The sequence below is a fragment of the Chryseobacterium proteolyticum genome (genome assembly GCF_046591535.1).
GTDB lineage: Bacteria > Bacteroidota > Bacteroidia > Flavobacteriales > Weeksellaceae > Chryseobacterium > Chryseobacterium proteolyticum.
In genome coordinates this window covers 689,684-747,354 of record NZ_JBJLWK010000003.1, presented here as the reverse complement: position 1 = coordinate 747,354, position 57,671 = coordinate 689,684, and the positions used below count along the sequence as shown (strand labels likewise).

44 protein-coding genes, 3 tRNA genes, 2 pseudogenes and 2 riboswitches (1 of these 51 cut by a window edge) are annotated in these 57,671 nt (G+C 36.5%); of the genes and pseudogenes, 16 read left to right on the top strand and 33 right to left on the bottom strand.

Features of this window, described 5'->3' with window-relative positions; translation table 11 throughout:
* Positions 1 to 6: 6 nt before the first annotated feature.
* The gene (locus ACJ5H0_RS14400; RefSeq protein ID WP_411250014.1) at positions 7 to 462 is read right to left on the bottom strand and encodes a 5-formyltetrahydrofolate cyclo-ligase; all 456 of its coding nucleotides are present in this window, start codon (positions 460 to 462) and stop codon (positions 7 to 9) included.
* A 47-nt stretch (positions 463 to 509) separates the two neighbouring features.
* Positions 510 to 1,880 (bottom strand): oxygen-dependent tRNA uridine(34) hydroxylase TrhO, encoded by a 1,371-nt coding sequence (gene trhO / locus ACJ5H0_RS14395; RefSeq protein ID WP_345990885.1) that lies wholly within the window; start codon positions 1,878 to 1,880, stop codon positions 510 to 512.
* 376 nt (positions 1,881 to 2,256) lie between these two features.
* On the opposite strand from trhO, the gene ACJ5H0_RS14390 reads away from it, so the two are divergent.
* On the top strand, positions 2,257 to 3,786 hold the full coding sequence (locus ACJ5H0_RS14390) for a trypsin-like peptidase domain-containing protein (protein ID WP_172284607.1): 1,530 nt from the start codon (positions 2,257 to 2,259) through the stop codon (positions 3,784 to 3,786).
* Between the two features lie 51 nt (positions 3,787 to 3,837).
* Here ACJ5H0_RS14390 and ACJ5H0_RS14385 read toward each other — a convergent pair whose 3' ends face one another.
* From ACJ5H0_RS14385 to ACJ5H0_RS14375, 3 genes and pseudogenes are all read right to left on the bottom strand, one after another.
* Positions 3,838 to 4,293: a hypothetical protein gene (locus ACJ5H0_RS14385; protein WP_172284609.1), complete on the bottom strand. Its 456-nt coding sequence runs from the start codon at positions 4,291 to 4,293 to the stop codon at positions 3,838 to 3,840.
* Positions 4,293 to 4,673 carry a RidA family protein gene (locus tag ACJ5H0_RS14380; RefSeq protein WP_045491236.1) on the bottom strand — a complete coding sequence of 127 codons (381 nt, stop codon included), beginning with the start codon at positions 4,671 to 4,673 and terminating at the stop codon, positions 4,293 to 4,295. The genes ACJ5H0_RS14385 and ACJ5H0_RS14380 overlap by 1 nt, the downstream gene beginning before the upstream one ends.
* 128 nt (positions 4,674 to 4,801) lie before the next feature.
* A pseudogene (locus tag ACJ5H0_RS14375) lies at positions 4,802 to 7,403 on the bottom strand (putative LPS assembly protein LptD).
* 138 nt (positions 7,404 to 7,541) lie between these two features.
* Between ACJ5H0_RS14375 and ACJ5H0_RS14370 the strand changes: the two are divergent.
* From ACJ5H0_RS14370 to ACJ5H0_RS14330, 9 genes are all read left to right on the top strand, one after another.
* The gene (locus tag ACJ5H0_RS14370; protein ID WP_411250362.1) at positions 7,542 to 8,750 is read left to right on the top strand and encodes an N-acetylmuramoyl-L-alanine amidase family protein; all 1,209 of its coding nucleotides are present in this window, start codon (positions 7,542 to 7,544) and stop codon (positions 8,748 to 8,750) included.
* A 58-nt stretch (positions 8,751 to 8,808) separates the two neighbouring features.
* Positions 8,809 to 8,883, top strand: a tRNA-Glu gene (locus ACJ5H0_RS14365).
* Positions 8,884 to 8,894: 11 nt separating this feature from the next.
* Positions 8,895 to 9,215: a hypothetical protein gene (locus tag ACJ5H0_RS14360; protein WP_172284615.1), complete on the top strand. Its 321-nt coding sequence runs from the start codon at positions 8,895 to 8,897 to the stop codon at positions 9,213 to 9,215.
* A gap of 68 nt (positions 9,216 to 9,283) precedes the next feature.
* Positions 9,284 to 9,538: a 30S ribosomal protein S20 gene (gene rpsT / locus ACJ5H0_RS14355; protein WP_273650527.1), complete on the top strand. Its 255-nt coding sequence runs from the start codon at positions 9,284 to 9,286 to the stop codon at positions 9,536 to 9,538.
* Positions 9,539 to 9,549: 11 nt separating this feature from the next.
* Positions 9,550 to 9,621: transfer RNA gene (locus ACJ5H0_RS14350), tRNA-Glu, on the top strand.
* Between the two features lie 70 nt (positions 9,622 to 9,691).
* Positions 9,692 to 9,763: transfer RNA gene (locus ACJ5H0_RS14345), tRNA-Glu, on the top strand.
* Positions 9,764 to 9,908: 145 nt separating this feature from the next.
* Positions 9,909 to 10,568, top strand: a complete 660-nt coding sequence (locus tag ACJ5H0_RS14340; RefSeq protein ID WP_273650526.1) for a FadR/GntR family transcriptional regulator — start codon at positions 9,909 to 9,911, stop codon at positions 10,566 to 10,568.
* 65 nt (positions 10,569 to 10,633) lie between these two features.
* Positions 10,634 to 11,842 (top strand): MFS transporter, encoded by a 1,209-nt coding sequence (locus ACJ5H0_RS14335; protein WP_411250013.1) that lies wholly within the window; start codon positions 10,634 to 10,636, stop codon positions 11,840 to 11,842.
* 316 nt (positions 11,843 to 12,158) lie between these two features.
* Positions 12,159 to 12,950 carry a T9SS type A sorting domain-containing protein gene (locus ACJ5H0_RS14330; protein WP_172284623.1) on the top strand — a complete coding sequence of 264 codons (792 nt, stop codon included), beginning with the start codon at positions 12,159 to 12,161 and terminating at the stop codon, positions 12,948 to 12,950.
* Positions 12,951 to 13,203: 253 nt separating this feature from the next.
* Here the strand turns inward: ACJ5H0_RS14330 and ACJ5H0_RS14325 are convergent, their stop codons facing one another.
* The 21 genes and pseudogenes from ACJ5H0_RS14325 to ACJ5H0_RS14225 form a co-directional block, all read right to left on the bottom strand.
* Positions 13,204 to 15,477, bottom strand: a complete 2,274-nt coding sequence (locus ACJ5H0_RS14325) for a T9SS type A sorting domain-containing protein (RefSeq protein WP_411250012.1) — start codon at positions 15,475 to 15,477, stop codon at positions 13,204 to 13,206.
* A 25-nt stretch (positions 15,478 to 15,502) separates the two neighbouring features.
* Positions 15,503 to 16,696, bottom strand: coding sequence for a cell surface protein (locus ACJ5H0_RS14320; protein WP_172284627.1), 1,194 nt, complete (start codon positions 16,694 to 16,696; stop codon positions 15,503 to 15,505).
* Positions 16,697 to 16,709: 13 nt separating this feature from the next.
* Positions 16,710 to 17,847, bottom strand: a pseudogene (locus ACJ5H0_RS14315) (YncE family protein).
* Complete coding sequence (locus ACJ5H0_RS14310; protein WP_411250011.1) at positions 17,844 to 19,682, bottom strand: TonB-dependent receptor plug domain-containing protein; 1,839 nt, start codon at positions 19,680 to 19,682, stop codon at positions 17,844 to 17,846. The pseudogene ACJ5H0_RS14315 and the gene ACJ5H0_RS14310 overlap by 4 nt, the downstream one beginning before the upstream one ends.
* Positions 19,683 to 19,982: 300 nt before the next feature.
* Positions 19,983 to 20,166: riboswitch (cobalamin riboswitch) on the bottom strand.
* A gap of 100 nt (positions 20,167 to 20,266) precedes the next feature.
* Positions 20,267 to 21,196, bottom strand: a complete 930-nt coding sequence (locus ACJ5H0_RS14305) for a transporter (protein WP_411250010.1) — start codon at positions 21,194 to 21,196, stop codon at positions 20,267 to 20,269.
* Positions 21,197 to 21,234: 38 nt separating this feature from the next.
* The gene (locus ACJ5H0_RS14300; RefSeq protein WP_411250360.1) at positions 21,235 to 22,284 is read right to left on the bottom strand and encodes a cytochrome-c peroxidase; all 1,050 of its coding nucleotides are present in this window, start codon (positions 22,282 to 22,284) and stop codon (positions 21,235 to 21,237) included.
* On the bottom strand, positions 22,274 to 23,110 hold the full coding sequence (locus ACJ5H0_RS14295) for an MbnP family protein (protein ID WP_411250009.1): 837 nt from the start codon (positions 23,108 to 23,110) through the stop codon (positions 22,274 to 22,276). Before ACJ5H0_RS14295 ends, ACJ5H0_RS14300 begins: the two co-directional genes overlap by 11 nt.
* 214 nt (positions 23,111 to 23,324) lie before the next feature.
* Positions 23,325 to 23,693: a hypothetical protein gene (locus tag ACJ5H0_RS14290; protein WP_345990894.1), complete on the bottom strand. Its 369-nt coding sequence runs from the start codon at positions 23,691 to 23,693 to the stop codon at positions 23,325 to 23,327.
* A gap of 3 nt (positions 23,694 to 23,696) precedes the next feature.
* A complete protein-coding gene (locus ACJ5H0_RS14285; RefSeq protein ID WP_172284641.1) occupies positions 23,697 to 24,371 on the bottom strand; it encodes a superoxide dismutase in 675 nt (224 codons plus the stop codon).
* 108 nt (positions 24,372 to 24,479) lie between these two features.
* Positions 24,480 to 25,034: an SCO family protein gene (locus ACJ5H0_RS14280; RefSeq protein WP_411250008.1), complete on the bottom strand. Its 555-nt coding sequence runs from the start codon at positions 25,032 to 25,034 to the stop codon at positions 24,480 to 24,482.
* Entirely contained in the window at positions 25,021 to 25,164 is a 144-nt protein-coding gene (locus tag ACJ5H0_RS14275; protein ID WP_411250007.1) for a hypothetical protein, read from the bottom strand. Before ACJ5H0_RS14275 ends, ACJ5H0_RS14280 begins: the two co-directional genes overlap by 14 nt.
* A complete protein-coding gene (locus tag ACJ5H0_RS14270; RefSeq protein ID WP_172284645.1) occupies positions 25,151 to 25,426 on the bottom strand; it encodes a YHS domain-containing protein in 276 nt (91 codons plus the stop codon). Before ACJ5H0_RS14270 ends, ACJ5H0_RS14275 begins: the two co-directional genes overlap by 14 nt.
* Positions 25,427 to 25,542: 116 nt before the next feature.
* The gene (locus ACJ5H0_RS14265) at positions 25,543 to 25,902 is read right to left on the bottom strand and encodes a hypothetical protein (protein WP_345990895.1); all 360 of its coding nucleotides are present in this window, start codon (positions 25,900 to 25,902) and stop codon (positions 25,543 to 25,545) included.
* Positions 25,903 to 26,044: 142 nt separating this feature from the next.
* The gene (locus ACJ5H0_RS14260; protein WP_411250006.1) at positions 26,045 to 28,003 is read right to left on the bottom strand and encodes a heavy metal translocating P-type ATPase; all 1,959 of its coding nucleotides are present in this window, start codon (positions 28,001 to 28,003) and stop codon (positions 26,045 to 26,047) included.
* Between the two features lie 44 nt (positions 28,004 to 28,047).
* Positions 28,048 to 28,467: a Fur family transcriptional regulator gene (locus ACJ5H0_RS14255; protein WP_172284650.1), complete on the bottom strand. Its 420-nt coding sequence runs from the start codon at positions 28,465 to 28,467 to the stop codon at positions 28,048 to 28,050.
* 16 nt (positions 28,468 to 28,483) lie between these two features.
* Entirely contained in the window at positions 28,484 to 29,380 is an 897-nt protein-coding gene (locus ACJ5H0_RS14250; protein WP_345992735.1) for a cation diffusion facilitator family transporter, read from the bottom strand.
* Between the two features lie 20 nt (positions 29,381 to 29,400).
* Complete coding sequence (locus ACJ5H0_RS14245; protein WP_411250005.1) at positions 29,401 to 30,273, bottom strand: bestrophin family protein; 873 nt, start codon at positions 30,271 to 30,273, stop codon at positions 29,401 to 29,403.
* Positions 30,274 to 30,304: 31 nt separating this feature from the next.
* On the bottom strand, positions 30,305 to 31,045 hold the full coding sequence (locus tag ACJ5H0_RS14240; RefSeq protein WP_411250004.1) for a methyltransferase family protein: 741 nt from the start codon (positions 31,043 to 31,045) through the stop codon (positions 30,305 to 30,307).
* A gap of 45 nt (positions 31,046 to 31,090) precedes the next feature.
* A complete protein-coding gene (locus ACJ5H0_RS14235; protein ID WP_411250003.1) occupies positions 31,091 to 32,335 on the bottom strand; it encodes an efflux RND transporter periplasmic adaptor subunit in 1,245 nt (414 codons plus the stop codon).
* A 1-nt stretch (position 32,336) separates the two neighbouring features.
* A complete protein-coding gene (locus tag ACJ5H0_RS14230; protein WP_411250002.1) occupies positions 32,337 to 36,695 on the bottom strand; it encodes a CusA/CzcA family heavy metal efflux RND transporter in 4,359 nt (1,452 codons plus the stop codon).
* 139 nt (positions 36,696 to 36,834) lie between these two features.
* The gene (locus ACJ5H0_RS14225) at positions 36,835 to 37,158 is read right to left on the bottom strand and encodes a DUF6660 family protein (protein WP_411250001.1); all 324 of its coding nucleotides are present in this window, start codon (positions 37,156 to 37,158) and stop codon (positions 36,835 to 36,837) included.
* A 262-nt stretch (positions 37,159 to 37,420) separates the two neighbouring features.
* Here ACJ5H0_RS14225 and ACJ5H0_RS14220 point away from each other — a divergent pair, with 262 nt between their 5' ends.
* Genes ACJ5H0_RS14220 through ACJ5H0_RS14200 form a run of 5 tightly spaced genes read left to right on the top strand, consistent with a single transcriptional unit; the run spans position 37,421 to position 46,377 of the window.
* Complete coding sequence (locus ACJ5H0_RS14220) at positions 37,421 to 38,146, top strand: cell wall anchor protein (RefSeq protein WP_411250000.1); 726 nt, start codon at positions 37,421 to 37,423, stop codon at positions 38,144 to 38,146.
* Complete coding sequence (locus ACJ5H0_RS14215) at positions 38,136 to 38,276, top strand: hypothetical protein (protein WP_411249999.1); 141 nt, start codon at positions 38,136 to 38,138, stop codon at positions 38,274 to 38,276. Before ACJ5H0_RS14220 ends, ACJ5H0_RS14215 begins: the two co-directional genes overlap by 11 nt.
* A gap of 7 nt (positions 38,277 to 38,283) precedes the next feature.
* Positions 38,284 to 38,784, top strand: coding sequence for a T9SS type A sorting domain-containing protein (locus tag ACJ5H0_RS14210; protein ID WP_306613449.1), 501 nt, complete (start codon positions 38,284 to 38,286; stop codon positions 38,782 to 38,784).
* A gap of 36 nt (positions 38,785 to 38,820) precedes the next feature.
* The gene (locus tag ACJ5H0_RS14205) at positions 38,821 to 45,900 is read left to right on the top strand and encodes an RHS repeat-associated core domain-containing protein (protein ID WP_411249998.1); all 7,080 of its coding nucleotides are present in this window, start codon (positions 38,821 to 38,823) and stop codon (positions 45,898 to 45,900) included.
* Positions 45,901 to 45,903: 3 nt separating this feature from the next.
* The gene (locus ACJ5H0_RS14200) at positions 45,904 to 46,377 is read left to right on the top strand and encodes a hypothetical protein (RefSeq protein WP_411249997.1); all 474 of its coding nucleotides are present in this window, start codon (positions 45,904 to 45,906) and stop codon (positions 46,375 to 46,377) included.
* A 90-nt stretch (positions 46,378 to 46,467) separates the two neighbouring features.
* On the opposite strand, the gene ACJ5H0_RS14195 is transcribed toward ACJ5H0_RS14200, so the two are convergent.
* Both ACJ5H0_RS14195 and ACJ5H0_RS14190 read right to left on the bottom strand, forming a co-directional pair.
* On the bottom strand, positions 46,468 to 47,961 hold the full coding sequence (locus ACJ5H0_RS14195; RefSeq protein WP_411249996.1) for a RagB/SusD family nutrient uptake outer membrane protein: 1,494 nt from the start codon (positions 47,959 to 47,961) through the stop codon (positions 46,468 to 46,470).
* A gap of 24 nt (positions 47,962 to 47,985) precedes the next feature.
* Entirely contained in the window at positions 47,986 to 50,901 is a 2,916-nt protein-coding gene (locus ACJ5H0_RS14190; protein WP_411249995.1) for a SusC/RagA family TonB-linked outer membrane protein, read from the bottom strand.
* Positions 50,902 to 50,984: 83 nt separating this feature from the next.
* Positions 50,985 to 51,081: riboswitch (SAM riboswitch) on the bottom strand.
* Between the two features lie 245 nt (positions 51,082 to 51,326).
* On the opposite strand from ACJ5H0_RS14190, the gene ACJ5H0_RS14185 reads away from it, so the two are divergent.
* Entirely contained in the window at positions 51,327 to 51,731 is a 405-nt protein-coding gene (locus ACJ5H0_RS14185; RefSeq protein WP_273650502.1) for a type II 3-dehydroquinate dehydratase, read from the top strand.
* A 50-nt stretch (positions 51,732 to 51,781) separates the two neighbouring features.
* Here the strand turns inward: ACJ5H0_RS14185 and pckA are convergent, their stop codons facing one another.
* From pckA to ACJ5H0_RS14160, 5 genes are all read right to left on the bottom strand, one after another.
* On the bottom strand, positions 51,782 to 53,398 hold the full coding sequence (pckA, locus tag ACJ5H0_RS14180; protein ID WP_172282384.1) for a phosphoenolpyruvate carboxykinase (ATP): 1,617 nt from the start codon (positions 53,396 to 53,398) through the stop codon (positions 51,782 to 51,784).
* 200 nt (positions 53,399 to 53,598) lie between these two features.
* Positions 53,599 to 54,432 (bottom strand): GYDIA family GHMP kinase, encoded by an 834-nt coding sequence (locus ACJ5H0_RS14175; RefSeq protein ID WP_411249993.1) that lies wholly within the window; start codon positions 54,430 to 54,432, stop codon positions 53,599 to 53,601.
* A gap of 11 nt (positions 54,433 to 54,443) precedes the next feature.
* The gene (gene fabD, locus ACJ5H0_RS14170) at positions 54,444 to 55,319 is read right to left on the bottom strand and encodes an ACP S-malonyltransferase (protein WP_411249992.1); all 876 of its coding nucleotides are present in this window, start codon (positions 55,317 to 55,319) and stop codon (positions 54,444 to 54,446) included.
* 68 nt (positions 55,320 to 55,387) lie between these two features.
* Positions 55,388 to 57,337 carry a LysM peptidoglycan-binding domain-containing protein gene (locus tag ACJ5H0_RS14165; RefSeq protein WP_411249991.1) on the bottom strand — a complete coding sequence of 650 codons (1,950 nt, stop codon included), beginning with the start codon at positions 57,335 to 57,337 and terminating at the stop codon, positions 55,388 to 55,390.
* 38 nt (positions 57,338 to 57,375) lie between these two features.
* A protein-coding gene (locus tag ACJ5H0_RS14160) for a bacillithiol biosynthesis protein BshC (RefSeq protein ID WP_411250359.1) crosses the window boundary here: on the bottom strand, positions 57,376 to 57,671 show its 3' portion. 94 nt of this gene lie beyond the right edge of the window; 296 of the gene's 390 nt are visible here — the last part of the coding sequence; its start codon lies beyond the right edge, outside the window; the stop codon is at positions 57,376 to 57,378.

The window sequence follows — 57,671 nt, the reverse complement described above, 5'->3', positions numbered from 1 at the left end:
ATAATCTCATCGGGATTGAAGTAATTCACCCCGATTTTTTTTTGGTTTTCCGTAAAGTTCCTGAAAAAAGCTGTCATAAAAACCTTTTCCATATCCTACCCTATTTCCTAAACCATCGCAGTAGAGAACAGGGGTTATCACAAGGTCAAATTCCTTTATGCCGGAATCCTGATTGGAAACAGGCTCTAAAATCCCCCAAGAACTGGTTTCAAACAGGGAGTCTTTACATATTTCAATTGAAATAAGCTTCTGATCAACAACTTTCGGGACGAAAACACGAATGCCATTATTTAAGAAATACTCAACAAAAATCTGAGTATTGATCTCATTAAACTTTGCAATAGGAAGAAAAATATGCACCTTCTGACCTGGGAATGGCTTAAAAAAATTAACAAAATTTTTGAAAATCGCTTCAGATAACAAGAAAACCTCATCAGATGACAAGGTTTTTCTTTTTTGCATATATTCTTTTCTAAGTTCGGACTTTAGCATTTGTACTACTCTTCTCGTTATACTCCTTCCGAAGGTTGTCCGATCTTATATAATTTATCTGACAAACGAATTCTAAAAGGAATTTCAAAAGTAACCTGATCTCCTTTTTTTGCCGTTTCACTTGAGCTTCCATTCACATAAATCTCAGTAATGGTCAATTCCTTTTCACCTGTTGTGGGTCCTGAAATCAATACTTTGTCACCCACGGTAAGTTCTTTATTTTCAATCAGGAATTGTCCGATCTTTGATTTTGAATAATAATGTTCTGCTTTCCCAATCAATACTTTTTTAACCGCTATTTTTTTGCGGATATCTTTGGTTTCGGCTTTTGCTAAAGGTTTAGCAGGTAAATCACCGGAATTCTTAAATTTCAAAGCATCAGATTTGCCTTTTCTGAAAACCTTGTTTCCTACCTGTAATCCTTTCCTTAATTTCACCTGTTCTTCCATTGGCAAATGTATGATATCCAAACACTCTGTAGAGCAGCAGTTTTCCATTGCCGCTTTACATTCATCACATTGGATAAAGAGTAGATGACACGCATCATTAGAACAATTGGTATGATTGTCACAAGGCTTTCCACACTGGTGGCACTGTGAAATGATATCATCTGTAATTCTTTCGCCTAAACGGTGGTCAAATACAAAGTTCTTACCGATGAATTTACTTTGTATTCCTTCCTCTTTTATCTGGCGGGTATATTCAATAATTCCACCTTCTAGCTGGAACACGTTTTTAAAGCCCTGATGTTTAAAATAAGCACTGGCTTTTTCACAACGGATCCCGCCGGTACAATACATCAACAGGTTTTTGTCTTCTTTAAAATCCTGTAATTGCTCGTTGATAATCGGTAAGCTTTCTCTGAAGTTTTCCACATCAGGTGTAATAGCCCCTTCAAAATGACCGACTTCACTTTCATAATGGTTCCTAAAATCAACCACAATGGTGTTAGGATCCTCAAGCATATTATTAAATTCCTGAGCTTTTAAGTGAACCCCTTTATTGGTTACGTCAAAAGTATCATCATTTAATCCATCGGCAACGATTTTATGTCTGACCTTTATTGTTAATTTTAAAAAAGAATGATTGTCTTGCTCAACAGCTACGTTCAAACGAATTCCTTTCATAAATTCATACACCTCCAGTGTATCGCGGAAAGCCTCAAACTGATCTGCAGGAACGCTCATCTGAGCATTGATTCCTTCGTGAGCAACATAGATACGCCCTAAAGCATCAAGTGCATTCCAGGCTATAAATAATTCGTCGCGAAATTTTTTGGGATCTTCAATTTTGGCATACGCATAGAAAGACAATGTAAGACGTTCCTTACCGGCTTCATCAATAAGTTGAGCTCTTTCTTCTGCGCTTAAGGTGTTGTACAGTTGCATGCTATAAACGTTTTAAGTGAGAAAAATTTTTGCAAAGATAATCATTTTTTCTATTAGCCCTATTCTCGGTTTAAAACACTATCTTTAATGGTGCTGAAGAAAAAGATTAATAAATATGGTAATTTGTTGTATGAAAATACAGATAATTTAACCTTTGTGACAATACAACCATCTATATGTCATATTGTCTTTAATAAATTTTTAAGTTTCGTTAATTGAGATTTCATCAATTATCAGTAATACCATAAAAATACCGTATTCCTGTTAAATTTTAGTTAAAGTTGAAACACATTGCACTAATTGCACACCTATTTAGCATTAAATTTGTTTACTGTAAAACCAGAATTAATTAATAAAAAATAAAAGAAGATATACAATGAAGAGTACTTTAAAAAAACTATTACCATTTGCTGTAGTAGGAGTTATCTCAGGAGCTACTACCGTTGGCACGATACAATATTTCGGTCACAATGCCAACAACGGAGACCAATCTTATTTTACTAAATCTGCCAATACTTCTTTCGCTGGAATGAATACGGCAGCTACAGGAGATGATTTTGTAAAAGCTGCAAAAACAACAGTTCCTGCTGTAGTTACCATTAAAAATTACCAGACCAGGACTTCAAGCAGAGCATCGGAGCAGGATTTATTTGATTTCTTCTTCGGAGATCCTTTTGGAGGAAGAGGCGGACAACAAAGACAGAAACAACAACAGATTCCGGACAACATGCCTTCAGGGATGGGTTCAGGAGTTATCATTTCTCCGGACGGGTATATCATTTCAAACAACCATGTTGTAGCAGGTGCCAATAAACTGGAAGTTGTTTTAAGCAATAAAAAGTCATATATCGCTACATTAGTAGGAACCGATCCTAATACGGATATTTCCTTATTAAAGATAGAAGAAAAGGGACTACCCTATTTGAATTTTGCTAATTCAGACAACATTGAAGTAGGGCAATGGGTTCTTGCTGTCGGTAACCCTCTTGGATTGAACTCTACGGTAACTGCCGGTATTATTTCCGCAAAAGGAAGAGGAATCGGTATTCTTGGATCACAAGGAAAAGCAAGTAATCCGATTGAAAGTTTTATCCAGACAGATGCTGCCATTAACCCTGGAAATTCAGGAGGAGCACTTGTAAATGCCAATGGCGACCTGATCGGGATCAATTCGGCCATTCAATCTACCACAGGTTATTATCAGGGATATGGATTTGCAATCCCTTCTAACCTGGCAAGAAAAATTGTTGAAGACATTAAAAAGTTTGGAATTGTACAGAGAGGATTCTTAGGAGTTGCTTCTTTAGACCTTTCAGATGATCAGCAGGTTGCTATGTACAACAAGCAGAAAAAAGCCAACGTTAAAGTAGGTTCCGGAGTTTATGTTACAGAAGTTACGGACAACAGTGGTGCTGAAAATGCAGGAATCAAAAACGGAGATATCATCACTAAAATAGACGGAACATTAATTACAGACTTTGCAGATCTTTCTATGGCGGTAGGAAGCAAACGTCCTGGTGATAAAGTTCAGGTTACTTATCTGAGAAACGGTAAAGAAAATGTGACTACGGTTACTTTAAAAGACCAGAAAGGAGGAACTTCTACGAGAACTAAGGCTGACCTTAGCGTTACAGAAAAAATAGGATCTGAATTTGAACCATTAAGTGACTCCTTTAAAACCAGCTACGGACTAAACAGTGGTGTTATCGCTAAAAACGTATCAGAAGGAAGCGAAATGGCTAAAATAGGAGTTGTAGATAACTATATCATTATAGAGATCAACGGTAAGCCTGTAAACTCACAAAAAGATGTTGAAAAGATCCTTGACAAGTATCAGGGAAATGTTCAGGTGAAGTTTGTGGATGAATATGGAAGAATCTATACAAAAGGTTTCAAAATGCCTTAATCAATAAAGAAACTATAAATAAAAAAAACGCTGCAAATGCAGCGTTTTTTTTTATTTTGTTTTATTCATTTTATCAGCAATCCTCTTTTTCTTATTCCTCTCATAAATAACTTCTACAATCTTACCTCCGATCCAGGAGAAAGGGAAAAAGGTAAGAAATATAGAAATTTTATAAAATGTAGGATGGTAAGGAAATATAATAACATCCAGCATTGCTATGAACAGCATGATAAAACCAATGAGAATAGCATAGGCTACTTTAGCATATTTTACAATAATCGCGGTTGCCACACCTCCTATTGTTGTTCCTAAACCGGAAATAAACAACAGAAATCCAAAAAAGGCTCCGTCATTTCTCATGCTGTACAGAAATCTTTGCCAGTGTTCAAAAGGGGCAAAAGCGTCAAAAGTAATCCACTGCGGAAAAGCTCTTATACCAAGAGTAATAATAAGCCCTGCAATACCAAGACCTACCAACACCGCAAATGTATTTCTTATAAAGCTCATTAATCCTGATGTGCAATCATCGAAATTTCAATATCAACATTCTTAGGCAGGCAAGATACCTGTACCGTTTCACGAGCCGGATAGCTTTCTGCATCCAGATAAGATGCATAAATATCATTCATCACAGCAAAATCATCCATACTCTTAAGAAATATTGTCGCTTTTACAACGTTTTTAAAAGTCATCCCCGCTTCAGTAAGAATTGCCTCAAGGTTTTTCATTACCTGATGAGTTTCTTTCTCAATTCCTTCTACCAATTTACCTGTTGCAGGATCTACAGGAATCTGACCTGAAATATATAAAACTCCATTAGCCATATTTGCTTGTGAGTAAGGTCCGATTGCTGCAGGAGCATTAACTGTGTTGATTATTTGTTTCATATGCGGATATTTATTTTTTTATCTATACTATCACCATTTGCTTTATCCCTCTTCCGGGACTTTAATGGATTCAGCAAAATTTATTTTGGGTGCAAATATAAAATTTATTCTCAAAACTCCACCTTATATTAGAAAGGTGCATTCGGTTGGGTAAAACTTCTATCCTTATATTTAAGTGCATCACTCAGAATATTAGCTTTTATCCCAATAAAAAAGTCATATACCTTATATTGTCCGAAAGGAACCCAGTTAAAATTAATCGTAAAACTTCGCTGATCCCTGGAGAACCCTATCCTTGTATATGCCAGCTGTTTGGTGATCATATCGTAGTGTGTACTCCCGTTAATGTTCCAATAAGGAGTAAGCTTAATACTTCCATCCAATCCTACTGAAGCAATTTTCGTCCCAAATCTGGATAAGTTTTTGGAATAAGCGTAGTTTGCATTAACATTCAAAGTCCATGCCTGATCAAAATGAGCATAATGATCATCATCGAAATAATAATTTTCATTTCTTATTTCTCCTTTAGACTGGTATTTTTTAGCATAATCTGTTTTAGCTCCAAAGATCTCACTGCTTAAAGGATATGACACCTGAATATTGAACCCCTGTACACTAAATCCCCCAAAACGTTCAGTCCTGATACCAGTATCTGATCCCGGAACAAAAAGAATTTTATATGGATCTAATGACAGGCTGGTATTAACACTTAATTTATTCTCAAAAAATGAAGATTGTCCGTTAATTGAGAAAATTGACCATGGATGGTCTTTAGCAGCAAAATTATAACTTCCGGAAAGGTTTAATGATTCGAAGATTTTTATTTTCTTCACTCCTGTAGAGTCTTTCTTAGACTTTACCTTCATTTCAATGTTATTCCCTATATTAAAACCTAATGATCCTTGCATACCACTTGTAGGCGATCCTACAATCCCACCGTCAAAAATAGAATAAGGAGTTAAAGCCCCGTTGGCATCATAATAATTCTTATAGTACCCGAATCCAGGTTTTCCGAAGTCAGGAGAATAAGTGAATCCGATACTTGGGGTCATCATATGCCTGATGGCTTCTATTGCAGATCCTTTTTTGAAATTAAGCATTCCGTATAATGTAGTCTGTAAACTCGCTGTACTTGAAAAATAAGAATATCCTGCAATCTGCTTATTCACCTGGTCTACCACTTTATTAGAATTGTTGCTTAAAGGATCATAATATCTGGTAAGGGTCTTTGTTGTCAGGGCATTATTAATTGTAGTTCCTAAACTGAAGGTAAAATATTTAGCAACGGTGGTATTCGTCCCTAAAGTAATATTATTCGTAAGGCCTGTTTGAAGCTTATCCCACATAGCCTTAGTAAATAGCTCCCCTTCGTTTGTTGTCACAAAGTTTGTTAAATTTAATCCGGTATTTACCGTAATATTTTCCAGAAGACCTTGTCTTACTCCGGTTTTTGATTTAAATAAATAAAACTGATTGATTGCAACGTTCATTTGCGGCAAACGAAGATCTGCCAATCCGGTAGCAAAGTTCTGTGAATACGATGCCGTTGCCGTAACAGTAGCAGGAAGTTTTAAGAACCTTTTAGTCACGGTAACCGTCGAGTTCTGCTGGGTATTCAATACATTCTGATTGAATATATAGTTATTGTTGATGGTATTATTATAGAATTTATTACTTACGATATCTACCGATGCAGAAAATGTAAGAAACGGATTTGCTTTTGTATCCTGCGTATGTCTCCAGGCAATCCTGTATGTACTGCTTCTTGAATAATCGTCCAATCCTTTAATTCCTCTGATGGTCGTTCCTATATCAGCGGTGAAATTCCCCGAGTACCTGTATTTCTTTACATAGTTCATTTCCGGTCTCACGTTCCAGCTTCCTTTCGTATAAATGTCAGCAAGGACTTTCATATCAAAATGGTCTCCAATGGGCTGATAGTATCCGATGCCATTCAGGAAAAACCCTACATCCTGTCTTTCCCCGAAACTGGGGATCAGGATACCTGCAGACCTTTTACTGGAAAACGGTAAAATAGCAAAAGGCATAATTAGAGGTGTAGGCACCTGCTCTATATACATTTGTATCGGTCCTGTAATAATCTGGGATTTTTCTTTGGTTTTTACCAGTTTGATATTGGAAGCGAGCAAATGGTAATCTGCAGCAGTATCTTTTTTCTTCAGGAAATACTCATCTGTAGTATATAATGCGTGTCTCATTGCAAAAACAGAGTCATTATACTTTTTTGTTTTATTGGCAATGATTACCCCTTCACTCTCTTCTGTTCGTGCATTATAGGCAATCGCCTGTCTTGTCTTATAATTATAATTGAACTGATCCGTCTCATACTTTTTCCCGGCCTGGGTAGTAAGTACAGGTTCTATAATCTTCTTTCCTAAAGAATCCTGCTTTCCACGGGCATAGATCAGATTTTTCTGCTCATCAATAGAAATATAATCCGCATCAATCTGCATATCCTGATATTTTACCTGAGCTTTTTGGTTCAGGTATATCATTTTTTTTAGGGAAATCTCTCCGGATATTATCCGCTTTTGTCATAAGAACATCATCTAATGATTCCTTCTTTGCAACAATGGTATCCTTTTTGGAAATAGTATCATTAATTACCGTATTTTTAGGCAATTTTTCAGGGGTTTTCTGTGCTAAAAAATTGTTAAAAATTAGGATAATTAAAATTTGTAATATATTTTTGAGGACGGTTTTGGCCAATTTTATTGTATGTAATTAAGGCTCAAAATTAATATAATTTTTAAAACTGTAAGATGTACAAACAAAAATTTAAAATAATTTTATCATTTATCCTCATTCTTTTGAGCCAATTTATTTTTTCACAAAAAAAAATTTACGATCGTTTTAGATGCAGGACATGGAGGCAGTGATTCAGGGGCGAAGAGGACTTATAGTGATATTGGACTTCTTGCTGAAAAAGATGTAACCCTTTCAGTTGTCCTAAAATTAGGAAGGATGCTTGAAAAAAATAAAGACTTTAAAGTAATCTATACCCGCAAATTTGACGAATATCCTTCTCTTTCCGACAGAACCAATCTCGCGAACAGAAGCAAAGCCGACCTTTTTATCTCGGTACACTGTAACTCAGCACAAAGATCTTCAGCTTACGGAACAGAAACCTATGTACAGGGGCCCGACCAAAATGACACCAACCTGGAAGTTGCCAAAAGAGAAAATGATGTGATCTTTCTTGATGAAAAAGACAGACAGACCTTTGGTTCCTATGATGCCAGCTCTCCGGAATCTTTGATCGCATTAAAGCTTCAGCAAAGCAAATACCTGGAATCTAGCTTATTATTCGGTGGATTGGTAGAAGATAACTTTGTAAATAAAGACAAAAGATTTTCAAGAGGTGTTTTCCAAAAGAACCTGCACGTTCTTCGTATGAATGCAATGCCTTCCGTACTTATTGAGACCGGATTTATCAATCATGCAGAAGAAAGTCACTATTTAGCCTCGGACAGAGGACAGGAAGAGATTGCAGAAAGTATCTATCAGGCGATTATCGATTATAAAAAAGCAATTGACAGAAAGTCAGGAGGTCCTTCTATGATCGCAACCAAAAAGCCTGAACCAGAAAAACCTGTAGAAGTTGCATTAAAAAATGATTTCAGGATCCTGCTAATGAGCTCCCCTACTAAATACAATGATGGAGATCCAGCTCTTAAAGGATTAAATTACATTCTTCCTATCAAAGAAAACGGACTGTACAAATATTATTATGGAGTAACGAATATGGCTTCCGTAAAAGATATTAACCTTAGAACAGCCAAAGATGCCGGATTCAAAAATGCATTTGCCGTAGGATTTATGCCGAACCAAAAACTAAGTACCGGATACTATACGATAGAGGTGTATGTAGGAGATAAATTAAATGGTAACTCATTTATTCTCCAGACCCTGAAAGACGTGGAAAGGAATAAAGAAAGTGGAGTTTTCTACTACACTTATGGAAAAGTATACACATTGGAAGATGCTGTAAAAATCCAGAAAGAGCTTGAGACAAAGGGCATTAAGAATACTATCATACAAAAAGTTTACAGATAGTGTAAAAAATAATTTTGAAGTTAAGAAGTTAATTATTACTTTTGCAACCTCAAAATTTGGCCTATTCGTCTAGTGGTTAGGACTCAAGATTTTCATTCTTGCAACAGGGGTTCGATTCCCCTATAGGCTACCAAATTTGATATCATGCCGGATTTAAAAATTCAAGAAGCAACATTGCTTTTTAAGAAGATCCACTCTAACCCAAAAAGTTACGACTTGAAAGTTAATGAAGATGGGATAATAGGCAGAGATGACAAGATAAGTTTCAGACTTTACAGGTATGGAGAGAGGGTAGCCTTTGAAGTAACTATAGATGGACTAACTTTCACCAATACTACTGGAGAATGGAACAACGCAATGATAATGTTGGGAAATATTATCAAGAAAATAGATAAGGAACAAGAAAATTTTAAAATAGAACAAGCAATAGACAAACTGAGAAAATATTTATCTGAAGAAAATTAAAATTATTTAAAAATAAATTTGGCAGATAAAAAAAAAAGTTTTTACTTTTGCACTCACATTTGAACGATATGGCAAATCATAAATCAGCATTAAAGAGAATTAGACAAAACGAAGTTAGAAAAGTTCGTAACAGATACTACCACAAAACTGCTAGAACAGCAATGAAGGTTTTGAGAAATGAAGAAGACAAAGCTGCTGCTGCAGAGCAATTGCCAAAGGTTATCTCTTTGTTGGATAAATTAGCTAAGAAAAATATTATCCACAAAAACAAGGCTGCTAACTTGAAAAGTAAATTAACTAAGCACGTTAATAAATTAGCGTAATACGGATAGTTGGCCCGTTCGTCTATCGGTTAGGACCTCAGATTTTCATTCTGGTAAGAGGGGTTCGATTCCCCTACGGGCTACTAATAAGAGTTGTAAACTTATAAAAACAAAAAATCTAACACATTAAGATATCTTAGTGTAATGGTAGATGGCCCGTTCGTCTATCGGTTAGGACCTCAGATTTTCATTCTGGTAAGAGGGGTTCGATTCCCCTACGGGCTACAAAAGCTGCAAACAATGTTTGCAGCTTTTTGTTTTATAGTCCCTCTCATTCATAAAGACGGGATTTTTAAAAATTTATTTATATATCTCTTTGCAATATATACTATAAGTCCTACCTTTGCAGTCATCAGATGATAAGATGTATATGACACAGATCCAAAAAAAGACATTAGCTCAGGAAGTTGCAGAAAGACTCACAGAAGGAATACTCAATGAGACTTATTCAATCGGTGATCAGCTACCTACGGAGCCGGAACTGATGAAAGTATATGGTGTGGGACGCTCGAGTATTCGCGAGGCTATTAAAATACTATCCATTAAAGGTGTATTAAGTGTACAGCAAGGTGTCGGTACCTTTGTGGTTTCAAAAAATGTCCAGGAATCTCTGGAAATCCAGATGAGCAATGCAGAAATTGAAGAAGTAGAAGAAGTACGATCCCTGCTGGAGTCAAAAGTTGCCGCAAAAGCAGCTCTCAATCATACAGAAGCCCAACTGAAAACCATAAAAGAATATCTGGATCTGAGAAATAAGTTTGCGGAAGAAAATATGGCACTCGAATGTTACCAGGCTGATATCAATTTCCATTTATCCATAGCGGAAGCGTGTGGAAATAAACTCCTGAAAGAAATTTATAAAATAGCGAGCAGACAAGTCCTCAGAGTCTTTGAAAGCAGCCATAAAAACAATACTGAAGCATTCAGGATTTCACAGAAATTGCATGCGGAACTCTATGAATATATTAGGAACAGAGATGCGGATAATGCGGCTCTTATTGCTGAAAAAATAATTCACAAACTATTATAAAAAAAGACTTTCTATTAACAACTTAAAATTCATCAGATGACAAGATGAATTAAAACTATTATTCTATGAACACTGTACAGACAAAAACAATTGACACCCATAAGATTGTTTATCCCATTCTCTTTATGATCAGCTTTTCTCATTTTTTAAATGACCTGATCCAATCTACAATTCCTTCCTTGTATCCCATTCTAAAGGGAGAGTTTAAGCTATCATTTTCCCAGATTGGTATTATTACCCTGGTGTTCCAGCTTACCGCATCTATTCTACAGCCCTTTGTTGGTATATACACAGATAAAAAACCTAATCCAAGGTCACTGGCTATAGGTATGGCGCTTTCCATGGCAGGATTATTACTCCTTGCGGCAGCACATGAGTACTATGTTATTCTCATTTCAGTTGCACTCATCGGAATGGGATCTTCCGTTTTTCATCCTGAGGCTTCACGGGTTGCCCAACTGGCTTCCGGTGGCCAGAAAGGGCTGGCCCAGTCTATATTTCAGGTGGGAGGAAACTCGGGAAGTGCAATCGGTCCCTTATTAGTTGCGCTTATAGTCCTTCCCTTAGGCCAGGGTTATGTGGGACTATTTGCTATAGCTGCTTTCATTGGTATTATTGTTTTATGGAGAATAGGAAACTGGTATGCTGAAAGGCTATCCATAAGAAAGACAGTAAAACATTCAGATATGGTCGTACACATAGATCTTTCAAGAAAAAAAGTAATATCCTCAATTACTATCCTTTTGGCCCTTGTATTTTCTAAATACATCTATCTGGCATCAATGACCAATTACTTCACATTTTTCCTTATTGATAAGTTTCATATTTCAGTGAAGGATTCCCAGTTGTATTTGTTCATGTTCCTTGCAGCAGTTGCAGTAGGAACGATCCTTGGTGGCAAACTGGGTGATAAATACGGCAGAAAGAAAATAATCTGGATTTCTATCTTGGGTGCTGCTCCTTTCACGCTTTGTCTTCCTTATCTTTCTTTGATGTGGACAGTTATTTTTGCAATTCTTATCGGATTGATCATTGCATCCGCTTTCTCTGCTATTCTGGTTTACGCTACCGATCTTATGCCGGATAAAATCGGATTAGTAGCCGGGTTGTTTTTCGGATTCATGTTTGGAATGGGAGGTATAGGATCTGCTGTTTTGGGGGCGGTAGCAGATGACACCAGCATAGAATATGTATTTAAAATATGTGCTTTTTTACCTCTTATGGGTATTATTACCGCATTTTTGCCTAATATAAAAGGAACAAAAAAACACTGATTATAATTATAAATTTGGAAATGTAATCCCCCTTTATACATGGTAAAGGGGGATTATTTTAGTCTCATTTTCAATAGATTATACATTAAGCCATCGTTAATTCTTAATGAATTTTTTCCACTGTAGGTAGAATTAAAATACATAATACAATATTTGACATCTCTTTATAGATAAGGGATTACTTTCATTTTCAACGACTTGCTTAGGTTAAGAAAAAATTAAAAATCATTATTAAATCACATAAATATGAAATAAATACATTATCGTAACCTTTTTTTTTTGTAATTTTAAAATTCTAAAAACTAATTTCTAACATATGAAAACAAATCTATTCGCAGGCCAAAGCATGACGAAAAAAGTAGTCTTGGCTTCCTTACTATTGTTCCTAATGAACACAATGTCTTTTGCACAACTTAACAAAGTGTACGCAAGCAGTCAAACAAACCGGGCATATGGTATCTGTGTTGCCTGTTTTGTACAAAATCCAGAAAACGCAGTAGGCAGTAACGAAAACGACTACTCTACCCTACTTGTTCCTATTGGATTATTAGGAAGAACAGAACAGACTCTGATTTTCCCTACGTCCAATATCCTTGCTGATACGAATAAACTTGTCATTGGTGTTGGTACAGATCAATCTATTCTTACTGCACAATTAATAGGTGGATTATCTGTAGAGACATTTCTTGGCGATGTTTCCAATAATGATTATATGAACATCTTTGATGATGTGCTTAAGTTGGGCGGTACAGATGCAAGTAGAGGAGCTCTTGAACTTACTATGAACAAACCTTTCGACCGTGTGAAAATAAGCCTTAACTCAGGATTGCTTAACCTTAATGGAGGTTTCCGTATTTATTACGCTTATCAGTACAAAGATCCACACATCAGCTTAATGGCATACAGCAAGAATGGTCAGGTTACCCTTGATGGAAATGTACCTTTCGAAGGATCTGACGTTGCTTTAATCAATACATCAGGAAAAGAAGTGTATCGTTCAAAACTAAAATCAAAAACGTTTGAATCTACACTACCGGAAGGAGTTTATATTATGACCCTTACCACAAAAGAAGGAAAAATATACTCTCGTAAAATCATGATTAAATAAAAAAACATGTAATAACAACATGTGAAAAATACGGCAGGCTAAAAGCCTGCCGTATTTATTTGTAATCAATTTAGAATAATCACGATCATTGTGCCACTGAATATTTTCAACTCTACGAGAGTAAGCATTCGGGTAATCAGTTAAAAACAGATATATATAATCTGTTTCATGATATCTTACAAAAGCCCTTAATCTATATAAAAACCCTCTATCACATGATAGAGGGTTTAATTTATAAACTATCCTTTAAGATTTAATTCTTAATAAATTTTTGTTGATAAACTGCCTTATCAGTAACCACCTTTAGAATATAGATTCCCTTAGTAAGAGTGCTTACATTGGTTTGTCCATTACTGAACTGAGTAGGAATAATTTTTCCGGAAGCATCATATACCACCGTATTCAATACTTTATCCTGAGTTTTAATATTAAGAACATCTGTCGCAGGATTAGGATAAATTCCCAATTCAAGCTTTCTAACGTCTGCTGTTCCTAATGTAGACAAATTAGCATTTACTACAAGTGATTTTTCCACAAGCTTTCCATTTGAATTAAAGCTTATAACAACTGTAGAAGTTCCCGTACTTTGTGGTGTTAATACCAACTCATCATTTGTATTAATCACAGCATTTACAACTCCTGAATTACTATTGGACTTTACAGTTTTTACAATAGCTAACGAAAGGTTATCAGCATCAGAAACCACTGTTTTAAGGTCGATGGTAGTCGTACTGTTCACTGTAGTTTGTGATGGGAATGTACTTTGTACAACTGGAGCAATAGTATCCGGGAACACGGTAACCGCAGGAAACCAATAATAATCATTTAATATTTTAGTATTGGTAAGAGCTCCTGTACTACTGAATGTATGTACCCAGTTTTTCTGATAGTGTGCTCCATAACCACTTTCTGTTGTATTCAAAATCAATTCATCCGTAACAGGGTTTACACGCAAAGCAGCTCCATAAGGAATCTGCTTGTAAGTTCCCGTTTGTCCTGGAATTGCTGCAAAACTTTCGTTAAATGTTTTAGTGGTAACATCAAATTTCACAATCTGGCTACCCGAAGAGAATGCATTAATTGAGTTGATCCAGTACAGCGCATTTTGTTTGGTACTATACGTCAATCTTCCGGCATACCATGCTCCCCAGTCTCCAATGTATTTGGTGGTAGGAATAGCATAATCTGTTGTTACAAAAGTAGTAGGATGGATATTCACCAATTTCTGTTGCTGAATCGCCCAAACACTTCCATCTTTAGCCTGCACAATTGAATAAAATGCACCTGCAATAGTCTGAACAACAGCGTTGGTATTCGGGTTGATCACAAGAATTCCCCCGTTTTGTGTCACAGCAAATACATATTGCGATGTACGAATCATATTCCCAATCTGACCTTTACCATTAGTTTCGGGCACTAAAGTTCCAACCTGCAAATTATCAATATCAAATAAAAAGATTCCGGTAGTGGTTCCAATATATCCCTTATGTTCATTGACACCTAGGAAAAACCTTCCATCTCCTCCTCCAATAGTATTAAATCCAGCGATCTTTTGCATGGTAGTGGCATTCGCTACAACAAGTCTCCCTCCAGGTGTATATTGTGTATCACCCCCATCAGCAGCCTGTTTCGAAATAAAGTAAAACTTATCACCATAGATCGTTCCATACTGTGTAGTAGCTCCGAATGCTTCATTATTATTTTTGTCACTATATATCCTATAGTTGATCTGACCATTATTATTTACAAAATTAACAGAGCCATTGGTATGTCCATACCAATCTTCATTCACCATAAAATAACCATCTGTAAAAGTTGCCGGTGAAGCATAAGCCGATACTGGTGTTAATGTTGTAGAAATCGGCTGATCAACCATTCCCGGATAAAAATTCCAAAGATCCCATGCTCCGTTTTCTAAAGTACGGCTGCTGGCACCTAAACTAGAATATCCAAAATCGGTATCTGTAGGATTCTTCACCCAATAAGACCAGTATCCGGTAGTCCAGCCAGACTTCCAGTGATCATTAGCCGCATCTATCGCTGTATAATCATCGAAATCATATGCTGTCGTATTGATGATACCATTTAAAGGATACAATGGATATGTTACATTGTTATTCTTGTATAATCCATTGGTCCCTTGTCCGTTCAGATCAAAACCAAGTCCTCCGATCGCTGTTCCGAAAGTAGTTCCCTGATACACCAAAGAATAAAAACGGTGGTCCGCTTTAGCAATGGCCTTTAGCATATCCTCTCCTGTAGCATTTCCATCCCACTTAAATCCCCAAACTAAAGCATCAGGATTTTTTCCATCATTCCATTGGACAACAAAAGCCGCCTTTTTAGAACCCGTCCCCACCCAGTACTGAATATCAGAAAAACTGGTTACAGTAGTTGTTGTTTTCAGCCCATTTTTATGTACTGAATTTTGTTTGATGTCATTTCGGGGCACGCCCTGAACTGTGACCTGTGCATTCGTGAAAAATGCAAAGAATAACAGTAAAGTTAAAAGATAGATCTTTTTCATTTTTAAATAAATTTATTGTTGAATTTTATTTTATGTATAAATCGTATGCTCCTGCTACTTCCGTAGACACTTCTCCCAGCCAGCCTGCTTCCTGATTGATTCCCGTGTGCACTTTTACAAAATCGATCCCCGGAAGCTTTACATATTTCCCGCTCTTATCTACGGCCCAGGAAATATCAATATTGGATGCCTCATCATTATTCGGAGCGTTATCCGCGTATCCAAAGTCATATGATTTACCAATCCAATAAGACCCATTTCCACTCTGATCGTAAAAATTGTTTTGTAATCTAGTTCCTGACAAGCTGTAAGAAGCATCAGAAATCCATAAAGGGAAGTAGCTGTGATCATGGAACCCGTTCTTGGTTTTAAATCCGGTATTTCCCTGATTATCCTGCCATTTAATATATTCGATATCAGTTTGCCATGGCTCACTTCCGGGAACAGGAAGTTTAGTTTCATTGGGTTTGAAATAAGTGATGCTGTAATTCTTTACGGTTGTATTTTTAAAATATTCACTTCCAGCAATTTCGTACCACTCATTATCATCAGGTTTCCCGTTTTTATTTCTGTCATAAGCCACCATAATAATTCCCGGCTCACAAGAACCCGAACGTGGATCGTTAGCATTATTTCCCCAGAAAGCATTTCCAAGAATCTTAAAATCCCGGCCGTTCATATTTGGAATCGTATGATCAAACCCAAAAACAACATAGCCCCCGAATCCTCCTAAACTGATCATTGTGGAATTTGAGCCGATTAAAGATTCCCTGGCTTTTTGCAACATAGTATTGGCAGTATTTCCAGCAAGATATTCAGGAATTTCATTGGTAAACTGTCCTATTGCAGGTCGGAAATCCAGTACACTGGCAATATATTTACTGTAGGAACCCGGCTCCTTATTTACAATAATGGTAGATTGATATGTTTTCACATTTCCATTTTGTTCTATTTTCAGTGTCAGTGGATATGTCTTCGCGTAAGGGCTGATAAAATCGAGTTCGGATCCTTCAGAAATAATGGAATCTTTAATACTCCAGGTGAGTTTGCCAGGAACATTTGCGGGAATATTCAGTACCTTAAAACGATTGATCGTATAAGACTCTTCCAATCCCTTAAATGAAAACTCTTCATCTCTGTCACTTTTACATCCTGATATTCCGGTTAAAAGAAATATAACCAGTACAGCAGGTATTATTTTTAAAATTTTTCTGTCCATATCTAAGATTCAGTTATTTATATAAAAAGGTAAAGTGAGCCGGAATATTCCCTCCTTCCGTTTTCCATTTAAAATGACCACTTTTATTAAAGCAATAGACAAATCCCGTGGATACATAATTCCTCGCATCGGTAATATAAATATCCTCAGTAATGGGATTTACAGCAATTCCATAAGGAGCCTTGATTGCATCTGCATATTCCTGATCGATAATTTTATCAGAAATCACCTGTTCGGTCTTTACATCAATAATTCCAAAAGTTTTAGTGTAAGAATGGGTATTATAATTGAATTCATTTCCATAGTAATAAAGCTTATCATTCACAATGGTCATTTCACTCACTGCGAGATGAAAATCTTTTTTCACAGTTCCGGTTGCTACATCAACGAGGAATAAACTTGATGGTACATTGTAATAATCTCCTCTTGAGCTTACATACAAATCCCCGTAATTATCCTTTTTAAGGCGGTGAAGGTTGATTGCAACATTTATTTTTTTTACTTTCTGTAAATGTATTGAGATCGATCACAGAAACAGTTTTATCATAATTTGGAACCATATACCCTCCTGAATTAGCTACAAAAAGCTGGTTTCCCACAATCTCAATTTCTTCAGGCTGATATCCTACGGTAACTTGTCTTTGAATGGCAAGGGAAGTCGTATCAATCTCCACAACTTTTCCTTTAGGAGAATTAGGATTGATATCAACAGGCCCAGCGTAACTGCTGGCATAGGCTTTTCCATCTTTGAATTTAATGTACCTGCAGTTTTGTAACTGGATTGTTTTGATTCGCTTTGCTGTTTTTGCATCCAGCACTTCGATTTTATTGGACACATTCACCACAACATACAATTTACCTCCGTAAATCTGAATATCATTTCCCACATCGCCTAATTCTTTAACAACATTGGGATTAATTTCTGCATAAATATTTCTTCTGTAGTTTCCTGTTGTATAATCAAAAAAATCAAGAGTGCATTTATTGCTCCCCATATTTCCTTCATTCAAAACATAAAAACCTTTGATTGCAGTATTTTCCGGTTGTGTAAGACCCGTCTCAACTTCTTCTTTCGGAGTGTATTCATCTGTTCTGCATGACAGTAGTGAAAACGCAATGAATAAGAACACGTAATAGCTTATTTTTTTCATAATGTATAGCTTACAATAAGTTTAAAATTTCTTCCTGGCATTGGATAGTTCCTTACCACATCATAGTGCTGATTCAAAGTATTATTGACCTCAAAGCTTACCTTGAACTGGTGAGAATACCAGTTAAACCTTTTCTGAATCGATAAATCGTGCGTATACCAGGGTTTGATGAGATTATATTCAATATTGTTTTGTTGTGCATCATAACGTTTCCCCGTATACATAAAGCTATAATTAAAGCTCCACTCCTTATAATCAGCCATCAAAGTAAAAGTTCCTGAATGCCACGGCACATAAGGAATCTGATCTCCATAATATGACTCTCCTTTTTCAGTAAAATCGCGTGCACTTTGGTAGGTATAGCTCAACAATGGTTTCAATATTACTTTCCCAAGGTCCAGCTCAGCCTGTATATTCACATCTGATCCTATGATCTGAACATCTCCAAGATTCGTCATCATCCATCTGAAAAGATTGGTTGTGGGCACTGCAATGATCTTATTTTCCACTTTGTTATAATACCCGTCTGCCTTGAAGTAAATACTTTTCAGAACCTGATGGTTATAAGTCTTCTGATAAGTAAAACCTACGTCATATTGATTGGTAAATTCAGGTTTAAGAAAAACATTCCCGATCATGGTATAGTACAGGTCATTGAAAGTCGGCATTCTAAAAATCCTTTTATAAAATGCTCTCACAGTTAAATTCTTAAAGGCCAGTGGCTGGTAACTCAAAAATGCAGAGGGTGTCCATTCACTCTTATCCGGCGACTTGGAATTACGTTCAACATTCTCCCGAATAAAAGTGCCTAAAACACTTCCAAGAAATTTAAACCGGTTCCATTGGTAAGTGGTTGCAAAAGCAACCAATGAGGTATAACGCGTGGGAAATGAGAAAAGCTTAAGATCGGAATCCAGATTATTATACTGGAAATCAACATTAGCACTAACATCCCAGTTTGGTGTAATTGAGTAAATATTGGAAGATGATAAATATAATTCTCTCTGGATATATGTATTATCCGTTTTTAAAGCCGTTTCAGCTACATTTACCGTATCCATATACCGGGTATAGTCGTAGGCAAATTTAGCTTTGAGCTGAGTCTCAAATTTTGAAAATATTTTTTTCCTCAGGTGAGCCTGAACAAAATAATTTCTATCAAGTAATTTTTGTCCTTTCGGATCAAAACCATTATTCACAATTGCTGAGGGAATCCCACGATCTGAAATATATCCGTAGCCCCTGACATTCCAGTCTCCATTATTCAGATTTCCCTGCAGGCTGGTCTCAAATCTTTTGGCAGTAATATAAGAATCATATCTTGTTGCAATTGTATCATTGGCTATAGTACCATCAGGGTGTTTTTTCTGGTATTTGTATTTATATTGTCCGTCACTCTGTATAAATTCGGAGCTGAAACTTACGGAAATTTTATCTGAAAGCTTTTGCTCCAATCGAAATGACGGGTTGAAAAGATCGATTGAGCTGTTTTTTATTCTAAGTACAAGATTCGTTTTTTTATTTCCGGAAAAATAAGGAGTCTTGGGTTGGAGATAAATTGAGCCGGAAGATCCAAAATCTTTTGCAGGCTGAAAGATCTCACTTTTCTGTCCGTTGTATAATGAAATTTCTCCGATATCATCCAGCGAAAACTTTCCCAGATCGATAACCCCGTTTTGTGCATTTCCCAATTGAATCCCATCATAGAAAACACCGACATGCTGGCTACCCATGCTTCGGATATTAACCGTTTTCAATCCGCCAATTCCACCGTAATCCTTGATCTGTACTCCCGAAAAATAGCGTAATGCATCGGCTACGGACTGGCTGTTCAACCTTTCCAGCTGTTCTCCTGAAAGAGTTTGAGCGGGAAGAATTTCTTTAAAATCTTTTTTATAATGGTAACCGGAAGGATCCCTTTTTCCTTTATACTATCTCTTGACTGAGAAAAATAAAGCTGGTTAATTAGCACAAGGATTGTGATAATTATTTTTTTAGTTGTAAAAGTAAATTTCGGTTCCATTAGCTCACTGAGAATAATCTTGACACTAATGGATATAAGAAAGCAGCAATAACATTGTACAGCCATAGCTGCACAGAAGCATTGTTGTCCTTAGCTTTATTCCACGAAAGCATCAAACTTTAATCTTCTGGCAGGTCTTCTGACTTACTCCATTTTTGAAATCCTTCCCATTAAAAACAGTGGATATATACATCAAAAATTTTGGTTTAGAGTTTACAGCAGCGGGTCTGTTCCGGATTTACACCGGATTCCCTTTTAAAAGCCTTTTACAGCTCACCAGATTCCGGCAAAGATAGAAAATTCTTCTTAGAAACAATATTATACTTAATAAAATGATTTTCAACAGAATAAAAACAAACATTCCGTTACATGAGTAACGGAATGTTCATTTGATTTTTATATCCCAAAGTTAATAAACACACTGAATCTGGATTTAGCTTCAATGTTTCCACCGGCCAGATTTGAATAGGCAGGAAGCATCAGTTCACTACCCAGGCTCCATTTACTATAGGAAAGTTCAAAGCCTAATTTTCCATATAAAGCACTTCCGGCAGTATCCGGTAAGGCTTCATCAAATTGCTTATTCCTATCATATACTTCTCCCTGTAATCCGGCTTTCCCGGAAAAGATCATTTTTTTGTCCGCATAAAGCTGATAAAATCCGGTAGCTGCATAGTTCCATTGGTTTCCAAACTGATAATACTTCTTATTTTCACCTTTAACAGTATAATCCGTATTAACAATTACCGCAACTTTGTTCTTTTGGTATTTATAATTCACAACCATCTGATAATCCCAGCTTCCTGTTCCCAATTGGAAACTCGGATTCACTCCCGTAATTCCTTTTTCATCAAATCTTCCTAACGGAACTTTTATTCCTAATCCTCCATTTAATTGGTGAGATGCATCTTTAGAATTGATCAGCTGATAAATACCCATTACATTCAGATCCCCTATTCCATTAATTCTGATGTCTCCCTGCATTGTTTTTTTTTCATGAAACTGAAAAGGGAGACTCCCGTAAACACTCAGCTTTTTCGTAATGGGAACTTTTCCCCATAACTGGATGGTATTGAAGTACTGATCCTGGGTGAGATCATTCACAAAAAGGTTTTCTTTGGCTTTATAATGCTGTGCAAAATATTTTATTCCTATAAATTGAGGATTAAGCAAAGACTCAAATCCTGATGATCCATTTCCTGCAGCACAGCCACAAGCATCACAATCATCATCAAAAAATTTGCTGGGGTTAAAACTATTTTCAGGAATATACAAACTGTCTCTTATGGGTTCTGCATAGGCTATTTGGCATAAAAATAAACCCAATACTATTAAAAAAAATGTTTTTCATGTTTGATTAAAATTTATTCTGAGAATTTTGGGTTGGTAACAAAGTCTTTATCAGATAGAGTTTTCAGGAAAGCAATAATGGACTGCTTCTCCGCATTGTTCATCGTGAGTCCGATATGTCCGTTTTGTTTAAGCAGCGGATCAAGGTTAGGATTGTCCTCTACATTATCCGAGTAAAAATTAAGAACAGCATCCAGGGTATAGAATCTCCCGTCATGCATATAAGGTGCTGTATATTCCACATTCCTTAAGCTGGGTACCCGGAATTTCATCCAATCTACCTGATCCAATGTTACCCTATAACGCCCGGCATCCTTAAACTGACTATTGTAATACATCCCTGTATTGCGGAAACTTTCATCCGTAAACAATTCTCCACTATGGCATGAGGAACATTTCTGCTGGAATAGTGCCATTCCCTTCATTTCCGTTGTAGTAAAAGTTGCTTTTCCCTGCTTATACTGGTCATACTTAGAATTAGCAGAAATCATCGTTACCATGAACTGTGACAAAGCCTTCAAAACCCTTTCCCCTGTAATATATTCATCACCATAAGCGGCTTTGAAAAGATTTCTATACTTGCTATCGGCATTTAATTTAGCAATCACTTCAGGCATTGAACTATCCATTTCGTTTGCGTCGGTAATAGGAATAATGGGTTGCTCATTAAGGTTATGAATTACCCCATCCCACATATATCGCTTTAAGAATGCCATATTCTGGATAGGAGGGGCATTGCGTATTCCGATCCTGTCATCCACCCCATGGCTCACATTATGCCCATGGTGCGTAAAAGCATTTTCCTGTATATGGCAGAAGCCGCACGAAATGGTATTATTTCGGGAAAGCCTTCCTTCGTAGAATAATTTCCTTCCCAGCTCTACTCCATTTTTGGTGATCGAATTCCCCGTTTTATCAAACGTCATTTCAGGAAAATAAGCTGGAAACTGTAAGTTATAAGCCTCATCCTTTTCCAATGGCTCAATAACCTCATCTGAGCACGATATGATATTAAAAAATGTAACAATAATCAATCCTGCCTTCAGAATATTTTTAATCTTCATCATTATGAACGTGGTTTACGGTAAACATTTTAGTAAGGTTGTTGGTTACACTTACCAAATGCGGACTCGATCCCATCATCATATCGTTAGATGTATTAAGGGTAAGTTTTGTGTCACCACTCAGATACTGATTAAGATCGGCCAAAATATGAATCGACGGTCTTATTTTTCCGGTCACTCTCGCCGTTGTTGGGAGGTCTAAAGTAATTTCCCGGTATAAATCAGGAGTATTATTAGCCGCTACATTTCCCATATTTCCCGTATGATTCATAAACTCCTTCTCTGCAGCAGTACTCCCGTATTTCCCTTCCAGCTTTACAAAAACATAGCCCGCAGCCCAGGACCAGGACATCCCCTTTGTTTTAGCTTTATTCCAAAACTCTGCCTGCCCGTCCATTCCCAGGAGATAAGCATTCTGGCTGATTCCCAGACCAAACTTCACTTTTTTATAATTGTTTTTAGGAATTCCGGTAAGGTTTACATAAACGATTCCTGCTACGGCATCTGCCTGGTCTATGATAAAGGCTCCTTTATCAGGATTATTTTCATTGTATTTAAATTCTTTCCCGGATTCATCAATCAGGCTGATATTACTTACAATATATTTTAAAGTAGAAAACTGGTGTTTTTGTCCGCTTGAAGAAGTTTGGGTTGTCTGATTCAAAACAATACCGCCAAGGTTATTGAATCCGTTTTCAAACTTTATCTGTAGGTTTCCCGGTGTAGTATCCTGTGAATTATCCCTATCGTCATTACTCTGACATGATGAAGCACTAAGTAATATAAGGCCAATAAACAATAGAGATAAAAATTTATAAATTTTCATTGTTGATTTTTTTAAATTGTATTTGTTTGAATAGAAATAAACATCGAATGTTGAAAACATTCATTTTCTCAATCCCAATAGGCATAAAAGTTTTAGCACTTTAGAATTATAAAGTGAATCATGAAACAATTATGAAGAACACATGAGTGTGGAAAATCTGTAATTTTCGCAGTATGTGAACTTTAACAATTGGTGATAAGATGTATAAACAACTTTAAAAAACCGGCGGCCTGAAAATATGTTTCAGGAAAAGAAAAGAGTAATTCTTTTGATAAATAAAAGTAAAATTGTGATCGTATGTTAGATCTGTGTTTTTTATTTCTGTTATTTCCGGAAGGATGTAAATATCAAGAATTTTTTGTCCGGAATTTTTTCCCTTACTCAAAGGGGCTGTTTCTGTATCATTGGTTTTAGCGAGTTCTTTACTCAAATAACATTTACCATTACAATTCAGCTCTGGTTTGTTTTTGTTAACACAAAGGACCTCAACAATATAATCATAATTTACAGCATATTCCATGATGGGGATCAGAGGTCTGACCACCATATAGAGGGTAAGGAATATGCTGCAAATATAATTCATGATCTATTTTTTGCTCAGTGCATTTTCATATCTCTTACTTACCTCTTTCCAGTTTAATACGTTCCAGATCGCGGTAAGATAGTCAGCTCTCTTATTCTGATATTTTAAATAATAAGCATGCTCCCATACATCAATTCCAAGAATTGGAGTTCCTTTTTCTTCTACAACATCCATTAAAGGATTATCCTGATTAGGAGTTGAAGAAACAAACAACTTTCCGTTCTTATCCACGGAAAGCCATGCCCAACCGGAACCAAAACGATCAGCTCCTGCCTTGCTCATTTTCTCTTTAAAGGCATCAAGACTTCCAAAAGTTTCTGTAATTGCTTTTAGTAATTTCGCAGAAGGCTGGGTATTTTTCTCAGGCGTTAACATGGTCCAGAAAAGTTCGTGGTTAAAATGTCCTCCGGCGTTGTTTCTGATCGTTGGACTAAGAGTTGAAACTTTAGAAAGGATCTGGAATAAAGTCTCTTTTTCCTGAGGTGTTCCAGCAATTGCCTTATTCAAATTACTTACATACCCCGCAGCATGCTTTGTATAATGGATTTCCATGGTTTGCGCATCTATTGAACCTTCCAACGCATTGTAAGCGTATGATAAAGGAGTTTGCTTGAATTGCGCAAAAGCAAATTGCGCTGCCAAAACTGCACCTAAGGCAGCTATTTTCATAATCTTCATAATGTTTTGTATTTATGGTTTAACATTTTTTAAAGAGTAAGTTTGATGATGGAAGACAAGGGTTAAAGACCTTCATTCACAATCAATACACTTCCTGACATCCAACTTTTAATTTAATAACTTCTTAATATCTTCAATCAGCCTTTCCCTGTCCGGATGATATTTGCCGGTAAGCTGTGTTTCTTTTCCTTCGGGATCCTTATAGTTTAATCCTGAATAGTAAAGGATAGGCATATTGTCTTTATTATATCTGCAACGGATATTTCCTTCCTGATCAACAAGCGCAATCATCCCGCTATGATTAAGACTCTCTCCCTCATCTTCTTTATCCCCAACATAGATATTGAACTGATCCGCAAGGTTTCCAATGTACGTCCGGTCTCCGGTTAAAAAATGCCAGTTGGGAGATTTTGCTCCGATTCTATTGGCATGTTGTTTCAACGTTTCCGGAGTATCGTTCAACGGATCTATGCTTATGGAAATAATCCCAAACTCAGGATTGTTAATCTCCTCTTCGATCACTTTCATATTGCTGTTCATTACAGGACAGATGGTGGGACATTTACTAAAGAAGAATTCCACCAGATATACTTTGCCCAGCATATCTCTATTGGTAATCTTTTTATTATTCTGATCGGTAAGCTCAAAATCAGGAACCTTCATTACAGTATAAAGGTTTTTTTTTAAAATAGCTCATACCAAAACCTACTCCCAGGAAAATAACTGCAATAATTGCAATGGGAATAACGATCCTGCTTTTTGAGCTTTGGGCTGTTTTTTTATTTTTGGACATATTTTTCAGGATTTTTGTTGAATTCGTCCTTACAGGAAGCACTGCAAAAACCGTACACCTTGTTCTTATATGTTGCTGTAAATTTTAAATAATCTGCCGTTTTCATATGACATACAGGATCTTCAGCGTTGACTACTTTTACCTTAAGGTTCTCCTTTGGAGTCATCATACTTTTACTATGCTTTACTTTAGGTGTTTCCTGGGCACAGGAAATAAATGATACTGACAGCAGCAAAGCTGTCAAAATGAATATATGTTTCATTGGATTGAAATGAAAATTTATAATAATGGATTAATTCAGAGATCTGATTAAAGCTAATTACATAATAAATAGCTAATAAAGATTAGGTATTCGACTAGTAAATTAGTTATTATAAATTATCCTAAAGGAGGATGGAATATCCTGGAAAAATAATCTGAAGAATGCGATTTGATATAGCCTGGATTAGCAACTTTTTGCAAGATTTCAAATCCTTTGGCATCAGCAAATGAAAGAATATCATTGGAAAGAAATACATCAATAACAGAAATTTTTATCGTTTGTGGCCCCGATTGCTTTTCTGTTTTAGCGAGTTCTTTTTCTACATAACATTTACCCTTACATGTAGATTGCGGTTTATCTCTATTTTCACAGAGATTTTTTACAATATAATCATAGTTAACCGCATAGTTCACTAATGGCAATACAGGACGTATTGCTATGGTAAAAATAATGAATATGGATATGAAAAGTTTCAATGATCAATTCTATTCCACAAATATACTACTCAAATTCTTTTTAAGTATAATTTATGATGAAAGTCATCGATATTTTTTCAGACAGAAGCCTTACCGAAATTCAGCAAGGCTTCTTATAATTAAGTTTAATTATGGTTAATGATTAAAATTTCATCCTTTGGATCCTTACGGCATTCAGGATTGCAATCAGTGAAACTCCGACATCTGCAAAAACCGCTTCCCACATGGTCGCCAAACCTCCTGCACCAAGGATCAAAACAATTCCTTTTACCACAAATGCTAGGGTAATGTTTTGCCATACAATCTGTTTGGTCTTCCTACCTATATTAATGGCCATAGGAATTTTACTTGGCATGTCATCCTGTATTACAACGTCAGCTGTTTCAATCGTTGCATCACTTCCCAGTCCACCCATTGCAATTCCTACATCACTCAAAGCTACAACCGGAGCATCATTCACTCCATCACCAACAAAAGCAACCGTCTCATTTTTAGCTTTGATAGCTTTTACTTTATTCACCTTATCCTCTGGAAGTAAATCCCCATAAGCATTTTGAATTCCCAAAGTATCCGCCACATATTTTACAACTGAGCTTTTATCGCCACTCAGCATGGTTGATTTTATATTTAATGCTTTTAATTTATTGATCGTTAATTGCGCATCGTTTTTAATGGTATCTGCAATAGTAAGATATCCTACAAACTTATTATCATAAGCGACCGCAATTAATGTATACACAATATTATCCGGGTTGATATCATACTGAATATTGAATCGATCCATCATTTTGAAATTCCCAACCAATAAATCTTTTCCATTAATTGTTGCTTTCAGCCCGTGCCCTGCAATTTCCTCTACGTTTTCCATGGGAATGGAATGATCTATTTCTCCTACATACTCATGAATAGCTGTTGCTACAGGGTGCGTACTCTGGCTTTCTAAAAGGTTTACCAGTTTCAATATTTCATTTTTATCAAACTCAGGCTTGAAGTCCACTTCCTGAACTTTGAAAACACCTTCTGTCATTGTTCCGGTCTTATCCATTACAACATTCTGGATTTTAGCAAGTGCATCTAAGAAGTTACTTCCTTTGAACAGAATTCCATTTCTGCTTCCCGCTCCAATCCCTCCGAAATATCCCAAAGGAATTGAGATCACCAATGCACATGGACAAGAAATCACAAGGAATACTAAAGCTCTGTACAACCAATCTTTAAATTGATAGTCCGCTACAAAGAAATAAGGTAATAATGCAATTGCTATAGCAAGCAGAACAACAATCGGAGTATAAACTTTCGCAAATTTTCTAATGAATAATTCGGTTGGAGCTTTTTGCGCTGTAGCATTTTGAACCAGCTCCAGGATCTTACTCAGTTTACTATCCTGATATGCAGTGGTAACTTTAACCTGGCTAACAGTATTTAAATTGATCATTCCCGCAAGCACTGCATCACCTTTGGTTTTGGTATCCGGCTTACTTTCCCCTGTAAGTGCAGCTGTATTAAATGAAGCAGTTTCTGAAAGCAATTCTCCATCCAGCCCTAATTTCTCTCCGGATTTCAATTGAATAATTTCTCCTATACCTACAGTCTCTGCTTTCACTATTTGGGGTTGCCCACCTTTTAAAACAGTTACCTCATCCGGACGCTGATCTAATAATGATTTGATATTGCTTTTCGCCCTTGTAACGGCCAAAGTTTGAAATACTTCTCCAACGGCATAAAAAAGCATCACTGCTACTCCTTCAGGATATTGGGCAATAACAAATGCCCCAATTGTTGCAATCCCCATTAAGAAGAATTCTGAAAACACATCTCCTTTAATGATGCTTTCATAAGCCTCTCTTAATACTGGAAGTCCAACAGGAATATAGGCCGCTGAGTACCAAACGATCCGAACCCAACCGGTAAACCATTCTGTTTTTATATAATTGTCTAAAGAGACACCGATCATTAATAAAACAAAAGAGATTACTGCAGGTAAAAACAACTGGAAAGTCGTTTTATCTGAGGTATCATGAGAGTGACCGTGATCATGGCCATCTCCTTCAAAATGATTGTGCTCTTTTTTTTGAGGTTTTGTATTACAGCATTCTTCCATAACTTATAATTTTCAACAAAATTAATTTTAAAACAAGTGCAATACTATTGCAAACTTTCCAAACAATCTTCGCAAATCCCTTTAGCAAAAAGCCTTATTTCATCAATCCGGAAATTAGTTTGGATGTTATCTGGAAATGAAATATCTTCTTTACAGGTGGTTTGCTTACAAATTTTACAGTAAAAATGAAGATGCCAGTCTTTATGTGTTTTCTCGTCACAATCATCATCGCAAAGTTTATACTTGGTAGTTGTATTTTCCTGTATTCCGTGAACAATTCCTTTCTCTTCAAAAGTTTTTAAGGTCCTGTAAATAGTTGTTCGGTCTGCATTATCAAAATGACTTTCAATTTCAGACAATGACAAAGCGGCTTCCTGAGAGCTCAAAAAATCATATACCAGGATACGCATACTTGTTGGCTTCGTATTTTTGTCTATAAGCTTATCTTCTATATCTTTTTTCATTTCTGATATTTTTTAATTAATAATGGGTAACATCTTCCTGATAACTTTCTTCCTCAATCTGAAAAGTAGTATGGCTGATGGTAAATCTGGATGTTGTTTCTTCGGTCAGTTTTTCCAGCAGCTGATTTTGAGTAATTGTATCATCTTTAACAATATGAGAACTCATGGCATTTACGCCGGAAGTAAGAGACCACACATGGAGATCATGCACGCTTTTTACGCCAGGAATCTGTTCCAGTGATTTACGTAACAGATCAATGTCTACATCTTTGGGAGTACTCTCTAGTAATACATTAACAGCTTCCTTAAGAAGTCGCCAGGTTCTGGGAAAGATAAGTAAGCCAATTGCTGCCGAGATCAATGGGTCGGCATAGTACCAGTTGGTTGTAAGCATAATTACACCTGCAATCATAACTCCTACAGAAGTAAGCATATCCGACAGAACTTCAAAATACGCACCTTTCATATTAAGACTCGCTTCGGAATCTTTTCTAAGGATCAACATTCCTGCAATGTTTACTAAAAGTCCTATTCCTGCAACAATCAACATTGATTTACTCTGCACTTCTGGAGGGCTTTTAAATCTCTGATAAGCTTCAAATAAAACATACACGGAGATTCCCAGCAGTACCACGGCATTGATCACCGCTGCCAATATTTCTGTACGGTAATATCCAAAAGTCTTTTTGGAGTCCGCTTTCCGTTCTCCGATTTTTATTGCAATAAAAGCCAGTAACAATCCTACCACATCTGTAAGCATGTGAGCGGCATCTGCAAGCAACGCAAGACTATTGGTAAGAATTCCTCCAATAACCTCCGCAATAAGATATGCTCCACTAAACGATAATACAATAAGAAGATTCTTTTTATGTTTACTGGCTGCGGAAACTGTTTGTGTGTTTTTTTCGTTCATCATTTCAAAAATAAGTTGGGTTACATTTCGTAGTATAAAGGATTTTCTTTCTTCATAGGAACATTCTTTTCCCCGACCATCTGTCTCAGGTTAATTTCTATTGTCTGTGCTAAAGAGGTCATTGGGGTATCAACAGGGGTATTTTCAAAAGGATCCTGCATGATGATTGATGTTCTTTCTATAGCGATAAACATTGTAGGAACTAAAATAGTGACCAATACTTCGATTATCAATTGATTATCATCCAATCCAAATGGTAAAATAGCAGCAAATACATAGATTAACACATGGACCAAAATACTATATGATCGCGGGAAAACCGTATTCTTTAATCGCTCACATTTTCCCATGCTATCACAAAGCTTTGTAATGGCATCATTAAGTTGTAATTGTTGAAATTCTGAGATTTCCCCTGAAGAAAAAGCTTTTCTTACCTGCCTGGAATGTTCATCGAGTAATGCATTCGGAACATTTAAAGCATCAATTTGATGAGCAGTAAGATATTCCTGTACCTTTATGGAAAAGGGCAGCTTTCTAAGCGATTCCCCTAACGCAAAAGTCCAGATGATCTGTCTTTCCGCGAATTCCTGTGCTTGTTTTTCAGGTAAAAACTGAATTGCTAATCTGATCAAAGTCCGGGAATCGTTTACAATGGCTCCCCAGACAATTCTTGCCTCCCACCATCTTTCGTAAGATTGTGAAGTACGGAAAGCCAATAACAGAGAAACGGCCGTTCCCACTAATGCAGGAATATTCAGAGGAAGTGATATTTTTCTAAATCCGGGAAGTAAATCTAAAAGCCCTATACAAAAAGCAAATATGCAAATGAAAAGAATCTGAGATTTTATTTCATTAATGAAATACCAAATGGATAATCTTTTGTTTAATAACATAATTATTTTTTTTAAATTAAGTTCTAACCCTTTAAGATCTGTTGTTTTCTAAAAGTTTCGTTTTCATTTTTAATACTTTAAGTACAAAGTACATCATCATTGTAATGATCGTACCAGAAATGAACAACAAATTATGATCAGAATGATCTCTAATCCATTCTCCTGTAATATCGAACAGCGTAAAGATCAAAAACATAGCAAAAAGCCCATTCTTTTCTTTCTTCAACACCTTTTTTAGACTAAATGAGAGTTCGTTTTTCCTAAACAATCCTAAGTTAGGAATAAAAACCGGTACTTTGGATGCCCAGCTTCTATATTTTTCTCCAAATTTTCTTTCTAAAAATTGTTCCTCTGCATAAATAATCCGCTCATAATAAATCCAGTAAAAAAGAATGAAGGAAACGACAAACCATAAATTTTCTGTAAATAAGGCAAGTCCCAGCCACATAAAAAAGTTCCCAAGATATAAAGGATTTCTTACTACACTGTATATCCCTGTTATATTAAGTGTATCAGCTACCTGACCTTCTGAGGTATTCCTTCCCGAGGTATTTTTAGGTGTATATCCCACTGTATAAACTCTAATCCCTAAACCTACAGCACTTATTAAAAGGCAGGCAAATTCGTATAGAATTTCGCAGCTCGTTGTTTCTTCTTTTAAATTCATTTGAACAGAAACCACAAAACCGATAAATAAAATACCTATCGGTAATGTGCTTCTATATTTGAAAAGCCAATTCCCTTGTTTTTCAAGTTCTTCTTTTAAAGCCATCTTGTGAAATAATATTATTGTGTTTTTTTGTCGGAAGGCTTTTAATTAATCCTGCTCGCCAGCATTGGTGAGCTTCGCATTTACAAAAAATGTACTTTTCACTACTATTTTAGAATCAGGGGCAATTTCTGTTACCGGAGTTATTGCTGTATAACCCATATCAGAAGACCCTTTTACTACTTCAATCTTCTCAAAATTGATCATTTTCACATTTTCTTTAGGCATTTCTTTATTAGGTTTTTCTTCATCATGATTTTCTGCAGGCTTTTTATTCGTTTGAACAAAAATATAAGACTTGCCATCTGCTTCTACAATTGCATCATTAGGAACAGCCGGTGTGGTTGTTTTTTCGAGACTTACAACTCCGGTAATGCTCATTCCATCAATTAATCCTTCCTTATTCCCGATTACATTACAGTGTACAGAAATGGTCTTACTCGCATTCTCAAAAGATGAACCTATGCTGAATACTTTGGCATCATACTCTGTCTCTGGGTTGTTGGTTAGATTAAAATGAACAATTTGCCCAACTTTCATTTTCGGAAGATCTTTTTCGTATATCTGTAAATCCAAGTGAATGGATTCATTATCAATAACTTCAGCCACCGGAGATGAAACATCAACATAGCTCCCTATTTGTGCAGAAATACTACTCACAGTTCCATTGATAGGTGATGTTATTACCAAACCTGATCTCATATTTGCATTGTTAACAGCACCGGGGCTTATTCCCATCATCTGAAGTTGCCTCAACAAAGAGGCCTTCCTCGTTCTGAGGGTTTTTAATTCTGCATCGGAACTCTGCAGGTTTTTCTTGGCTCCTGCATCATTATCAAAAAGCTCTCGTTGTCTTCTGTACTCCTGTTCCGCAAATGTAATTCTACTATTCACAGTCAGGTATTCTTCCTGAAGTCTTATAAATTCAGGATTGGCAATTGTTGCGATCACCTGTCCTTTTCTCACCACACTACCTACCTGAACAGTAAGCGTTTTAATAATTCCTCCATATAAAGAGGTAATGGTGGCTTTACTGTTATTAGGTACATCCAAGGTACCATTGGCTTTAACGGTAGAAGTTAACTCCTTCATTTCAATGGTTCCCATTGTAATTCCAACAGCTTTTATTTGTTCTTCCGTTAATGAAGCAATAGTCTCGGAAGCTTCTGCGGGTTTCTCAATTTTTTGCTCTGCTTTTCCCGCAGGATTTTCCGCCACCTCTTCCTTTTTACTACAACTTACAGTTAACAAAGAAAGAGCAATACAATATATGATGATGTGTTTTTTTCTCATTTTATTTATTAATTATTGAATTAATCGTTACAACAGATTGGTTCACCTGCTGGATGGATTCCAGGTATTTTAATTGAATATTTGTCGCAGTCTGCAAGGCGAAAAGATACTCTACATAAGTAATTTCACCTGTTCTATATCCTAACTGAGCAGCTTTTACAATTTTCTCAGCATTAGGAATCGCTTGCCCCACATAGTAATTATATTGCTGCGTATCCTGTTGATATTGGGTTAATGCATTTTGCAATTGAGTGGAAAGCTGATTCCTCTGATACATAGCATTGGTTTCCGCAACCTGCTTCTGAAATTCCAAAGATTTTATTCTCGCCTTTGTCGCTCCGAAAGTTAGAGGAATTGCTATTCCTACATTTACAAAGCTAAACCGGTTGCCTGAGTTATAAAATACTTCCCGTCCGTTTACCGGATAAGATCCTGTTAAAGACTGGTTGGTATATCCTAAACTGAATTCCGGAAGTCCCTGCGCTTTTTCTACATTTTTGTTTCTTTCAGCAATTTCCATTTCCTGATAAAATGCTTTAATTGTAGGGTTATTATCAACCTCTTTGCTGTCCAGAATATTTCCGGATTTAAGTGGCTCATAATTTCCGTTAAACGGAACCTCAATGTCCTCAGAAATATTTAAAAGTGTCTTTAAATTTTTATATGCGTTATTTAAAAATACCTGATTTTGATTGAGCAAAAGGTTGATTTCTCCTTGTTGGGTTTCAGCAGTACTGATCTCAATCTTTTTTATGTCCCCAGCCTTGAACCTTACGGTGGCTATACGAATGAAATCGCGATACAGGCTGTCCAGATTCTTTAATTGCGCTTTATTGTATTGCAGATATTCAATCTGATAATAATAGGAGCGAACCTGTTTAACCAGCTCATTCATAGAAATTTCCTTCTCTATCTGCTTACCTTTTATAGTTTCCGCAATTAATTCTTTTCTAGCTTTGAATATGGTCGGAAAAGGGATACTTTGTGAAATTGCAAAAGATTGGTCAAAAGTAGGACTATTATACTGCCCGAGCTGTGCATTAAAATTCATTTTTGGCAATTCTTTAGCCGTAGGTTTTAAAGCCTTTGCAGCCTCAATACCCAGGTCTTTGGATTTCAGTCCAGGATTGTTCGCCACGGCCTGCTCTACCGCCTGTTCTACAGTCAATGTTCTGGATTGAGCGTTGGCGAATTGACCCAACATTATAAATCCAAGAATAATCACCGGTGTAAATGGTTTCATTTTCACCTTCTTAATTCGAAGTTTTGTATTGAAAATAATATACAGCATTGGTAACACAAATAAAGTAAGAAAAGTAGCACTGATTAATCCACCGATTACAACGGTTGCCAATGGTTTCTGAACCTCAGCTCCTGCGCCCGTGGAAATTGCCATGGGTAAAAATCCTAACGATGCTACCGTTGCAGTCATTAATACTGGTCGAAGCCTTGTTTTAGTCCCCTCCATCACTCTTTTAAAGATATCTTTTTCGCCTTCTTTTTCTAATTCATTGAAGGTTCCTATCAATACAATTCCATTAAGAACCGCTACTCCGAATAAGGCAATAAATCCAATTCCGGCACTGATACTAAAAGGCATCCCTCTTACAAGAAGGGCAAAGATCCCACCAATAGCACTCATTGGAATGGCTGTAAAAATCAATGCTGCCTGTTTTAAAGAGTTGAAAGTGAAATACAATAATAAAAATATCAACAACAGCGATATAGGTACCGCAATCATAAGACGCTGGCTAGCCTCCTGAAGGTTTTCAAATTGTCCACCGTAAGTATAATAATATCCTGCAGGTAGCTTAACGTCTTTGTCAAGCTTCTTCTGAATATCCTGAACCACACTCTGTACATCACGTCCTTTAACATTAAAGCCTACAACAATTCTACGTTTTGCCTGTTCGCGGCTGATCTGTGCGGGACCCATTTTGTATTTGACATCTGCGACCTGTGAAAGCGGGATCTGTGCTCCTGTTTTAGTATTGATCATCAGGTTATCAACATCATCAATATTAGTCCTATTAAGACTATCCAAGCGAACAACCAGATCAAAACGTCGCTCATTCTCAAAAACCTGACCGGTACTTTTTCCTGCAAACGCGGTACTTAAGGCGTTATTTACATCTTCAATATTGATTCCGTAATTAGCCATTCTTGTTCTGTCATAAGTAACATTGATTTGTGGAAGTCCACCCACTTTTTCAATTTGAGGAGCATTAGCTCCGTTTACCGATTGTATCGCCTTTCCAACTTTCTCTGCATAAATGGCCAGGGAATCCAGATTCTCCCCGAAAATTTTAACGGCTACGTCCTGTCTAATTCCCGTCATCAATTCATTAAAACGCATTTGGATCGGCTGGTTTCTTTCAAAATATACCCCGGGAATCGCTTCCAGTTTTTTACTGATCTCATCTCCCAGTTCCGCATATGATTTTTTTGTTTTCCACTCGCTCTGTGGTTTTAGCACTACAATGATATCTGAAGCCTCTGGTGGCATCGGGTCAGTAGGTACTTCGGCTGATCCGGTTTTTCCTACAACCATTTTTACCTCATCAAATGACTTGATGATCCTTGATGCCTGCATGGATGTTTCCAAACTTTGACTTAATGAACTTTGCTGAGGTAGGATACATTGAAATGCATAATCTCCTTCCTGCAATTGCGGGATAAACTCCCCACCCATATTTTTGAATATGAAAATTGAAATCACAAAAATAGAAATCGTTATAGTGACAATTACGAGCTTCAATCGAATGGCTTTTTGCAACAAAGGCTGATAAATACCTTGAAGAAAGTCCATAATTTTGTCACTGAGTGTCTTTTTATGACTAACATTTTTAGAAAGGAACAACGAGCTTACCATTGGAATATAAGTAATGGATAAAATGGTAGCTCCAATAATTGCAAATCCTACTGTTTTTGCCATCGGGGTAAACATTTTACCTTCTACTCCAGCTAAAGAAAGTATTGGAATATAAACGATCAGAATAATGATTTGTCCAAAAATGGCACTATTCATCATTTTGGACGCTGCCGTTCCTACTTCCTTATCCATCTGGATCTGCGTAAGCTTCCCGCTGTTTTTATTATGTAATAAATGCAATGTTGCCTCTACAATAATAACAGCTCCATCTACAATAAGTCCAAAATCAATTGCCCCAAGACTCATTAGGTTGGCACTCACCCCAAACACGTTCATCATACCCAAAGCAAATAATAAGGAGAGGGGGATGGCTGACGCAACAATAAGACCAGCCCTAAGATTTCCAAGAAAAACAACAAGGACGAAAATTACAATTAATGCACCTTCCACCAGATTTTTCTCCACTGTTTTCATCGCTCTTCCCACGAGATCAGTCCTATCAATGAAAGGCTCAATGACTACGTCGTCAGGAAGAGATTTTTGAATAGTAGGGATTTTAGCTTTCACATTGTTCACCACCTCATTACTATTCGCTCCTTTCAGCATCATTACGACTCCACCCACGGCATCTACTTTTCCGTTATAGGTCATCGCTCCATATCGCACCGCACTTCCAAAACGAACATCTGCGACATCTTTTATGTATATAGGAATACTTCCTGTTTCATTTTTCACTGCTATGTTCCGAATATCTTCTAACGAAGTGACCATTCCGACCCCGCGGATAAAATAGGCATTCGGTTTTTTGTCAATGTAAGCACCTCCGGTATTCTGATTATTTTTTTCTAAAGCAGTAAAAATATCGGAAATACTTACTCCCATCGCTTTTAGTCTATTGGGATTAATACCAACTTCATATTGTTTCAACTCACCTCCAAAACTGTTGATTTCTGCAACACCAGGAGTTCCGTTAAGCTGTCTTCGAACAATCCAGTCCTGCATGGTCCGAAGATCTTTAGCACTGTATTTTTTTTCGCTTCCTTTTTTCGGATGCAGAATATATTGATATATTTCTCCCAATCCCGTACTTACCGGAGCAAGTTCCGGAACGCCCACTCCTTTGGGAATTTCTTCAACGGCTTGTTTAAGTTGCTCACTAATAAGCTGTCGCGCAAAATAAACATCAACATCTTCTTTAAAAACAACTGTAATCACAGAAAGTCCAAACCTTGATACACTTCTCATATCTTCAATGCCTGGAACATTTGCTATACTCTGTTCAATTGGAAAAGTAACCAATTGCTCTACCTCCTGTCCCGCTAACGTAGGACATACTGTAATAATTTGAACCTGATTGTTCGTAATATCAGGTACCGCATCAATGGGTAATCTGGTAGCACTCCAGACTCCCCAGATAATCCACAGTAAAGTCATTAAACCAATAATGAACTTATTCTTAATACTGAATTTTATAATTTTATCTAACACAAAAAAGATTTATTTTATTGAAATTATATGCACAGACATTTTAAAATGTCAAGTGCAAAAATATCATGAAGATCCATGCAATAGAATTGCAAAGTTTCACGTAAGGTTGGAAAGCTGTGCTTTCCCTAAATCAATAAAATTAAATTTTAGGAGGCTGCCAGATGTTTTCGTAAACCTGATAGGCAAAGTTATTGTTGTGGAAAAGAATCTTTTTGGAAAAGTAGGCCTGTTCTTGTCTTGGAATACTTATCTGAGGTTCCATTTTAAAAGCCGCAACCGTTATCTGACAACAATTGCAAACACATAAAGGAGAACAGATATCTCCCTGATCCTTTGAATGAGACTGTTCAACGCTTAATGAAAAGTCAACTTTGGAAGAACCCGATTGTTTATGCACATCTTCACATGGCATTATGGATAATGCCGCAAAATAAAGCGCTAAAATCAATCTTAAGAAGTTCATTTGGACAAAGGTAGAATTTTTTTATTAAAAAAATATTAAATAAAATTAAACATCCATTAGCATATTTTTAACAGACCATCATAATACTATATAAATTTATGAATCTATATAGTATTTATTTGTACAATTATTCAAATGATTACATCTTTGACCGGGAAAATAATTCTTAATATTTAATATATAAAAAAAATATTAAATCAATAAAGTTTTAATAAATATAAATTATATTCGCGTTTTAAAATTTAACAAAAATTAACAATTCATGAAAACGACACTTGTACCGCTATTGTTAGCCGTATCCTCTATGGCTTTTGCCCAATCCTGGAATCTTACAGGAAACTCAGGAACCACTCCCCCGTCTAATTTCATAGGCACCATTGATGACCAGGAACTTGTTATCAAAACAAATAACATGGAAAGACTTAAGGTATTTAACGGACCTTATGCCAATGGTATTGCTATCGGAAACTCTGCGGCTGCAGGAACAGTTAACGGAGCCAAGTTAGAGCTTGCAACAGTTCTTTGTAACGGCTGTGCTTCACGTTGGTCTGTTGCATCAGATGCAGTGATCAGAACTTTGGGAAGTCATAATCTGGAATTCCATATGCCTAATGACAATGCAGTTGATCCTAACTCTGATACTTCAACTCCTAATTCATCCGGAATCACCAGGATAAAATTTACAGATTCAGTACATCCAAGCAGTCTTGTGGTTTTCAATACCGGAAAAGTAACTGTAGGAACTGATCAGTATGATAATGACCCTAATTTCATCTTTTATGTAAGAAAAGGAATAAAGGCTGAACAAATAAAAGTTGAAAACCCTGCAACCAACGGATGGGCTGATTATGTATTTAAAAAGGATTATAAACTTAGATCATTGGAAGATGTTGAAAAACACATTTCAGAAAAAGGACATTTACCAAATATCCCTTCTGCCGGAGAAGTAGAAAAAAAATGGAATCAACCTGGGAGAAATGGATGCTAAGCTGCTTGAAAAAATTGAAGAGTTAACATTGTATTCTATTGAGCAGAACAAAACATTGAAACAACAATCTGATAAGATTGAAAAGCTTGAAAAACAACTATTGTTACTTCTTTCAGAAAAAACAAAATAAGTAAGCTATGAAAAGAAAATTACTTTCCTTATTTTCTTTGTTGATTGGTGTTTTCGGATTCTCACAAACCGAAGTCTACTTCAAGTATGACGAAGCCGGAAACCAAAGATACAGAGGGACAGATGTGAGTGGTAAAAAAGCACCTGAAGACTTAAAAAATTTGGCTAAGACCGAAGAAAAACCTAAAGCTGAAGAGGTAAAGACCATCGCTGAGATCAAGCAACAACCGGTTCTGGATGAAAAAGCATTCTGGAAACAGATAAGATTGTATCCTGTTCCTGTGAATGATTTCCTTACTATAGACTGGACCGATGAAGTAGACGGGCTCATAGAATCCGTTTCTCTTTACCAGCATAGTACGGTTCACTGGAAATTCCAGCAACAGAATACTCCGGGATTAAATAAGCAGCTAAAGATCAATATGTCCAATTACGAATGGGGTGTATATGTTTTACACTTTACATTAAAAGACGGCAGGGTCTTCAGCAGAAATATTACAAAACGATAAACTTTTAATCATAACAATTTACTAACAACCAAGAATATGAAGATTCTTTCATCATTGGTATTTTCCCTCTGTTCGGTATTGGGCTATTCCCAGACCATACTCTATCAGCAGGAAAGTACTTCAAGAACAGTACAGGATCCGCAAACCGTGGTCTTGGCTCAAGGGTTTAAGGCCTCCTCCGGCACTTCAAATCCTTTTGTGGCAAAGATCGGGCCTTCTACTGAAAACCCAGGTGGGGGACCTACAGATTCCGGCGCGGGAGCCGGTAATCCAACCGGGACATCCGCACCGGCAGGCCAGAGTTTCCATGATACCAAAGGAAATATAGAGGTTTCCGGAACCGGACAACTGCAATTTAGCTTACCAATAGCTTTACCTCCGGGAATAAAAAGTGTAGCACCTCAGATCAACCTGACATATACAAGTGGTTCTGTCAATGGAATTGCGGGTTATGGTTGGGATATTTCAGGAATAACAGCAGTATCTAGAATAAGTAAGAATATTGAAAAAGACGGAATAACCAAATCGGTACAACTTGATTATTCAGATAATTATAGCTTTAACGGACAGAGGCTCATTCTTAAATCCGGAGAATATGGAAAAGATGGAGCTGAATATGTTACTGAGAAATACTCCAATATCAAAATCAAATCATTAGGAACAAAAAATGGAGTTCAAGGACCCATGTTGTTCCATGTTACCTTTGATGACGGCTCGCAGGCATGGTATGGAGATACTGAATACAGCGATCCGGAGCATTATAGTGCAGCCAGAACCTCTATGGGATATAATCTTGTAAAATGGATGGATGCCCAGGGGAATTACATCACCTATGAATATGAGAAGAACCAATATCTTACTTCTCAACCAGTTCCAGGTGGGGATGTTACCCGGATAAAGAAAATAAAATGGGGTGGGAATGAAACCCTGAATAAACCACATTTCAATGAAATTTCGTTCAATTATAACCTGGATAGGACTTTTAAGGAGATTTCCTATCATCAGGGATTTTATTACAATCAGGACAAATTATTAAATGAGGTTGTCGTTTCCACTAATGGTAATCAGTTTAGAAGATATGCATTAGAATATACGGATAATGGTACGAGTTATCAGTTTGTCAATAAGATTACGGAATACAACAGTAATAATGAGGCAGCCAATCCCATAGCTATAGAATATGAACCTGCTCAGACTGCAGGAGAGGAAACAACTAAAGAATATAATATCACCACGACCAATACCAAAAAATATGGTGATTTTGATATGGATGGCATCACAGACTATCTGGAATACGTTCCCACTCCAGGGACTGCGGGATCCACACAGGTAGGTGTTTTGAACTTTAAGAGCTCTGTGTACAAAGATGTTCCGGTTATGCCGCTACAGTATGAACTTAATCGATTTACAGCTGCTGAGTTTGGTAAGGCGGCATCTGTGACTTTCAAAAAAGACGGATACGTAAAAAACAAAGCAGGAATTGTTATTCCTCATACCGTTGCTACAGGAGATCCTAAAAAACCCAATTATGAATTATTGGTATACTCTGTAGATATTTCAGATTTCAGATTCAAGCTGGAATATTCGAAACTAATTACGTATGATCAGTATGCTATTGGTGATCCCGGAGATGACGATCTTCCTATGACGGGCTGTAACTATTCGGTTGTAAGCTTATCGGAATTGACAAGCTATGATTATGACGGGGACGGAATTACGGAACTTCTTTTTAATTTCAGAAGAACGAGAACATGTATTAATGGAGGATTTGATCCGGAACCTATTGGTAAAACTATTTCAAATCCTGTTGCCTTGGATGAAACTACGCCGCCTACACTCCCTTATATCGAGCCTTCAGTTAACTCATCCAATACTGAAGAATATGGAGTACTTCCGATCGACAATGGAGAGGTAAACATTATTCCAGGAAGTACTTTAACAAGTTTTTACTCATCCATATTATTTGATCTAAGTGAAAACCTTCCGGTTGCCGAAAGCATTTACAAATATGACGAGGGAACAGGAGCTGCAAAGAAAATCCAGTTCGCAGATTTTAACGGAGATGGAATCCAGGATATTATCTGGCTCAATAGCTCCAATGGTACTATGACCAAAGTATTTAATATCAATAAAATATCTGCAGGAAACTTTGTATTATCCAATGTAGGAAACTTCACAGGACAAGCATTGGGAGGATTCTTCAATGGTGCACTATACGGTGACTTTAACGGCGACAGCAAAATTGATGTCTTAGTTCCTCAAGGCAATAAATCTTATAACTGGAATTTATTTTTATCTGATGGGAAAAAGCTGAATCAGTTCTACATCAATAACTTTATTTTCTACTCTTCAGGAACCGAAACCTTAACACAAGGTGTTCATAATACCTTCTTTGAAAGTGGATGTGCGTATGGTATGAGCAGATATTTCCAGTATAATACAGCAGATTTGGATGGCGATGGAAAATCTGAAATTATTGTTTCAAATGTTTTAATTACTGACCATACATGGAATGCTCACCATGACAAGGAATGGACTAATACCAATGTTACAGTTTACTCTGTTAACAAAGTATCCGGAGCCAATGATAAAAGTATTGTTTACAATCCTCCTATTACTATTCTGGGAGCAAGCATTCCACAACCTTATAATACTGAAAACACAGTTTCGATCCAAACTAATAGTGGTATCAACTTCTACAAAACAAGAAACTGGTTAAAGTCTTTTAACGAAAAGGTAATTCCTTTTAGTAATTTGACCATTAATAAAGACAACCAACAGGTTATCCTTTTAGGAAAACCAGATGATTGTTCTGGAGTTATCGGGTGCGGTTACAACTATGTGATTCAGTATGGATATCCTTATGTGCCCGCTTTGGCAAGAGCTAAGAATATCAAGCAAGGAGGAATCACCACAGAGATTAGCTACAAAGAACTTAACTCAAAAACAGATGCTAATTTTTATCAGCCCGTACAAAAAGAACTTTATCCTTATTTTGAATTGGAGCAAGCACCATTATCCGCTGCTGTATCACAGATTAAACAGTATACGCCAGCCGGTACTCTGATCCAGGATTTCAGATACAGAGGTTTTTTAAGTCACTTTACAGGAAGAGGGGTAATTGGCTTCCGTCAAACTGCCCGCTCCTCCTTATATGCTGCCGGATTTGAAAATGCTAAAATTTGGTCGGGTATACAAATAGACCCTTTATTGGACGGAGTTCCGGTAAAAGAGTGGTCCATCAGAACCAATAATGAAAACCTGATATTCCCGGCAGATATCTCTGAGAACAACACTCAGTTATTAAATTACAAATCAACAATTTATAAGACAGATAAACTTCTCAACGGGCAAGTTGTTACAACAGTTTCTGATGCTGACAAACCTAAAGTTGTAACAGCTACTGTCGCAACCTCTACATTAGCTAAGGACTTTTTGACGAATGTTACAACAGCAGGAACAGCTATTTACAATACCTACTACCTGCCGTCTAAAACCACTTCCAATGTTAATGATAATTTTTCAGTAACCACGACGGACTTTATTTACACTCATAATCCTTCAGGAATTGGAAAAGATTATTTCATTGGTCATTTGGATGCAAAAACTATGCAGCATGCGGCTTATAATACGACCAATAAAGTAAGCCAATATTACTTGTACCAAAATAATCTCCCTAAAACAGTAATTAATGTTTCTGGAAATAACTTCTCCAATAACTTCTCGGACAATCTTACCGAGGATTATAAATATGATGGATTCGGTAATGTCATTGAGAAGAAAGTTACAGCCGGAAGTGATTCACAGTTCAGAATTAACAAAAGCGAATATGATGATAAGGGAAGATTTGTTATAAAGAAAACGGACAACCTTGGATTAGAAACCAGTATTACCTATAATAACTGGGGACAGATTTTGAGCGAGACAGATCCATCAGGAAATACAACAACCAACACTTATGATTTCTGGGGAAAACAGTTGACTGCCAAAACAAATATTGGTGGAACTACTAGCTACCAGTATATAAAAGATGACCAGGGAAATACCATGGTGATCACATATGAAGCAGATGGAAGTATCTCTAGAAAATATAATAACAAATTGGGTCAGGAATATAAAACCCAGACTAAAGGTTTTGAGCAAGGGAAATTCGTAGCAGTTTACCGCATGTTTGATGCTTTAGGCAGAAAAATTAAAGAGTCCGAGCCGTACTTTGACCAGGCAACTGAAGACTTGCCTGCCAATATCCAGTGGAACACATTTACCTATGATGATAGTGTATTCCCAGCTAAAATGACAGCTTCATTCTTTAATGGCAAACAGACGGAAAGTTGGGTATCAGGAACTGTCACAACTTTAAAAGAGCTTAACGGATATGGAAGAACAACGACCAAAACGGTAGATGCTTTAGGCAATGTAATCTCTACAACAGATAAAGGAGGGACTATTAATTTCACGTATAATTCCCTTGGAAAGCAGCTGACTGCTCAATATGGAAGCAATGTTGTAACAACAAAATATGACGTTTGGGGTAGAAAGACAGAACATATTGATCCATCCAACGGAAAATACACATATGAATATGATGGTTTTGATCAGGTTAAAAAAATCATCAGTCCTAAAGGGACGAAGGAGTATATCTATAATACTGTCGGTCAGCTGATCACTCAGAAAGAAATTTCAACAGTAGATGCAGGGGCTGCAACCAATAAACTGATTTCATTTGTTTATGATAATAAAGGAAGGGTAATTTCTAAAACCGGAACTTCTAAAGGAAAAGCGTACAGCTCAAGTCAAGTTTACGACCAACAAGGAAGACTTTTATCTGCATCTGAAAACAGCAACGGTAGATACTATATGCAGAAAGGAGTTACCTATGATGATAAAGGAAGGGTGATTTCTTACGAGAAGAGCCTATATTCATCTGGAGTGCTTACAAAGATAGATATTGAGAACGTTTATAGTACATGGAACGGGGAACTTTCCCAGGTAAAAGACAAAACATCAGGTAAAATATTATGGACCTTAATGCAGGCTAACGCCAAGGGTCAGGTATTAAAAGCAAAACTTGGAGCTTCAGAGGTTAATAACGTATATGATCCTAATGGATTCTTAGCAAGTGTAAACCATTCCTCACAAGTAAAGCCAGGTATTTTACAACTTTCTTATTCATTTGATGCAATAAAGAACGAGCTGAAAAGCAGAACAACGGGGGGTGATTTTAATATCGTTGAATCATTTGATTATGATGACAACAACAGATTGATCAACTGGACCAACCCTGTAACAGGAATCAAACCTTCAAGTAACCGTAATGTCTACGACGAGAAAGGAAGAATCTTAGAAAACGATCAGGTTGGAACTATTAAGTTTAATAATTCTGCCAAAATTTACCAACCAACAGGAATGACTTTAAATGCTGCAGGAACTCAGAATTATAATAATGACCTGATTCAAAGTATCGTTTATAACGAGAACAATGACCCGGTATTTATTGATGGTCAAAAAGGAGATGTAGCCTTCCAGTATGGATTAACAAGCATGAGACAAAGGGTTACTTATGGAGGTAACTTTGCAGCTGACGGAGATGGTAAGTTTACTAAATTCTATAGCGGAGATGGAAGTTTTGAAGTCGTATTAGATAATACTACAGGTAAAGAAAAGCATGTACTTTACATTGGAGGAACTCCTTATGAGAGTAATATTATTTTCCTGAAAGATTATAACGAAACCAATGGCTCATATAAATTCCTTCATAAAGATTATATTGGAAGTATCCTAGCCATCAGTGATGAAGCAGGAAATAAACTAGAACAAAGACATTTTGATGCATGGGGTAATTTCACACATCTTCAAGTTGGAAATGGTGCTATTATTACCGATAAGAATATTATTGACAATACAGCGTTACTGATTGAAAGAGGATACACCAGTCATGAACATTTTGCCGAAGTAGGAATCATCCACATGAACGGAAGATTGTATGATCCACTGTTGAGAAGATTTTTAAATGCTGATGAGAATATTCAGGAACCTTACAACACCCAGAATTATAATAAGTATGGATATGTAATGAATAATCCATTGTTATTTAATGACCCAAGTGGTGAATACATCTTCGGTATTGAGTCTGCTCTATTGGCAGCAGTAGTTATCGGAGCGATCGTTGGTGCGGCAAGTTACATTGTAAGTGCTATTATCACAGGACAGAAGTTTTCTCTTCTGGGATTATTTAAATCTACTGTATTTGGTGCTATATCGGGTGCCGTCACCTTTGGTATAGGCCAGCTCTTTGCCCCCGCCATTCAATCTGCAGTGCAGGTATCTAATACAGCTTTGAAGGTAATGGCTCAAACAGGTGTAGCATTAGCGCAAGCCACAGTACATGGAATTGCTCAAGGAACTTTATCCTTAATGCAGGGTGGATCTTTCCACCAGGCAATGCTTTCAGGGGCATTGGGTAGTTTAGGAGCTTCAGCATTTGGTGCTTTTGCTAAAGATTTTGCTAATCAAACCGTAGGAAAGGTGCTCTTTGGGGCTATCTCAGGAGGTGTAGGTGCCGAATTGTCCGGAGGTAACTTCTGGCAGGGTGCTGTGATCGGTGGAATTGTTGCTGGATTAAATCATGCGATGGAGCATCTACAAAAGACTTATGAAGTAAGTGTTCTTCACGATTATGGCGGTGCTAACGGAGCAGGTCATGAAGCCATAGCATTTGAAAATCCAGATGGTACACTACTTTATATATCTAAGGATGGAACCCATGAAAATGGAGGGGTATATGGAGAAACTCTTAAAACTGATCAAAATTTTAAAAGTATTGAGGAAATTAACGACTTCTACAGCACCAAGGTTTCACCAGGTAAAAGGTATGATGCGGTTGCTGTTTACAGAGCGACAAGAGCCCAGATCAATCGCGGAATTGCTGCTGCTAGAAATGTAATCTCAACGAAGTACAAACTGCTTACTTCAAGTTGTACTACTGTAGTGGAGCAATCATTGAAAGCAATGTATAATGCTAGAATATATTCAGGTATGATGGCTCCTAATATTAATTTCTTCATTAATAATTTTATATTTGATAAGCATTTAGTTAAGTTTTATGATATTAAATAAATTATGAAAAATCTGATTTTCTTATGGGCAATATTTTCAATCACTGTTTCGTGTGTAGGTTCTGATACTGAATTTTTACCTGCAGACATATCTGAAGCAAGAGAGAAAAAATTACTGATCCATGTGTATAAACCAACCAGCAATAAAATAACAATTAACCGGACAGAGTATTTAATTCAGGAAGTTTTTACAACTTTTAAATACAATTCGAAAAATGATCAAAGAATCAACAAAAATTTCTTTGCTTTAAGTATTAAAATCAAAGATTTAAAAACCAATCAAAAAGGTTTAAGTGTTGAGGATAGCGACCATAGTCGGTTTATCAATTTTCACTGTGATTTTTGTGGTGGTTTGAATAATGATAATATTGTGATGTACTACGATGATATCAGCAAAAGGAATACACTAGATTCCGTAAAAATCGGCTTTAAGGATTATAAGAATCATGAACAACTTATTTACCTTATAAAAAAGTAAATAAAAAATTCCCCGCTTTTAGCGGGGAATTTATTTTTTAAATATCATTAGATTGGTGACTTATGGAAAACCTCCTCATTAAATGATAGGCTACAAATTCGGGTTATTCTCCACCTCCTTCTGCGGAATCGTAAACAAATAATACTTACTGTTTGGTGCAAAGGCAGATTGATCAGGAAAAGAAAATACAGAATGTCCTCTTCCATTCACTGTTTTTACAGTTCCATCCGGAGTTGTTACTTGTACTTTAATTGGCTGACCATTGGAATCAGTAAAAGGTTTTCTTACTACAGTTCCCTGAGTTCTTATGATATCAGACAATGAAAATCCTTCTCCAAACAATTCCTTTCTTCTTTCGATCAGGACTTCTTTGATCACATCATTCTGGGCTAAAGATCCACTGTACAGATTAGCCTGTCTCGCTGATTTCAGTTGATTCAAAACTGCCACAGCATTGGTCACATTCCCATTTCTGGCTTCTGCCTCAGCTTCAATTAAATACATTTCAGCTGATCTCATAAACACAATATCAGCAATGAGATTAGCTTTAAATTTAAATTTAGCATATCTTAAAAGTCCTTCTCTTCCAGGAAGCCCATCCCATTGAAATAATTGATACCGGATATCATGGGTGTCAAATAAATCTTTAAAATATGGATCTGCCATAAAACTGTAGTAGTAACTTCCTGATGAAGAAACATCTAAGTAGTGGAATGCATAACTTTCTCCTGATTGTTCCTGCGTCTGACCATGTCCCCAGATCCATTCCCCATTGGTAATATCATTAAACCCGTCCTTATACTTTTCGGGAGCCATCAACGGAAAACTAGCTTTTGCAATTTGAGCAGCAGCAGTAGCCTTAGTCCACTCACCAGTATTTAAGTAAGTCCTGGCCAATAATCCATATACTACAGACTTATCAATTTTATCCTTATTATTTCTTGTATAATTTGCTAATAAAAGTCCTGCCTCTGATAGGTCGTTTTTAATCAAAGTATAAATTTCTTGAAGGCTAGCTCTCTTTTTTCCTACAGAATTTGTGGTTGTAGGTTCTGTATAAATTGGAGCTACTAAAGCGTTTTTATCTTTTAAATAACTAAACTGATAAAGGCTTGCTAAATTCAAGTAACAAAAAGCACGTAAAGCTTTTGCCTGGCCCCTAACCTGATCCTTTTTAGACTGACTTCCTTCTACTCCATCAATACGACTAATCACATTATTCATGTTATTGATTGCAGAATATAATAAACTCCATACAAATTGAGAACGACTTCCGGTACTATTCACTAAATCGGTAAAAGCGTAAGCCGATGCAAAGCCATATTTATTAGTAAGGACAGCGACATCACTTCCCATAGCATCGCTGGCCCGTAATACTGTTGAATAGCCAATGTTAGCATAGGTAGGCCCGTCATCATTGAATTTTGCCCATGTCCCATTAATCACCGTTTCAGCACTTTCAGCTGTCTTGAATATCTCGGCTTCATTAGCCTGATTAGTAGGAGCTGTTTCCAAATCATTAGTACATGCAGTAGAAGAGAAAGCTGCTATAAGTATAAATGATATATATTTTATTTTTTTCATTGTTTTGATTGTTTTAATATAAACTTAAAGTGTAGCCTGAAGACCGAATGTTATTGTTCTCATTGCCGGATATCTGTAATAAGTGGTACCATCTATAGCTTGCTCGGGATCCATTCCTTTGTGCTTGTAGAAAGTTAAAAGGTTTTCAGCCTGAAGATAAATTCTGAACTTTTTCAGTCCCAGTCTTCCGAAATAATCTGAAGGTAACGTATATCCGATACTCACATTTTTCAATCTGGCATAAGTCCCCGAGTATAAAAACCTTGAGGACGTTGAAGTCCAGTTATTTGTCGTTGTACTTAAAGCCGGAACATCCGTGTTGGGATTTTCAGGCGTCCATCTGTTTAACATCTCTGCGCTCCATGCCCTTCCAGCATTGCTTCCATTTGACATTAACATGGTGTAATCTGTATCAAGAATTTTTCCTCCAACACTAAAAGTTAGCAGCGCGGATAAATCAAAATCCTTATATGTAATATTTGTAGTGATTCCACCGGAGAATTTAGGCAAAGAAGAACCCTGCAATGTTTTTGTCGCCTTTGCATATTCAGAAGTTGTTCCTTCTATTGTATTCCCATTGGCATCCTGATAAACATATTTCCATAGCGGAGCACCGTTACTTGGATCAACTCCAACCCATTCCGGAATAAAGAAATCATAAACAGAACCCCCAACCTGCAATAATTTAGTTCCTGTTACAATTGGGCCTTTAGGAAGTTTCGTAATTCTGTTTTTTAGGGTTGTTACATTAACATCAACATCCCATTGGAAATCGTCCGTTTTAATCGGAGTTGTGAATAATGAAAATTCAAAGCCTGTATTTTTCAATTCTCCAATATTCGCTGAATAACCACTAAAACCAAGAGAGGGAGCCAAAGGCCTGTCAAATAAAAGATCTTTACTTTGACGCTGGAAATATTCCACATTACCCTTAACCCTGTTTTTAAGAATAGCAAATTCCAGCCCCACATTCAAGTTAAGATTGGTTTCCCACTTAAGATCAGGAGTGGGAAGCCTGCTAGCAACTGTTCCTCCTTCTCCCAGATTATTGTAAAATGCGTAAAGACTCTGGTAAGCATAATAAGTACTCAACTTATCATTTCCCTGTCCTCCGTAACTCGCACGAAGGGTTAGCTGATTAAAGAAATTTAGATTTTTAATGAATTGCTCATTAGACGCCTTCCATGAACCTCCTACTGACCAGAAAGTTCCCCATCTGTTTTGAGGTGAAAAACGGGAAGATCCGTCTGATCTTACAGATCCGGAAATAAAATAAGTGTTATTGAAATCATACTCTGCTTTACCTAAAAAACTCAGTAAACCTAATTTATCACTATTACCACTAAAACCTCCTAATAAAGCCGCTGCATCCGGTTCATAATAATAAGGTAAAGAAAACTGACTTCGGCTTCCGGATATCGTCTGATACTCATAATGATAAAACTCCTGTCCAGCTAGAATATTGAAATGATGCTGATCGAATTTTTTGTCATAGGTCAAGATATTACTGGTTGTATAAGATAATGTCCGTGAATTTGTCTTGGTCACCGAACCTCCGATTTCACTACCCTCCCCAAGTAACGGATTTGAATAATAATGCCCATTATAATTTACCAGGTCAATTGAAAAACTGGATTTAAATTTTAATTCCGGTAAGAAGGTAAAATCCAAATATCCTTTTCCTGAAAAGTTATCTTCCCTGTTTTCATTTTTATCTAATGGCAAAGTTGCTGCTGCATTTTGATTTTGCAAAGCACTTGTCGGCCTGTACTTTCCGAAGTCGTAAATTGTATTTCCGTTAGCATCAAGCTTATAGCTTCCATCAGGATTTCTTTCATAGTATGGATAAAAAGAAGGAATTACTCTGGCTGCATTAATAATATTATCAGTTCTTGAATCGGAAGATGGTGGTGCCTCCTGAAGACTATTGGTATAGCTAAGGTTTGCTCCAACTGTTAACCATTTTTTCACTTCATTATTAATCTTCAATCTCGTACTGTATTTTGTAAATCCGGATCCTATGGCAATACCCTTATCATCAAGATATCCCAATGAGAAAAAATAGTTTCCTTTTTCATTTCCGCCACTAAAATCAAGATCAACCTGGTTTCTTGAGGCCACTCTTTGTAGTATATCCCTCCAGTCATCATTCCATAAAGGCCTTGCTCCAGGCAGCAGTTTTCCATCTGTCCCTACCGGTTTTGCATAGTTAGAACCATATGGATTGATGCCCAGATTATTCACAAGATTATCTGTGGCCATTTGTGCAGCCTGTTGTGCTGAAACCTGTCCTGATTTATATCCATTTCTCATTGCTTCCCAATATAATTGAAAATACTGGTCCGTGGTAACCTGTTCATAGTCCTTTACAGCCCTGCTGGAAAATCCCTGACTGATATTAAAATTGATTCGTGATTCTCCTTTTTTCCCTGACTTTGTAGTCACAATAATCACTCCGTTAGCACCTCTTGATCCATACAGAGAGCTTGCCGTAGCATCTTTCAAAACACTAATTGATTCTATATCATTTGGGCTGATAGAATTGATATTTCCATCAAAAGGAATTCCATCCACCACGAATAAAGGATTACTTGAGGCACTAATAGATCCGATCCCCCTGATACGGATTGTTGCCGTAGCACCCGGTTGGCCTGAAGCACTTACTGCCTGTAATCCCGCTACCTGCCCTTCCAAAGCTTTTGTAATATTGGTTACCGGCCGATTATTAATCTTTTCGCTGGAGATCGTCGCTACAGAACCTGTGTAACTCGTCTTTTTCGCTTTACCGTAAGCTACCACAACGACTTCATCAATATCTTTTTCCCTAAGCGTATCTTTCTTCTGCTTTATCTCCTGCCCATTAACACTAATAATGCCTAAGAAAAACAAAGCACCGGGTGAAATCCAAACACCAGCTTTGAATAAACTTTTACTAACCATAATCAATTTTATTTGTTAAATATTAAAAAAACACCCTTTGCGGAAAACACAGCAAAGGGCATCAAGAAATTGATTTAACCAAATGCTTATTTTTCCTTAAAAGGCTGAATGTAACACCTTGCATCATGCAGGTTGTTAAGACTTCATAGGGTCAGTTCCCTCCATCTTTCTTTATAAGCCGATCGAAATATGGATGCAAATCTAAAAACAATTAGTCTATAAAACAAGTAGACTAATTTGTTTTTTATTTTAAATTCTCAAAAATTAACTTAATTTTCACTTAAAACACCTGTTAACAAACCATTAGAGAAAATGTTAAATTTTTAAACATGAGAAATATCATTAAAAATAATGTAAAACATCTCCCTCAAATAAAACCCGTAAAATATCCGCACTAATCGAAAAAAACTTTTTAATTTTATGTTATGAAAATTTTAATCATAAACGGACCGAATCTAAATCTGTTGGGCACAAGAGAACCTGAAATTTATGGAATAATTTCAATGGATGAATATTTGGAAAAACTAAAAGATGAATTCCTTTCTTACGAACTGAACTATTATCAATCGAATATTGAAGGAGAATTAATTAACAGACTTCAGGAAGATGATTTTGATGCTGTTATTATTAATCCGGGGGCTTTTACTCATTACTCTTATGCGATAGCCGACTGTTTAAAGAATATACAGAAACCTAAGATTGAAGTACATATCAGCAATATCTATAAAAGAGAAGAATTCCGGCAAAAGTCAGTAACAGCGGCTCACACAGATGCTGTATTATCCGGCTTTGGAATGAAAGGATACAGACTGGCTTTATTAAGCTTTTAGGATGTTTTAATACATAAAAAAGCCTCATCAATGATGAGGCTTTTCTTTTTTTATATTGTTTGTTCTTGTAATTGAGGTCCGGAAGCAACCAGCTTTTTCCCCTCTTCAGTGTTACAGTACTGCTCAAAATTCTTAATATATCTTGATGCTAAGTCTTTAGCCTTCTCTTCCCACTCTGAAGCATCACTGTATGTATGTCTTGGATCCAGAATACCTTCTGAAACATTAGGTAAAGAAGTAGGAATTTCCAAGTTCATAATAGGTACTTGCGCCTTAGGAGCGTTCTCAATAGATCCATCAATTATTGCATCAATAATGGCTCTTGTATCTTTTAATGAGATTCTTTTTCCTGTACCATTCCATCCTGTATTTACCAAATAAGCTTTTGCTCCATGTTCTTTCATTTTACCAATCAAGGTTTTAGAGTACATGGTAGGATGTAACGTAAGAAATGCCTCACCAAAAGCCGGAGAAAATGAAGGTTCCGGAGAAGTAATTCCTCTTTCAGTTCCTGCTAATTTAGAAGTATATCCACATAAAAAGTGGTATTGAGCCTGATTTTCATCTAAAATTGAAACCGGAGGTAATACTCCGAATGCATCAGCTGAAAGATAAACAATCTTCTTAGCATGCCCAGCTTTAGAAGGCAGTACAATCTTGTTAATATGGTATATAGGATAAGAAACTCTTGTGTTTTCAGTGATTGAGTTATCGGTATAATCAGAAACACCATTATTTACAACAACATTTTCAAGAAGAGCATCTCTTTTGATCGCTCTGAAAATGTCCGGTTCTTTTTCTTCCGATAAGTCAATTACTTTTGCATAGCAACCTCCCTCATAGTTGAAAACTCCATTGTTATCCCAACCGTGCTCATCGTCACCAATAAGATATCTTTTAGGATCAGCGGATAAAGTTGTTTTACCTGTTCCGGAAAGGCCGAAGAACAAAGCAACATCCCCTTCTTCTCCTACGTTTGCAGAACAGTGCATAGATGCCATTCCTTTTAGCGGAAGGTAATAGTTCATCATTGCAAACATTCCTTTTTTCATTTCTCCTCCATACCAGGTTCCTCCAATGATCTGTAATTTTTCCGTAAGGTTGAACATTACAAAATTCTCGGAATTTAGTCCCTGAGCTTCCCAATTCGGATTCGTTGTTTTAGAACCGTTCACAACAGTGAAATCAGGTTCTCCAAAGTTTTCCAGCTCATAATGAGATGGACGGATGAACATATTAGTAACGAAATGCGCCTGCCATGCAACTTCTACGATGAATCTCACTTTAAGTCTTGTGTCAGCATTTGTTCCACAAAATGCATCAACAACATAAATTTTCTTAGAAGAAGAAAGTTGGTCTAGCACTAATTCTTTACAAGACTTGAAGATTTCTGCTGTTGTAGGCAAGTTCACTTTGCCATCCCAGAAAATTGTGTCTCTTGTAACATCATCCTGAACAATGTATCTGTCTTTTGGAGAACGGCCAGTAAAAATTCCTGTTTTTACTGATACTGCACCAGATTCCGTAAGTTCAGCTCTCTCAAAACCCTGATTTTCAGGAGAAACTTCTGCTTGAAATAATTCCTCATATGAGGGATTATATATTATTTCATAGTCTCCCTTAATCCCTAATTTTTGCAAATCCTGGATGATTTTAGCGTGTTTCATTTTACTTATATTTTCTATTTCTTTTTTTAGTCCAACAAAATTAAATATTAATTTAGTGTTACAGGTGGTTAAATATAATGATATAAGTCAGAATGACAAAGAAAAAAACAGAACGGCAAATTATTAAATATCAAGCAATTATATCAACCCATTCAAAAATAGTCGCAAAACCTTTTCCCCGAAAATAGTCCTCAAAGCCCCTAAATTTGGCACTCATTACAAAATCTCCCCCCCCAGGCACCCAAACTTTTCACAAAAACCGGACAGTCGGAGAAGAATTTGTCTTTAACGGTAGGAATATTCAGAAAATCAGAAATTTTTCTTTCATGAACAGTCATTAAATGACAAAAATCATTTAATTCATTACATAATAGAATTTCATTGGTAAGGGCTGAAAATACTTCGATCAGTTTCCGGGATTTTATTTTAGACTTATACAGATCGATTGCTTCCCTGCTGTCTTGTTTTTGATTTAAATGGATAAAAATCAAGTTGTCCTTAAAGATAGGATCAAAGGTTACTCTTTTATATTGTATTACCGGTTTATTCTGATACAAAACTGCTGATTTTTCCTTTGCGACAGCAATATCATAACCACTTCCACCCAAACTTAGACTATTTAGCACGAAAGGATCTGTCTCAGCCCACACAGAAAGGTTGTTCATTAATGTTGAACTGCTTCCCAATCCAAAATCGGAAGGGAACTGTAGATTTGTTTTTAAAAAGTAAGAATCTGCATTTTGGAATTTACGAGCAGAAAGCTTTTGGACGTTTTTCAACGTTTTTATAAGAAATTGGGCACTGGGAGCTATATTTGTCTCAAGGATTTTCCAAGAGGAATAATCAATGATCACTTTCAGCCATAGTTTATTTTGATGGTAAGCTTCCCAAAAAACCAATGATTTCCCATCTTCCGTTTCTTCAAAGAAAAACTCTTGTCCCAGCCTGGTTGGTACCGCTAGGACAAGAGCTCCATCTATAGCGAAATATTCTGAAGTAAGCATGAGCTTTCCCGGTGAAAATATTTCGCCCATTTGTTTATTTTTTAGATTGCCGAAGCAACGTCTACAGAACTATCAATTTTCTTGATCAACCCCTGTAAAGTTTTTCCTGGTCCAACTTCTACAAAGTTAGATGCTCCGTCTTTAATCATATTCTGAACAGATTGTGTCCATTTTACAGGACCTGTTAACTGAGCAATCAGGTTTTTCTTAATTTCGTCAGGATTTGTAACTGCAGTCGTGGTAATATTCTGATAAACTGGAATCGTTGCTTTTCTGAATTTAGTTTGTTCAATAGCAGCCGCCAATCTTTCTTGTGCAGGTTGCATCAATGGAGAATGAAAAGCTCCATTAACAGGTAGCAATAATGCTCTCTTCGCTCCCGCTTCTTTCAATTTAATACAAGCTTCTTCTACGGCAGCAGTTTCTCCTGAAATTACAAGTTGCCCAGGACAATTATAATTTGCAGGAACAACAATCCCATTGATCTGTGCACAAATTTCTTCAACTTTGGCATCTTCCAATCCTAAAATTGCAGCCATTGAGCTTGGATTAATATCACAAGCTTCCTGCATTGCTTTTGCTCGCCCAGATACTAATTTAAGACCGTCATCAAAAGACAGAACTCCATTAGCGACCAATGCTGAAAATTCTCCTAAAGAGTGACCGGCTACCATTTCAGCACCAAGTCCATTTACAGCTTTTAAAGCAGCTACAGAATGTATAAAAATAGAAGGCTGAGTAACCTCGGTTTTCTTTAGATCTTCTTCTGTCCCATTAAACATAAGGGATAAAATATCGAAACCTAAAATTTCATTGGCAGATTCCATCAAGTCCTTTATGTCTTTTCGAGAATCATATAGTTCTTTTCCCATCCCAACAAACTGAGAACCCTGCCCAGGAAATACAAGTGCTTTCATCTAATAATTTAAAATATTATGCAAATATAAACATAATGTGAAGATTTTCTTTCATCCAATGTACTTCACTAAGGAACTAATCGGATTACACGATAACCAGTATTCACATAAGCTCCATTAGCTTTGGACTTTACAAATTCAAACTTGGTTGCAAGCTGAGTTTGAACTTTATTCATTTGTTTAAAAATTTCTCCTTTTTTATTCTCTCTGGTTAACATGTCATTGACAACATCAAAACCAATAATTGCATATTTGGGAGGAGTCTTGCAATATTTACCTTTATAGGCTGCCAAAATCTCTTTTTCAAAACTTCCGTCCGTATTGATTTTTCTGTCCATTAAATAAACCAGACTCGCCTGACTAAGGTCGTCTACCTTTTTCTCAAAACTTGGAGCATAATACATGCTAAAAGCTTTTATTCCCTGTACTTCTTTTGTCAGGGCAATAACTCTATTTGAAAAAGCCTCTCCCGTACTATCGTTATCACTCGCTAAAATAGCTATTACAGGAGCAGATTGTCCCGTCATCATATTCTGGTCTGCCTTAATTTCTGCAGGAGAACTTACAATTGTTACATTTGGATTTTTCACTGCCTTTTCGAGACCAGCTTTAATATAATTTGCATTTTCCTTTTTGCTGTCTGCAACTATATAAATTTTTTGATCCGAGTATACAGTTTTTACTTCATCTACAATTTTATCCGCATAGGTTTGATCATTCGTTTCAATAATAACCAGATTACTGTAGTTATACAATTCCGGAGAATTTGCAAACGGCGCTACAATTGGAATTTTCTGGCTTTTAGTAAAATCTAAAACATCAATGACATTCGATTTAAAGAATGGGCCTATAATTAAATCTGTATTATTAGGATTGATTTGAGTCAATGAATTCCTAAATGAAGCTTCATTACCGGAATCAACTACTTTAATATCCAGTTTCTGACCGTTTCTTGCATTTCTTTCAATGGCTAATTTAGCTCCTGTAAGAAAATCCATTGCCATTCCCCTATATTGAGTTTCATTTGTACTATAGCCGAAAGGAAGCATCAAAACAACACTTAAAGCATCTCCGCTTTTCTTAATGTATGCAGGATCAAGCTTCTTAATTTTCAAAACCATCCCGGTCTTTAGTCCGTGGGTTAAATCCGGGTTTAAAGCGATTAATTCGTCAATGGAAATACCATATTTATTCACAATAGAGAAAACAGTATCCCCTTGCTGAACAGTGTAAGTAACATATTCATCTCCTGCCTCTGCATTCACGTTAGAGGAATTATTAGCAGATGACTTTTCGTTGCCTGAATCAATTTTAGTTTTAGGGTTAACAGGCTCCGTAATCACATTAGCAACATTGCTATTTGATTTTTTAACGCGGATAACCTCTCCTGGTTTTAATCCTTTTTCTTCCAATCCAGGATTTAAAACATACAGCTCTTGCTGGCTAACTCCAAATTGTTTTGTAATTCTGTAATAATTATCTTTTGATTGAATTGTATAGCTATCCTCATCCGTTGCCACGGCAGTTGATGGAGTATTATTAGCAGTTGCTTCTACAGTTTTTGAAGCTACAACAGGTTGTTGGTTGCCTCCATATTTTTTTATGCTTTCAAAAGGTAATGTAATCTCATCACCGATCTTCATATGAGAATCCAATTCAGGATTCAGCTTTCTCAAGTCAGTTTCAGAAATACGGTATTGCTTTGTAATTCCATAGATGGTTTGTTTCGGCTGTAATACAATTTTACCAAGCTGAGCATTGGGTTTAGCTTTTTCAATGACAGCACTTTTTGTAACAGGAGCAGAAGTGCTTTTATCAGATTTAACTGTAAGCACATCACCGATTGTCAACTTTCCATCTTTAAATTTTGGATTTAGTTTCAGCAGTTCATCCACCGTTATACCATACTTCTTGGCAATATTATAAGGATTGTCTCCTTTAACTACGGTATGTGATTGTTGAGCGGAAACGCCCAAAACCATACATAAACTGGATAGAATAAAAAACCTTTTTATCATAGTAGATAATTATAATTTACAAAAATACTCCTTTAAAATTAAATGGCAACAATTATTAATTTTGATTCTTGAACCACCATTTCTTCTAAACAAGTTTCAAGCCATGAATATCCATAATCGGCGAAAAATACACTAAAATTATAAACCCTTTCCTGCCATGTTTTAGAAGGATGTACGTTTAAAAATAAATTTTCCAACCTTTCAAGCAATTCACTTTGTTTTATCTTTTCTGCATGAAGAAGTCGCTTTTTCATCCTTTTGTAAGATTTGAGCTGTCTAATTTCTTCCGCCTTAACCATATTTCCAAAAGATTTCTCGGTAGTTTCGGCGATAG

What these genes read in the sequence shown, in the direction of transcription:
- ACJ5H0_RS14400 (WP_411250014.1), bottom strand. Translation starts at nt 462, where the DNA reads ATGCAAAAAAGAAAAACCTTGTCATCTGATGAGGTTTTCTTGTTATCT.
- trhO (WP_345990885.1), bottom strand. Translation starts at nt 1,880, where the DNA reads ATGCAACTGTACAACACCTTAAGCGCAGAAGAAAGAGCTCAACTTATT.
- ACJ5H0_RS14390 (WP_172284607.1), top strand. Translation starts at nt 2,257, where the DNA reads ATGAAGAGTACTTTAAAAAAACTATTACCATTTGCTGTAGTAGGAGTT.
- ACJ5H0_RS14385 (WP_172284609.1), bottom strand. Translation starts at nt 4,293, where the DNA reads ATGAGCTTTATAAGAAATACATTTGCGGTGTTGGTAGGTCTTGGTATT.
- ACJ5H0_RS14380 (WP_045491236.1), bottom strand. Translation starts at nt 4,673, where the DNA reads ATGAAACAAATAATCAACACAGTTAATGCTCCTGCAGCAATCGGACCT.
- ACJ5H0_RS14360 (WP_172284615.1), top strand. Translation starts at nt 8,895, where the DNA reads ATGCCGGATTTAAAAATTCAAGAAGCAACATTGCTTTTTAAGAAGATC.
- rpsT (WP_273650527.1), top strand. Translation starts at nt 9,284, where the DNA reads ATGGCAAATCATAAATCAGCATTAAAGAGAATTAGACAAAACGAAGTT.
- ACJ5H0_RS14340 (WP_273650526.1), top strand. Translation starts at nt 9,909, where the DNA reads ATGACACAGATCCAAAAAAAGACATTAGCTCAGGAAGTTGCAGAAAGA.
- ACJ5H0_RS14335 (WP_411250013.1), top strand. Translation starts at nt 10,634, where the DNA reads ATGAACACTGTACAGACAAAAACAATTGACACCCATAAGATTGTTTAT.
- ACJ5H0_RS14330 (WP_172284623.1), top strand. Translation starts at nt 12,159, where the DNA reads ATGAAAACAAATCTATTCGCAGGCCAAAGCATGACGAAAAAAGTAGTC.
- ACJ5H0_RS14325 (WP_411250012.1), bottom strand. Translation starts at nt 15,477, where the DNA reads ATGAAAAAGATCTATCTTTTAACTTTACTGTTATTCTTTGCATTTTTC.
- ACJ5H0_RS14320 (WP_172284627.1), bottom strand. Translation starts at nt 16,696, where the DNA reads ATGGACAGAAAAATTTTAAAAATAATACCTGCTGTACTGGTTATATTT.
- ACJ5H0_RS14300 (WP_411250360.1), bottom strand. Translation starts at nt 22,284, where the DNA reads ATGAAGATTAAAAATATTCTGAAGGCAGGATTGATTATTGTTACATTT.
- ACJ5H0_RS14295 (WP_411250009.1), bottom strand. Translation starts at nt 23,110, where the DNA reads ATGAAAATTTATAAATTTTTATCTCTATTGTTTATTGGCCTTATATTA.
- ACJ5H0_RS14290 (WP_345990894.1), bottom strand. Translation starts at nt 23,693, where the DNA reads ATGAATTATATTTGCAGCATATTCCTTACCCTCTATATGGTGGTCAGA.
- ACJ5H0_RS14285 (WP_172284641.1), bottom strand. Translation starts at nt 24,371, where the DNA reads ATGAAGATTATGAAAATAGCTGCCTTAGGTGCAGTTTTGGCAGCGCAA.
- ACJ5H0_RS14280 (WP_411250008.1), bottom strand. Translation starts at nt 25,034, where the DNA reads ATGAAGGTTCCTGATTTTGAGCTTACCGATCAGAATAATAAAAAGATT.
- ACJ5H0_RS14275 (WP_411250007.1), bottom strand. Translation starts at nt 25,164, where the DNA reads ATGTCCAAAAATAAAAAAACAGCCCAAAGCTCAAAAAGCAGGATCGTT.
- ACJ5H0_RS14270 (WP_172284645.1), bottom strand. Translation starts at nt 25,426, where the DNA reads ATGAAACATATATTCATTTTGACAGCTTTGCTGCTGTCAGTATCATTT.
- ACJ5H0_RS14260 (WP_411250006.1), bottom strand. Translation starts at nt 28,003, where the DNA reads ATGGAAGAATGCTGTAATACAAAACCTCAAAAAAAAGAGCACAATCAT.
- ACJ5H0_RS14255 (WP_172284650.1), bottom strand. Translation starts at nt 28,467, where the DNA reads ATGAAAAAAGATATAGAAGATAAGCTTATAGACAAAAATACGAAGCCA.
- ACJ5H0_RS14250 (WP_345992735.1), bottom strand. Translation starts at nt 29,380, where the DNA reads ATGAACGAAAAAAACACACAAACAGTTTCCGCAGCCAGTAAACATAAA.
- ACJ5H0_RS14245 (WP_411250005.1), bottom strand. Translation starts at nt 30,273, where the DNA reads ATGTTATTAAACAAAAGATTATCCATTTGGTATTTCATTAATGAAATA.
- ACJ5H0_RS14240 (WP_411250004.1), bottom strand. Translation starts at nt 31,045, where the DNA reads ATGGCTTTAAAAGAAGAACTTGAAAAACAAGGGAATTGGCTTTTCAAA.
- ACJ5H0_RS14235 (WP_411250003.1), bottom strand. Translation starts at nt 32,335, where the DNA reads ATGAGAAAAAAACACATCATCATATATTGTATTGCTCTTTCTTTGTTA.
- ACJ5H0_RS14225 (WP_411250001.1), bottom strand. Translation starts at nt 37,158, where the DNA reads ATGAACTTCTTAAGATTGATTTTAGCGCTTTATTTTGCGGCATTATCC.
- ACJ5H0_RS14220 (WP_411250000.1), top strand. Translation starts at nt 37,421, where the DNA reads ATGAAAACGACACTTGTACCGCTATTGTTAGCCGTATCCTCTATGGCT.
- ACJ5H0_RS14215 (WP_411249999.1), top strand. Translation starts at nt 38,136, where the DNA reads ATGGATGCTAAGCTGCTTGAAAAAATTGAAGAGTTAACATTGTATTCT.
- ACJ5H0_RS14210 (WP_306613449.1), top strand. Translation starts at nt 38,284, where the DNA reads ATGAAAAGAAAATTACTTTCCTTATTTTCTTTGTTGATTGGTGTTTTC.
- ACJ5H0_RS14205 (WP_411249998.1), top strand. Translation starts at nt 38,821, where the DNA reads ATGAAGATTCTTTCATCATTGGTATTTTCCCTCTGTTCGGTATTGGGC.
- ACJ5H0_RS14200 (WP_411249997.1), top strand. Translation starts at nt 45,904, where the DNA reads ATGAAAAATCTGATTTTCTTATGGGCAATATTTTCAATCACTGTTTCG.
- ACJ5H0_RS14195 (WP_411249996.1), bottom strand. Translation starts at nt 47,961, where the DNA reads ATGAAAAAAATAAAATATATATCATTTATACTTATAGCAGCTTTCTCT.
- ACJ5H0_RS14190 (WP_411249995.1), bottom strand. Translation starts at nt 50,901, where the DNA reads ATGGTTAGTAAAAGTTTATTCAAAGCTGGTGTTTGGATTTCACCCGGT.
- ACJ5H0_RS14185 (WP_273650502.1), top strand. Translation starts at nt 51,327, where the DNA reads ATGAAAATTTTAATCATAAACGGACCGAATCTAAATCTGTTGGGCACA.
- pckA (WP_172282384.1), bottom strand. Translation starts at nt 53,398, where the DNA reads ATGAAACACGCTAAAATCATCCAGGATTTGCAAAAATTAGGGATTAAG.
- ACJ5H0_RS14175 (WP_411249993.1), bottom strand. Translation starts at nt 54,432, where the DNA reads ATGGGCGAAATATTTTCACCGGGAAAGCTCATGCTTACTTCAGAATAT.
- fabD (WP_411249992.1), bottom strand. Translation starts at nt 55,319, where the DNA reads ATGAAAGCACTTGTATTTCCTGGGCAGGGTTCTCAGTTTGTTGGGATG.
- ACJ5H0_RS14165 (WP_411249991.1), bottom strand. Translation starts at nt 57,337, where the DNA reads ATGATAAAAAGGTTTTTTATTCTATCCAGTTTATGTATGGTTTTGGGC.